This is a genomic window from Clostridium estertheticum, from assembly GCF_018861295.1.
Taxonomy (GTDB): domain Bacteria; phylum Bacillota; class Clostridia; order Clostridiales; family Clostridiaceae; genus Clostridium_AD; species Clostridium_AD estertheticum_D.
The window spans coordinates 1-57,404 of the sequence record NZ_JAHLDM010000031.1; the positions used below are offsets into that span (position 1 = coordinate 1).

49 protein-coding genes, 7 tRNA genes, 1 other RNA gene, 3 pseudogenes and 1 other annotated feature are annotated in these 57,404 nt (G+C 29.9%); of the genes and pseudogenes, 9 read left to right on the forward strand and 51 right to left on the reverse strand.

The genetic code is table 11. The features are described from left to right. Positions 1-625: 625 nt before the first annotated feature. From KPL54_RS22010 to KPL54_RS22080, 15 genes are all read right to left on the reverse strand, one after another. Positions 626-868 carry a pro-sigmaK processing inhibitor BofA family protein gene (locus KPL54_RS22010; protein WP_216108657.1) on the reverse strand — a complete coding sequence of 81 codons (243 nt, stop codon included), beginning with the start codon at positions 866-868 and terminating at the stop codon, positions 626-628. Between the two features lie 30 nt (positions 869-898). Continuing rightward, on the reverse strand, positions 899-1,177 hold the full coding sequence (locus KPL54_RS22015; protein ID WP_216108658.1) for a DUF2508 family protein: 279 nt from the start codon (positions 1,175-1,177) through the stop codon (positions 899-901). A gap of 61 nt (positions 1,178-1,238) precedes the next feature. Then, entirely contained in the window at positions 1,239-1,835 is a 597-nt protein-coding gene (gene recR / locus KPL54_RS22020) for a recombination mediator RecR (RefSeq protein ID WP_152749536.1), read from the reverse strand. 166 nt (positions 1,836-2,001) lie between these two features. Then, on the reverse strand, positions 2,002-2,340 hold the full coding sequence (locus KPL54_RS22025) for a YbaB/EbfC family nucleoid-associated protein (RefSeq protein ID WP_216108659.1): 339 nt from the start codon (positions 2,338-2,340) through the stop codon (positions 2,002-2,004). A gap of 256 nt (positions 2,341-2,596) precedes the next feature. Further along, the gene (gene dnaX / locus KPL54_RS22030) at positions 2,597-4,213 is read right to left on the reverse strand and encodes a DNA polymerase III subunit gamma/tau (RefSeq protein ID WP_216108660.1); all 1,617 of its coding nucleotides are present in this window, start codon (positions 4,211-4,213) and stop codon (positions 2,597-2,599) included. Between the two features lie 174 nt (positions 4,214-4,387). Next, an RNA gene (gene ffs / locus KPL54_RS22035) (signal recognition particle sRNA large type) lies at positions 4,388-4,652 on the reverse strand. Positions 4,653-4,662: 10 nt separating this feature from the next. Next, a tRNA-Ser gene (locus KPL54_RS22040) sits at positions 4,663-4,752 on the reverse strand. Positions 4,753-4,930: 178 nt separating this feature from the next. Next, positions 4,931-5,698, reverse strand: coding sequence for a prolipoprotein diacylglyceryl transferase (lgt, locus tag KPL54_RS22045; protein WP_216108661.1), 768 nt, complete (start codon positions 5,696-5,698; stop codon positions 4,931-4,933). Between the two features lie 264 nt (positions 5,699-5,962). Beyond that, on the reverse strand, positions 5,963-7,342 hold the full coding sequence (locus KPL54_RS22050) for a PTS fructose transporter subunit IIC (protein WP_216108662.1): 1,380 nt from the start codon (positions 7,340-7,342) through the stop codon (positions 5,963-5,965). Positions 7,343-7,416: 74 nt separating this feature from the next. Next, a complete protein-coding gene (locus KPL54_RS22055) occupies positions 7,417-7,863 on the reverse strand; it encodes a PTS sugar transporter subunit IIA (protein WP_216108663.1) in 447 nt (148 codons plus the stop codon). Between the two features lie 16 nt (positions 7,864-7,879). Next, a complete protein-coding gene (gene pfkB, locus KPL54_RS22060; RefSeq protein WP_216108664.1) occupies positions 7,880-8,809 on the reverse strand; it encodes a 1-phosphofructokinase in 930 nt (309 codons plus the stop codon). Positions 8,810-8,825: 16 nt separating this feature from the next. Beyond that, positions 8,826-9,587 carry a DeoR/GlpR family DNA-binding transcription regulator gene (locus tag KPL54_RS22065; RefSeq protein ID WP_216108665.1) on the reverse strand — a complete coding sequence of 254 codons (762 nt, stop codon included), beginning with the start codon at positions 9,585-9,587 and terminating at the stop codon, positions 8,826-8,828. 294 nt (positions 9,588-9,881) lie between these two features. Then, the gene (locus KPL54_RS22070; RefSeq protein ID WP_216108666.1) at positions 9,882-10,103 is read right to left on the reverse strand and encodes a (2Fe-2S)-binding protein; all 222 of its coding nucleotides are present in this window, start codon (positions 10,101-10,103) and stop codon (positions 9,882-9,884) included. Positions 10,104-10,121: 18 nt separating this feature from the next. Beyond that, positions 10,122-10,562: a nucleoside deaminase gene (locus tag KPL54_RS22075; RefSeq protein WP_071610935.1), complete on the reverse strand. Its 441-nt coding sequence runs from the start codon at positions 10,560-10,562 to the stop codon at positions 10,122-10,124. A gap of 172 nt (positions 10,563-10,734) precedes the next feature. Next, positions 10,735-10,811, reverse strand: a tRNA-Arg gene (locus tag KPL54_RS22080). A gap of 184 nt (positions 10,812-10,995) precedes the next feature. Between KPL54_RS22080 and KPL54_RS22085 the strand changes: the two genes are divergently transcribed. The 3 genes from KPL54_RS22085 (at position 10,996) to KPL54_RS22095 (ending at position 14,052) form a co-directional block, all read left to right on the forward strand. Next, entirely contained in the window at positions 10,996-11,310 is a 315-nt protein-coding gene (locus KPL54_RS22085) for a phasin family protein (RefSeq protein WP_216108667.1), read from the forward strand. Between the two features lie 218 nt (positions 11,311-11,528). Next, positions 11,529-13,130 carry an ABC1 kinase family protein gene (locus KPL54_RS22090; RefSeq protein WP_216108702.1) on the forward strand — a complete coding sequence of 534 codons (1,602 nt, stop codon included), beginning with the start codon at positions 11,529-11,531 and terminating at the stop codon, positions 13,128-13,130. Positions 13,131-13,167: 37 nt separating this feature from the next. Further along, entirely contained in the window at positions 13,168-14,052 is an 885-nt protein-coding gene (locus KPL54_RS22095) for a phosphatidylserine decarboxylase (RefSeq protein WP_216108668.1), read from the forward strand. Positions 14,053-14,072: 20 nt separating this feature from the next. On the opposite strand, the gene KPL54_RS22100 is transcribed toward KPL54_RS22095, so the two are convergent. Continuing rightward, positions 14,073-15,434 carry a methyl-accepting chemotaxis protein gene (locus KPL54_RS22100; RefSeq protein ID WP_216108669.1) on the reverse strand — a complete coding sequence of 454 codons (1,362 nt, stop codon included), beginning with the start codon at positions 15,432-15,434 and terminating at the stop codon, positions 14,073-14,075. A gap of 346 nt (positions 15,435-15,780) precedes the next feature. Between KPL54_RS22100 and KPL54_RS22105 the strand changes: the two genes are divergently transcribed. After that, the gene (locus tag KPL54_RS22105) at positions 15,781-16,782 is read left to right on the forward strand and encodes a helix-turn-helix domain-containing protein (RefSeq protein WP_216108670.1); all 1,002 of its coding nucleotides are present in this window, start codon (positions 15,781-15,783) and stop codon (positions 16,780-16,782) included. 95 nt (positions 16,783-16,877) lie between these two features. Here KPL54_RS22105 and KPL54_RS22110 read toward each other — a convergent pair whose 3' ends face one another. The 16 genes from KPL54_RS22110 to KPL54_RS22185 form a co-directional block, all read right to left on the reverse strand. After that, a complete protein-coding gene (locus tag KPL54_RS22110) occupies positions 16,878-17,525 on the reverse strand; it encodes a hypothetical protein (protein ID WP_216108671.1) in 648 nt (215 codons plus the stop codon). Positions 17,526-17,710: 185 nt separating this feature from the next. Continuing rightward, positions 17,711-19,099 carry a sugar porter family MFS transporter gene (locus KPL54_RS22115; RefSeq protein WP_216108672.1) on the reverse strand — a complete coding sequence of 463 codons (1,389 nt, stop codon included), beginning with the start codon at positions 19,097-19,099 and terminating at the stop codon, positions 17,711-17,713. Between the two features lie 267 nt (positions 19,100-19,366). Further along, positions 19,367-21,865: an MBL fold metallo-hydrolase gene (locus KPL54_RS22120; RefSeq protein ID WP_216108673.1), complete on the reverse strand. Its 2,499-nt coding sequence runs from the start codon at positions 21,863-21,865 to the stop codon at positions 19,367-19,369. 146 nt (positions 21,866-22,011) lie between these two features. Beyond that, the gene (locus tag KPL54_RS22125; RefSeq protein ID WP_216108674.1) at positions 22,012-24,555 is read right to left on the reverse strand and encodes an Ig-like domain-containing protein; all 2,544 of its coding nucleotides are present in this window, start codon (positions 24,553-24,555) and stop codon (positions 22,012-22,014) included. Positions 24,556-24,916: 361 nt separating this feature from the next. After that, complete coding sequence (locus KPL54_RS22130; protein ID WP_216108675.1) at positions 24,917-25,939, reverse strand: virulence RhuM family protein; 1,023 nt, start codon at positions 25,937-25,939, stop codon at positions 24,917-24,919. Positions 25,940-25,986: 47 nt separating this feature from the next. Continuing rightward, positions 25,987-26,124: a hypothetical protein gene (locus KPL54_RS22135; protein ID WP_216108676.1), complete on the reverse strand. Its 138-nt coding sequence runs from the start codon at positions 26,122-26,124 to the stop codon at positions 25,987-25,989. Between the two features lie 865 nt (positions 26,125-26,989). Further along, the gene (locus tag KPL54_RS22140) at positions 26,990-27,145 is read right to left on the reverse strand and encodes a hypothetical protein (RefSeq protein ID WP_216108677.1); all 156 of its coding nucleotides are present in this window, start codon (positions 27,143-27,145) and stop codon (positions 26,990-26,992) included. Continuing rightward, the gene (locus KPL54_RS22145; RefSeq protein ID WP_216108678.1) at positions 27,120-27,254 is read right to left on the reverse strand and encodes a hypothetical protein; all 135 of its coding nucleotides are present in this window, start codon (positions 27,252-27,254) and stop codon (positions 27,120-27,122) included. Before KPL54_RS22145 ends, KPL54_RS22140 begins: the two co-directional genes overlap by 26 nt. 351 nt (positions 27,255-27,605) lie before the next feature. Beyond that, on the reverse strand, positions 27,606-29,084 hold the full coding sequence (locus tag KPL54_RS22150; RefSeq protein WP_216108679.1) for an HD domain-containing protein: 1,479 nt from the start codon (positions 29,082-29,084) through the stop codon (positions 27,606-27,608). Then, a complete protein-coding gene (locus KPL54_RS22155; protein WP_216108680.1) occupies positions 29,081-29,587 on the reverse strand; it encodes a hypothetical protein in 507 nt (168 codons plus the stop codon). Before KPL54_RS22155 ends, KPL54_RS22150 begins: the two co-directional genes overlap by 4 nt. 234 nt (positions 29,588-29,821) lie before the next feature. Beyond that, on the reverse strand, positions 29,822-29,983 hold the full coding sequence (locus KPL54_RS26890) for an HNH endonuclease (protein ID WP_216108703.1): 162 nt from the start codon (positions 29,981-29,983) through the stop codon (positions 29,822-29,824). A gap of 30 nt (positions 29,984-30,013) precedes the next feature. After that, positions 30,014-30,223, reverse strand: a complete 210-nt coding sequence (locus tag KPL54_RS22165) for a hypothetical protein (protein ID WP_216108681.1) — start codon at positions 30,221-30,223, stop codon at positions 30,014-30,016. Then, positions 30,208-30,471, reverse strand: coding sequence for a hypothetical protein (locus KPL54_RS22170; RefSeq protein WP_216108682.1), 264 nt, complete (start codon positions 30,469-30,471; stop codon positions 30,208-30,210). The genes KPL54_RS22165 and KPL54_RS22170 overlap by 16 nt, the downstream gene beginning before the upstream one ends. Continuing rightward, positions 30,432-30,611: a hypothetical protein gene (locus tag KPL54_RS22175; RefSeq protein WP_216108683.1), complete on the reverse strand. Its 180-nt coding sequence runs from the start codon at positions 30,609-30,611 to the stop codon at positions 30,432-30,434. Before KPL54_RS22175 ends, KPL54_RS22170 begins: the two co-directional genes overlap by 40 nt. 168 nt (positions 30,612-30,779) lie before the next feature. Next, positions 30,780-31,361 (reverse strand): recombinase family protein, encoded by a 582-nt coding sequence (locus KPL54_RS22180; RefSeq protein ID WP_216108684.1) that lies wholly within the window; start codon positions 31,359-31,361, stop codon positions 30,780-30,782. 168 nt (positions 31,362-31,529) lie between these two features. Then, the gene (locus tag KPL54_RS22185) at positions 31,530-31,802 is read right to left on the reverse strand and encodes a hypothetical protein (RefSeq protein WP_216108685.1); all 273 of its coding nucleotides are present in this window, start codon (positions 31,800-31,802) and stop codon (positions 31,530-31,532) included. Between the two features lie 718 nt (positions 31,803-32,520). Between KPL54_RS22185 and KPL54_RS22190 the strand changes: the two genes are divergently transcribed. Next, on the forward strand, positions 32,521-32,700 hold the full coding sequence (locus tag KPL54_RS22190) for a hypothetical protein (protein ID WP_216108686.1): 180 nt from the start codon (positions 32,521-32,523) through the stop codon (positions 32,698-32,700). Further along, complete coding sequence (locus KPL54_RS22195; RefSeq protein ID WP_216108687.1) at positions 32,681-33,910, forward strand: homing endonuclease associated repeat-containing protein; 1,230 nt, start codon at positions 32,681-32,683, stop codon at positions 33,908-33,910. Before KPL54_RS22190 ends, KPL54_RS22195 begins: the two co-directional genes overlap by 20 nt. Positions 33,911-34,195: 285 nt before the next feature. Here KPL54_RS22195 and KPL54_RS22200 read toward each other — a convergent pair whose 3' ends face one another. The 9 genes and pseudogenes from KPL54_RS22200 to KPL54_RS22240 all read right to left on the reverse strand — a co-directional run. Next, complete coding sequence (locus KPL54_RS22200) at positions 34,196-34,495, reverse strand: hypothetical protein (protein ID WP_216108688.1); 300 nt, start codon at positions 34,493-34,495, stop codon at positions 34,196-34,198. Positions 34,496-35,377: 882 nt separating this feature from the next. Beyond that, on the reverse strand, positions 35,378-35,623 hold the full coding sequence (locus KPL54_RS22205) for a hypothetical protein (protein WP_216108689.1): 246 nt from the start codon (positions 35,621-35,623) through the stop codon (positions 35,378-35,380). Between the two features lie 51 nt (positions 35,624-35,674). Beyond that, positions 35,675-36,580: a hypothetical protein gene (locus tag KPL54_RS22210; RefSeq protein ID WP_216108690.1), complete on the reverse strand. Its 906-nt coding sequence runs from the start codon at positions 36,578-36,580 to the stop codon at positions 35,675-35,677. A 133-nt stretch (positions 36,581-36,713) separates the two neighbouring features. After that, positions 36,714-37,562, reverse strand: coding sequence for a hypothetical protein (locus KPL54_RS22215; protein WP_216108691.1), 849 nt, complete (start codon positions 37,560-37,562; stop codon positions 36,714-36,716). A gap of 526 nt (positions 37,563-38,088) precedes the next feature. Then, positions 38,089-38,340, reverse strand: a complete 252-nt coding sequence (locus KPL54_RS22220) for a hypothetical protein (RefSeq protein ID WP_216108692.1) — start codon at positions 38,338-38,340, stop codon at positions 38,089-38,091. 771 nt (positions 38,341-39,111) lie between these two features. Further along, the gene (locus KPL54_RS22225) at positions 39,112-39,627 is read right to left on the reverse strand and encodes a hypothetical protein (protein WP_216108693.1); all 516 of its coding nucleotides are present in this window, start codon (positions 39,625-39,627) and stop codon (positions 39,112-39,114) included. 1,899 nt (positions 39,628-41,526) lie between these two features. After that, positions 41,527-42,570 (reverse strand): hypothetical protein, encoded by a 1,044-nt coding sequence (locus KPL54_RS22230; RefSeq protein WP_216108694.1) that lies wholly within the window; start codon positions 42,568-42,570, stop codon positions 41,527-41,529. A 261-nt stretch (positions 42,571-42,831) separates the two neighbouring features. Further along, positions 42,832-45,483 (reverse strand): HD domain-containing protein, encoded by a 2,652-nt coding sequence (locus tag KPL54_RS22235; RefSeq protein ID WP_216108695.1) that lies wholly within the window; start codon positions 45,481-45,483, stop codon positions 42,832-42,834. A gap of 478 nt (positions 45,484-45,961) precedes the next feature. Further along, a pseudogene (locus KPL54_RS22240) lies at positions 45,962-46,528 on the reverse strand (recombinase family protein); the annotation flags it as partial. 1,188 nt (positions 46,529-47,716) lie between these two features. On the opposite strand from KPL54_RS22240, the gene KPL54_RS22245 reads away from it, so the two are divergent. Next, positions 47,717-48,766 (forward strand): IS30 family transposase, encoded by a 1,050-nt coding sequence (locus tag KPL54_RS22245; protein ID WP_216108696.1) that lies wholly within the window; start codon positions 47,717-47,719, stop codon positions 48,764-48,766. A 557-nt stretch (positions 48,767-49,323) separates the two neighbouring features. Here the strand turns inward: KPL54_RS22245 and KPL54_RS22250 are convergent. From KPL54_RS22250 to ltrA, 3 genes and pseudogenes are all read right to left on the reverse strand, one after another. Continuing rightward, positions 49,324-49,710, reverse strand: coding sequence for a hypothetical protein (locus KPL54_RS22250; RefSeq protein ID WP_216108697.1), 387 nt, complete (start codon positions 49,708-49,710; stop codon positions 49,324-49,326). Continuing rightward, a complete protein-coding gene (locus KPL54_RS22255; RefSeq protein WP_216108698.1) occupies positions 49,710-50,249 on the reverse strand; it encodes a hypothetical protein in 540 nt (179 codons plus the stop codon). The genes KPL54_RS22250 and KPL54_RS22255 overlap by 1 nt, the downstream gene beginning before the upstream one ends. Positions 50,250-50,752: 503 nt before the next feature. Next, a pseudogene (gene ltrA, locus KPL54_RS22260) lies at positions 50,753-52,027 on the reverse strand (group II intron reverse transcriptase/maturase); the annotation flags it as partial. Positions 52,028-52,661: 634 nt separating this feature from the next. Between ltrA and KPL54_RS22265 the strand changes: the two are divergent. Beyond that, a complete protein-coding gene (locus KPL54_RS22265; protein WP_216108699.1) occupies positions 52,662-53,408 on the forward strand; it encodes a hypothetical protein in 747 nt (248 codons plus the stop codon). 327 nt (positions 53,409-53,735) lie between these two features. Here KPL54_RS22265 and KPL54_RS22270 read toward each other — a convergent pair. From KPL54_RS22270 to serS, 7 genes are all read right to left on the reverse strand, one after another. Then, positions 53,736-53,812: transfer RNA gene (locus KPL54_RS22270), tRNA-Arg, on the reverse strand. 50 nt (positions 53,813-53,862) lie between these two features. Then, complete coding sequence (locus KPL54_RS22275) at positions 53,863-54,390, reverse strand: GNAT family N-acetyltransferase (RefSeq protein ID WP_216108700.1); 528 nt, start codon at positions 54,388-54,390, stop codon at positions 53,863-53,865. A gap of 116 nt (positions 54,391-54,506) precedes the next feature. Further along, a tRNA-Ser gene (locus KPL54_RS22280) sits at positions 54,507-54,597 on the reverse strand. A 26-nt stretch (positions 54,598-54,623) separates the two neighbouring features. Then, positions 54,624-54,714, reverse strand: a tRNA-Ser gene (locus KPL54_RS22285). 219 nt (positions 54,715-54,933) lie between these two features. Then, positions 54,934-55,024, reverse strand: a tRNA-Ser gene (locus tag KPL54_RS22290). 26 nt (positions 55,025-55,050) lie between these two features. Beyond that, positions 55,051-55,141: transfer RNA gene (locus KPL54_RS22295), tRNA-Ser, on the reverse strand. A gap of 164 nt (positions 55,142-55,305) precedes the next feature. Further along, positions 55,306-56,589: a serine--tRNA ligase gene (gene serS, locus KPL54_RS22300; protein WP_216108701.1), complete on the reverse strand. Its 1,284-nt coding sequence runs from the start codon at positions 56,587-56,589 to the stop codon at positions 55,306-55,308. Between the two features lie 102 nt (positions 56,590-56,691). Beyond that, positions 56,692-56,893 (reverse strand) — a binding site (T-box leader). Between the two features lie 249 nt (positions 56,894-57,142). Between serS and KPL54_RS22305 the strand changes: the two are divergent. Next, a pseudogene (locus KPL54_RS22305) lies at positions 57,143-57,404 on the forward strand (ISNCY family transposase); the annotation flags it as partial.

Genomic DNA, 57,404 nt, shown 5'->3' on the forward strand with positions numbered 1-57,404 from the left:
AAATAAAATATTATTTCATTTCTTTACCTATTTCTCTGTTTAATTTTCAAAGACCAATTTGTTTTGTCATCATGTGACGACTTCTACTATTTTACTAGATATATCTTATTTTGTCAACACTTTTTTAATTTATTAAAATATATTCTCAAATCAATAAATGTTAACCTCTTAAGTCTTACCTTTATTGCTGCTCAAACGCATCAACATGTAGTATTTTATCATAAGATGTCTTATACATAATATCTTTTTTAGTAATTAAAATAAAATAGGTTTCAAATTCTTCAATTTTTAAACCTTCTCTCAATATATCTTATATTGATACACCAGGATAGTTATTTAGCTCAATCTAACTATCATCTAACAAGAATTCGCCATATATAACGATTTTAACAATTATATATATAAAGTATTCACATTAATAAACCAAAATATACTATTATTAAATATTTTATCTTTGAATATTAATAGTACACGTATAATATAACCTACACCTTATTAATACTAAACCGACTTTACGGTTTTACTGATAAATAGAAAATAGAGTAATACAACTTTTATTTCCTAATAGTTGTATTACTCTATTATAATTTCGTTATTGCTGTAAATCTTCATTAGCATATTAACATCACATTAATTTTTGAAAAATTATTATAAATATTACTCCTGGCACTCCTAAAAAGCCTGAAATTATTGCCGTTGCAGCATTAATTGGAATAGTTAATCCTACGAAGTTCGCAAGCAGCAAAAGTAAAACACCAAAAACACAATTCAATATTAATTTTACTAATATTTTCAGTGGCCAAGAAAAAAGCTTGACCACAATTAGCATACCTACTATACCAATTAAAAAATATAATGCAACGTCCATATCTAACTCCCCCTATTTGAATCTTTGCTTCTATTTATTAATAGCATCTAGATCTTCAATCATGTAACTAGTATCGATAGTTACATCTTTTCTTCTAGCCTCTAATAAAAAATATATGTATCTAGCTCTAGATTGATCTTCTCTATAAATTGCATAATCTACAAGTTTAGGGTCATCTACTACTTGAAAATATTCCTTTGAACTTTCCCATTCAAGTTTAGCTTCCTCTAATTGCATAATAATATCTTTCTGCTCCGGTGTATATTTTATAGTTGAAAGCAATATTTCAATTATTTTTTTCCTGTTCATAATAAAAAGCCTCCTATTTTATATCTTTTCTCAATTATTGACATAAAACAGGAGTAATATTCTATATTTCTTTTCTTCCTTCTAATGCTTTAGAAAGAGTTACTTCATCTATATATTCTAAATCGCCACCAACTGGAATTCCATGTGCAATCCTTGTGACTTTTGCACCTAATGGTTTTAATATTTTAGATATATACATAGCTGTAGCTTCTCCTTCTATATTAGGGTTAGTTGCTACTATTACTTCCTCAACTTCCCCATTAATTCTTCTTATAAGTTCTCTTAATTTTATATCTTCAGGACCTCGTCCTGACATTGGCGATATTGTTCCATGAAGAACATGATATACACCATTGAATTCCCTTACTTTTTCCATAGTCATAATATCTTTTGGATTTTCCACCACACATATAATGCTCTTATCCCTATTAGGATTGGAACAAATTGAACATGGATCTGTATCTGTAAAACTTCCACATACAGAACAATATTTTATGGTTCCTCTGGCATTTATAAGTGCACCAGCAAACTCATCTACTTCTTCCTTAGGAAGGTTTAGTACAAATAATGCAAGCCTTTGGGCCGTTTTTTTCCCTATTCCAGGAAGTTTAGCAAATTCTTCTATAAGTTTTTCAATTGCTACTGGATAAAAATCCAATTTAGTCACCTCATAACTGTTTATTAATCATCACCTGCGGAGCTTATCATCTTTTGTGAAGATACAATAAAAAATTCAGAAGGATGTTTCGACTCTCACTGAATTTTTTTATTGCAACACATAACTCCCACTTATAGAAGTGGGAGACTTTCCTTCTGAAATGTCGTTAAAACATTCCTGGCATATTCATTCCGCCTGTTAGCTTACCCATTTCATTACTTGACTCGTCTTCTGCCTTCTTCAATGCTTCATTACAAGCACTCATAATTAGATCCTCAAGCATTTCAATATCATCTGGATCTACTACTTCTGGTTTTATTTTCACCTCAACAAGTTGCTTTTTTCCATTAGCTACTGCAGTTACTGCTCCACCACCAGAAGATGCTTCAAATCTCTTATCGCCTAAATCCTTTTGCATATCTTCCATTTGTTTTTGAAATTTTTGAGCTTGTTTCATTAAACTATTCATATTTCCACCCATACCTGGAAATCCGCCTTTTGCCATAATAGTTACCTCCTACATATTTGTAATTTAAGTTATTTTTATATTTATCTCCTCTAGATTTTTAAAAACTAAAAGTTAAGTATTTATAATCTAAATGGATACATGTTACCAACCTGTTATAGCTTTTCTATATTATTATATACTAATAACTATAATACTTTCCATTAATTAAATAAATATTTTTTATAAGTAATTTAGATTTATTAAAGATTTAATTAATCTAGTATTTATCAGATATTTATCTAATATTCTATACCTATTCATCTAATATTTCCACAATATCTTCTCCAAATGTCTCTTTTAATATGTCCTCTGGTGATTTTTCCTCTTTCTCTTGCGCTTCTATAGTATATTTTATTTTTACTGGTTCTTTTAGTAGCTCTGAGAATATTTCTTCTATTACATTTTTATTTTCCTCTTTTTCAAGCCTAATTTTATTAAAGGCATACTGTTTTTCATAACCAAGTTCTATTACCCCTCCATTACAGGATACAATTTCTCCAGTCATTAAAGAAGCGTATATAACCATGTGTCTTCGAGTCTTAAACATATCTAAGATATCTTTAAAAGATTTTTTCACAATTTCCACTGTTAAATTAGAATTAGCATTATGAATTTGTACTGGTCTTATTTCTGTTTTTTTCTTTACCTTATTTTCTATTTTAGACCCATTGTTTTCAGTAGCCCTAGTTGTTATGCTTTCACATGCAACAGTTATCTTACCCTGTTTTATTATTTCTTCTAACTTATTTACCCTAGCTAGTAGCACTTCTTTTGATGTATCGTATTCAATTTTACACATCTTAATAACTGCAAGTTCTAAATAAATTCTATTTTGTTTACTCCATTTAGCTTGCTGCTCTGCATCCTGAAGTATCTTTATGTTCCTCATGATTTCTTCTATTCTAATAGAGGCCGCCTGCTTCTTTAAAATCTCTATATTTTCACTAGACATATCCAGAATATCATAAGCATTATCGCTTACCTTAACCATCAAAAGATTTCTCATATGTGTAGTCATATCTTTTATAAATACATATACATCCTTGCCACTAGAAACTATATCATTTATCCCCTTTATTGAGCTTTCTATATTTCTATCTATTATGCTATCTGAAAGCTTTATAAGACTTTCATTAGTTACAAGACCTAACATTTCTACAACATTATCATACTCTACACTGCCTTCATTCATTGATATTGCCTGATCTAGAATACTTAGGGCATCTCTCATTGCTCCATCAGAGACCCTTGATATTAATTTCAAACTATTATCTTCTGCAAAAACACCTTGCTCTGTAACTATTTTTCTAAGCCTATCAAATATATCTGAACTTTTTATTCTCTTAAAATCAAATCTTTGACATCTAGATAATATCGTTATTGGCAGTTTTTGAGGATCAGTAGTTGCTAATATAAATATTATGTTACTTGGTGGCTCCTCTAGTGTTTTTAGGAAAGCATTAACTGCCCCTATAGATAACATATGAACCTCATCTATAATGTAGACCTTATACTTAGCCTCTTGTGGTGGATACTGAACATCTTCAATTATATCACGGATATTATCTACTCCATTATGTGATGCCGCATCAAGTTCTGTAACATCTATTGCTGTTCCTGCATTTATCTTCTTACACATTTCACATTCATTGCAAGGTTCACCATTATCCGAGTTTAAACAATTAACTGCTTTGGCTAATATCTTAGCCGTTGAAGTTTTTCCAGTCCCTCTTGTACCACACAAAAGATATGCATGAGCTATTCGCTCGTTATTTATTTGATTTTTTAAAGTTATAGTGACATGCTCTTGACCTACTACATCTCCAAAAGTTCTTGGTCTCCACTCTCTATATAAAGCCATATATGCCACAAATTTCACCTCTTTTAAATAATAGTATTTACTTTATTTTAAATACTTATTAATTTGTAACCTTATTTTAGAACAATTGCACTCACTTATTTATCTAATTATATCATTAATATTGTTTTAATTCATATGTAAAAAAAAGATACCTATAAAGGTATCTTATAATTCTTATGTAAACCGTACACCTCGCTTCGATAAATAAACTATGTGCGATACCTATACAGTTAGCTCAAACCAGGTTGGTCCACGGCACATGAAAGTGTCCACTTACCGCTGCTTCCTTCCGAATCTCACGGGGTTCATGAATTTTCATTGCGTGGGGCCCGGTTCTCAACACCACTTATATAAGTCAGACCACACATTTTATAACCTTGGCGAGGAATTCACCCCTGCTGTAGCGGATTGCAGGTTGAGGGCACCGCTAACTCCCCGGCTAGTACGGAAATATAAACTGGCGGAAAAAGAGGGATTCGAACCCTCGGTAGGGTTTCTCCTACACACGCTTTCCAGGCATGCTCCTTAAACCACTCGGACATCTCTCCATAAAGTATAATTATTTTTGTATACACATGATTAGTGCAACATAAATAATTATACTATTAATAAATAGTAATTTCAATAGCTATTTGTTAATATATTATTAATATCACATTATATAATATTTCACACCTTACTTATATATATACACTTATTATTAATTATCCTTATTTTAAAACTAAATTAATAATGAGGGTTTCTTTTTCTATAATTTATAACAATAAAAATAATCCATAAAGCAATACCTGATAAACTTATTAGCTGAGCTACTCTTATACTGCCTAGCATTAAACTATCAGTTCTTAATCCTTCAATGAAAAATCTTCCTAAAGAATATAATCCTATATAAGTGAAAAAGACTGTACCACGCTTTAATGCCTTTGTTAATAAATAAATTAACAATAAACCTACTGCTACATTCCATATTGATTCATAAAGAAAAGTTGGTTGATAATACACTCCATCTATTAACATACCCTTTTGTATAAAATTTGGGAATATACTTATAAATCCCTGCGTAACTGGCCCACCATGAGCTTCACTATTAAAAAAATTCCCCCATCTCCCTATAGCTTGCGCGATAATTATAGACGGCGCTGCCACATCCACAAATTTTAGGAGACTCTCTTTTTTATATCTTGTATATATATATGCTGTTATCATCCCAAATATAATCCCGCCATGAATAGCCAGCCCACCTTGGCGTATATTAAAGACACCTATTAAGTTATCTTTATATTGACTAAATTCAAAAATCACATAATAAGCTCTAGCTCCAATAATAGCCATAGGAAAAGATATTAGTACAATATTTAAAAACTCATCATAATCAAGGCTTTTTAACCTACAAGTAAAATTAGCTAATGTAATTCCAATCATCATTCCTATTGCAATAAATATGCCGTACCATCTAATATCCAAGCCAAATATATTAAAAGCTATTGGATCCATAATCAATCTCCCCTTTATCATACAGTTTTAATAATTGTTTTTATTTATCTATAATTAATCTTCTTCCTATTGTCTCTAACTATGATAAAAAAGTAAAGATAAATATACATAAATATTTTTTTATATAATTTATGGATGAAATTCTAATACCTTTCATTAAATCTTCTAATTAAACGCAAAATTCACTCCTAGTTGCAAACATAAATATTTGCTTTCTAAGGAGTGAATTTAACTTTATACATTAATTTAAAAATATCTTATTTATTAATTTACTTTTTTTAAGACAACATCCTTCTTTAATATTGAAACCATAACTCCAGTTACTATTGTACCAGCTAGTATTGCAATTATATATCCACCTAAATTAGTAACTGCATGAGGGATAAATAAGAGAAATATACCACCATGTGGAGCTACTATAGATGCTTTAAATATCATAGATAACGCTCCGGTAACTGCCGCACCTGCCATTGTTGAAGGTATTATTCTAAGTGGATCTGCTACAGCAAATGGTATTGCACCCTCTGTTATAAATGCAGCCCCTAGTGCCCAAGCAGATTTTCCTGATTCTCTTTCTTCTGCTGTGAATTTCTTTTTTGCTAATACTGTTGCAAGCGCAATTCCTAGTGGAGGAGTCATTCCTGCCGCCATTACTGCTGCCATTATCGCAGAAGAAGGAGCCAATGCCAAAGTTGACACTCCAAAAGTATATGCTGCTTTATTGAATGGTCCACCCATATCAAAAGCCATCATTAAACCAAGAATAATTCCGAGAAGTCCTGCGTTTGCTCCACTTAAATTAGTTAAGTATTTTGACATTACCACAGTTAAGGCACTTACGGGTTTTCCAATAACATATATCATTACAAGCCCTACTACCATCGTAGATAAAACTGGCAATATTATAACTGGCATTAAACCTTGTAATGATTTTGGTAATTTGATTATTTTCTTTAAGAAAACTACAGTATAACCAGCTACGAAACCTGCTGCCATTGCACCTAGAAATGCAGCACCTACCGTTGCCGCTAGCATACCACCAACCATACCCGGTACAAGACCCGGTCTATCTGCTATAGAGAATGCTATAAAACCTGCAAGTACTGGATACATAAGTGCCATGGCATTACCGCCACCAATGGTCTTTAAGGCCTCTGCTATAGATCCTGGTACTTTAAATGCATATATTCCAAAAGCAAAAGAAAGTGCAATTAAAATACCTCCCGCAGCTACAAAAGGAATCATATAAGAAACCCCTGTCATAAGGTGCTTATAAACACCTTTTCTCTCAACCTTTTCTTCTTTTTTTTCACTCCCTTGTTTTAAAGTGTTTTTATCTTCCAATTTTATATCTATCGCTTTCTGTATAAGACCCTTTGCATCTTTAATTGCATCTTTTACTCCAACTTCAATTATAGTCTTCCCTTCAAAACGTTCCTTTGAAACATTGGTATCAGCTGCAATTATTACAACTCTTGCTTCTCTTATATCAGCTTCTGTCAATTGATTCTCTGCTCCTACAGACCCCTGAGTTTCTACTTTAATCTCAATACCCATTTCTTCTCCAGCCATTGAAAGAGCCTCGGCTGCCATATAAGTATGTGCTATTCCTGTTGGACATGAAGTAATTGCTACAAATTTCATAAACATTCCCCCTATTAATTTAATTTTCAAATATTTTTTGAATCATTGTAAAAAATATAGAAACCATATAATGTCTATTTCTCTAATAAAGTAATTATTTCTTCAGGAGTACTTGCTTTCATTAAGCTCTCTCTTAGATCTTTATGCATTAATTTTCTAGAAATCTGGCTTAATATCTTTAAATGCTCATCACTTGATTCTTCAGGTACTGCTATTAAAAAGAATATATTAGCTAACTCATCATCCATAGATTGATAATCAATTCCATTAACACTTCGTCCAAATACTAATGCTGCCTCTTTAACTCCACTACTTTTCCCGTGAGGAATTGCTATACCCATTCCTATTCCTGTTGAAAATTCTTTTTCTCTATCTTGTACAGCTTTTACATATTTATCTTTGTCTAGCAATTTTCCATTTTCATCCAATATTGTTGCCATCTCTATAATTACATCCTCTTTTGTTTTGCTAGTAAGTTCAAGTTTAATTAAATTAACATTTAATAATTCAGTTATATTCATTAATAATCACCCTTTCTTATAGATATTTTATAGTCACTTGTTTTTTTAGCTTCTCTATATCAATTAACCTTCCCGTCTGAGTCCCCTCAGTCATTACATTAGCAGCGCTGGTTGCACAAGCAAGTTTCATAGTTTCTTCAAAACCATAGTTATTCTGGGTTCCTACAGCCATTGCTGCAACCATTGAATCTCCAGCCCCAACTGTACTTTTAACTTCTACCTTTAGACCAACTACCTTTGCGATTTTATCACAGCTTATAACTAAAGATCCTTCTGAACCTTGAGATATTACTACATATTTCACTCCATACTCTAATATTTTTCTAGCAGTATCAATAATCTTATCATCATTATCTATTGTTATACCAAAAGCCTTTTCAAGTTCGCAAACATTTGGTTTCACTATATAAGGACCAGCTTTTATTCCCTGCATTAGCATATCTCCATCTGCATCTAATATAACTCTGCCGCCCTTATTTTTTATATCTTTAATAATATCACCGTATATGCTACTGCTTGCTCCAATTGGAACACTACCTGAAAGGATTACTAAAGATTTCTCATCACAATATTCCATAATCTTTCCTTTTATATTAGCTATATCATCTACCGTTACACTAGGACCGTTCTCATTTATATCTGTATGTGTATTATTAACTTTATCAAATATTTTTATATTAGTCCTAGTTTCTCCATTTATAGATAAAAAATCATTATTAATGTTTGAATCATTTAAATAATCTTTTATTTGATTTCCACTAGTTCCACCTACAAACCCTAATGCTAAGCTTTTATACTGTAATTCCTTAATAACTTTAGATACGTTAATTCCTTTTCCTCCAACATCAACTCTTGTGGATGAGATTCTATTGACATCACCAATTTTAAAGTCATCTATTTCAATAGTTTTGTCTATTGCTGGATTTAATGTCACTGTTATTATCATTCACTCACCCCCATAATTATTTTGCTTTCATAATTTTTACACCTTTTTCTTCAAACTCTTCAATGATGCTGTTGTCTATTTGATTGTCTGTAATTATAATATCAACATTATCTAAATTTACTATTTTCGCAAAGTAGACTATTCCAAATTTAGTATGATCACATACTACTATAGTTTGATCTGCAATTTTTATCATTTCTCGTTTTGTGTTAGCCTCAATAATATTTGGAGTAGTTAAACCATTGCTAACACAAATACCATTAGTTCCTATAAAAACTTTATCTACCCTAAAATTTTTAAGTGCATTATCTGCAACTGGCCCTACCATTGCTCTTGTTTCCCACCTAAGTGTACCTCCAGTAATAATAACTTCAACATCTCTTTTTTTAGCAAGCTCATAGGCTACATCCACAGAATTTGTTAAAACAGTTATATTTTTAGCTGTTATTTGCCTAGCGATGCTAATGGTTGTGGTGCCTGCATCTAGTGCTATTGTATCTCCATCTACTATAATTGATGCTGCAAGCTTTCCAATAGATTCTTTCTCATCATAAAATTTATCTATTTTTTCTGAAAAAGTAGGTTCAAATTTAGTATTCCCATTTAGTACTGCCCCACCATGTACTCTTTTAATCATTTTATCCTCTTCTAGCTCTTGAAGGTCACGTCTAATTGTGACTTCTGACACTTCATATTGCTGAGATAAATCGCACACTTTTACTTTTCCATATTTGTTCAAGCTATTTAATATTTTTGATTTTCTTTCTTCAGGAAACATATAATTTATCCTTCCTTATTGTTTTATTTTAATATATCAATGTTCGTTTATATTTTACTTTTTCTTCGTTTACTTTCACTTGTGTTCATTTTAATATATTATGATAACGTTGTCAATACAAAAATAGTATTATTTGTTTTATTTTAAAGTTATTTTTTATTATGATTTAAAACACATAAAATATACTAAATGTTTCTTTATATAATCTTTCAAAAAAAATAAAAACGAAACCTATTGGCTTCGTTTTTATCATACAAATGTCTTTAAAACATCTAACTTCAAATTACCATAATTTTAGTTTTCTTTCTCTAATTCTTGTTTTAGAATGTCCTCTATCATAGGTGTACATCTATGACCTCTACATCCACCTGATCCTGCTCCTGTTACTTTTTGAACATCCTCTAATGTTTTTGCACCATTTTTTATAGCCTTTTTTATTGTAGCCTTTGATATAACTTTACATAAGCATATTTTAGTAAGTTTATCCAAGACTTTACTATTTATATTATTTTCCATAATTATTTCTCCTTTAAACTATCTTTTATCTTTAAAAAAATCAGTTAACAAATTACCACATTCTTCATTGTATAACCAATTTATTTCTGTCCAATGATTTAAATCATCATTTTGAATAACATTAATGACGGAACCACAAGCTCCTACACTAGGATCGAAAATACCTATATATAGTTTGCTTATCCTAGACTGTAATATAGCACCTGCGCACATCGGGCATGGTTCTAAAGTTACATACATATCGCATCCAGTTAATCTCCAACTATTTAAAATTACGCAAGCTTCTTTTATAGCCAAAACTTCTGCATGGGCAGTGGCATCCTGCATTGTTTCTCTTAGATTATGTGCTCTAGCAATTATTTTATTGTCTTTTACTATGACTGCACCTACAGGTACTTCATTTAGTAATAATGATCTTTTCGCTTCTTTTAATGCTTCATGAATAAAATATTCTTTCATGTAAACCCCTTATTTATAAATAATTATTTTAAAATAATTTTTATTCCTTATAGTATACTTCTTAAACAACATATTTTCAATACAACTATACTTATATTCCCTTTTGAACTATATAATAATTATTATACTAATAATTAAAAAACTAGCAAAGGATTCCTTTGCTAGTTTTTTTTGGTGCACACAAGAGGAGTCGAACCTCCGGCCTTCCCCTTAGGAGGGGGACGCTCTATCCAACTGAGCTATGGGTGCATATTTTATTTCTACCTCAATATAATATTACACTTTCATAAATATGTCAACCTATATTCTGTTAAAAAAATGAATTTTAAAAAATGTTGATATACATATTACACTGTTTATCTATTATTAGAATTTTAATCCACTTAATAGTATATAATATATACTATATACTATTAATGTGGAGGTGTTTTAATTGAATAATGATATAAAGAATTTTTTTCTCGCTGGACTAGGTTCTGCAGCATACACTTTTGAAAAGGCTACAAATTTAATAGATGATTTCGTACAAAAGGGTAAGCTTACCCTAGATGAGGGTAAATGTTTATCTGAAGAACTAAAACGAACTGTAAAAGAAAAGAAAGAAGAAGAAATCACTTTGACAAAAGATAAGAACACTTTAACAAAAGAAGATATGATTTTACTTCTAAATGATATGAATTTTGCAACTAAAGAAGATATTGAAAATGTAAATAAAAGATTGGCAAATTTAGAAATAAGTCACTCATAATTTTACAAATTCGAATCTAATAAGAGTCCTGATTTTATATAGGGCTTTTATTTTTAAATACATATCTTAAAGAGAAACTGCTCCTTTTGAAAAGTTATTATATATTACAATAACCGTAAAGTTTCATAAAGAATGTAATTTACCTTGTGAAGCCATTAATATTAAAAGACCCACGGCTCTAAGTAGCTGTGAAGGTGATAATCTAAGTGAGGTATAAAATGCGACGAAGTTCTGTTAATCGCTTCAAAAAAATTGTTAAAGTTCTTGGTTCTTATGGCTTTGGATATATTGTAGACTCTAAGTTTAATAAACAAAATAAACTCCCTGAAAATTTAAGAAAAGCCTTTGAAGAACTTGGCCCTACTTTTATAAAGATTGGACAAATATTGAGTACTAGGCCAGATTTATTACCACCTGATTATATAAGTGAGCTTTCGAAACTCCAAGATAGAGTCCCTCCAGAAAGCATCGAAACAGTAAAAAAAGTATTTTTCGATCAATTTTCAATATCAACAACGGAGTGCTTTAAAACTTTTGATGAAAAACCTTTAGCTTCTGCATCTATTTCTCAAGTACATAAAGCAACTTTAAAGGATGGTCGCCAAGTTGTAGTAAAAGTGCAACGACCTGATATTGCAGAAAAGATGAAAACAGATATTTCTATATTGATTCGCATAGTAAAGTTCACTAAAGCAAAATTCGCTGATGCACTAATTGACCCAGAAGAAGCGCTTCACGAAATCCTTTTAACAACTGAACTTGAAATTGATTTTAACAACGAAGTTAAAAACATGGATAAATTTAGAGATTTTAATAAAGATATAACATTCTTATACGTGCCTTATGTTATTCACGATTTATCAAGTACTAGGGTTATAACCATGGAAAGGATTTATGGTTTTAAAGTCGATGATATGAAAAATCTTTTAATTGGGCATTATGATGTTAATGATTTAGGTAAAAAATTAGCTTTATCTTACCTAAAACAAATCCTACAAGATGGTTTTTTTCACGGCGACCCACATCCTGGAAATATATTTATACGTGAAGGCAAAATTTGTTTTATTGACTTTGGAATTATGGGTAACCTATCAAGTTCCATAAAATCAACATTAAATGATATGATATCGGCGATTGCGCTTAATGACATAAATAAAATGATTTCCGCTCTTTTAACTATAGGAATAAGAAAGGGATATGTCGATAGAAATAAACTCTATGAAGATTTAGATTACCTTATTGTAAATTACCTTTCAACTTCTTTAAATAATATTCAAATTTCTGTTATGCTTTCTGAAGTTTTTGATATAGCTAGGCAAAACAATATTCGCCTGCCTCGTGATTTTACACTCTTAATAAGATCTCTTGTAATTTTAGAAGGAGTAATCGCAAGCATAGCTCCAGATATAAAAATAATTGATATAGCTATCCCCTATGTAAAAGCTAATAATAAATTTTCTATATTAACTAATTTAGATTTTAACACTTTACTTATCCATTCATATTCATTTATGAAAGATTCATTTAGGCTTCCCTCAAAAATTATAGAATTATCTGACAGCTTAATAAGTGGAAGGGCTAAACTTCAACTTGAACACAAAAATTTAAGTACTCCTATAAGCGAGTTAAATAAAGGTATAAATAGATTGGTTTCTGCTCTTATTATTTCTTCTACAATTATAGGATCTTCAACAATTTTAAATTCTAATATAGGTCCTAAAATATACAATGTAACAATTATTGGCATAACTGGTTTTTTAAGCGCAGCCTTCATGGGCTTTTGGTTATTAATTTCTATAATAAAATCCGGTAAATTATAATAACAAACTATAATTCTATTAAAATCGAGGTGTTTTTATGATTAAATATTACAATAGAAAACAAAATAAATATGAGATCGAAAAAGTAGCTGGTGAAAAATATTTAAATTGGTCTTATTCCTCTCCTTCCGGCAAAGGGCTAGTTGAATTACTACTTAAGAAAAAACTTTTTTCAAAATTATACGGTTATTATTGCGATACAAAAATAAGTTCTAAAAAAATCAAGGATTTTATTAAGGTACTTGATATTGATATGTCTATGTATGATAAAAGTTATAATGAATACTCATCTTTTAATGAGTTTTTTATAAGGTCATTAAAACCAGGTGCCCGAATAATCGATAAAAATGATAATATTTTGATATCACCTTGTGATGGAAAAATATCTGCTTATGAAAATATTAACTTAAATAAAATAGTTCAAATTAAAGGCTTTACATATTCACTTAAAGAACTACTACAAGATGATAAAATACACAATTTATACAATGAAGGTACATGCTTAATCTTTAGATTATCTCCAACTGATTATCATAGATTTCATTTTATTGACAATGGAGTATGCGGAGGTACTACTAAAATAAAAGGTCATTATTATTCTGTAAATCCCGTTGCTCTAAAAAATATAAATAAATTATTTTGTCAAAATAAAAGAGAATGGAGTGTCTTTCACTCAGATAATTTTGGTGATACTATCTATATTGAAGTCGGTGCAACATGTGTAGGTACAATTATTCAAAGTTACAGCAAGGACTCAAGAGTTATAAAAGGAGATGAGAAAGGGTATTTTAAATTTGGTGGATCCACGGTAATTATACTATTCAAGAAAAATGCTGTAAAAATTGACGATAATTTGTTAATTCAAACACAATTAGGTTTTGAAACTGCTGTATTAATGGGCGAAAAAATAGGACTGAAATAATTTTTCAGTCCTTTTTTTTATTACATTTTAAATTTTGAGATTATATTTCTTAATTTTTCTGCACTAATTTTGTTACCACTAGTAGTATTTTTTATTGCTTCCGTTTCATTTACAATATCGACGCTCTTATCTGATATCTTAAATATACCTTCTGCACCTTCATTAACCGTACCTGCTACTTGATCTATTGCAATTGAGATTCCATTTATTGATTCATTTAAATGTTTCGCTGTTTCATCAAATTCCTTCATAAATTTATTAAAATTCTCTGCATCATCTGTATATTCTTTACCCGTGCCCATAATAATTTCATAATTCAAAGAAACCTCTTCATCCATAAAATTCAACATTTTAAGCGAACTAGCGGATAGATTTTTTACAGAATCACTTACCACTTTTACTACATTTTGAATATTAGCTGCTGTATCTCCGGATTGCTCTGCTAGCTTTCTAACCTCATCTGCCACTACAGCAAATCCTCTTCCTGCTTCTCCAGCCCTTGCAGCTTCAATAGCTGCATTTAGAGCTAATAAATTAGTCTGGCTAGTTATATGAAGTATTGAAGTTGCCAGTCCATGTATTTCTTCAACTGCTTTCGAATCGGTTATTGCAGCTTCTAGCTGGTCTTTTATATTACCATATATTTTATCCGTTTCTTCCTTAGATCCAGTTGTGCCCATTGTAATTCCCATTGCTTTTTGAACAATGTTTTGTGCTATACTTGTTCCTTCTGACGCCTTCTTTGCTATTGTATTAACCATATTTTTCATTTCTCCTGAAGAAGCTGAAATTTCTTGTGCTGTCGCCGCAGTTTCTTCCATTCCAGATGATAATGTTTTGGTTTCACTAGAACTTTCTTCTGCCTTAATTTTTAGTGTATTCGCAAGTTCTTCAACAGAATGTTCATTATTACTTATATTTTCTGATGCTTCTATTAAATCCTTTACAACATCTTTTAATGTTTTTCTCATATTAACTATAGTCCTAGCTATATCTCCAAACTCATCATTGATTAGGGTTAAATTTTCTATATCCTCATCATCACTTAAATCCAATTTAGATGTTTTATCAATTAATATTGTTACCTTTGTTAATGGTTTTATTAATAACCTTGATAAAACTATACCTATTAATATAGAAATTATAATTACTATTATTGATATTATATAAACTCCATTTGCCAATTGATCCACTGCTTGTCTTATCCCATCTTGATTTGATATTATTTGTGATGACTTTATATATGTAAAAATAGAAATTGTCATCATAGATATAGCTATTAGTATTCCGAAAAATAAAGGTATTTTTTTTCTTATAGACATACCCCTTTTATTACCTTCGCTTTCCTGTTTTTCTACAACATCCGAATGTTTAACACTCATTATGTCCCTCCTCATTTATGTTTAATTGAACTTTAAAAATATTCTTGAATACATATTAACATATAATTCATACTTTGTAATATACTTTCTGATACTTTGTTAAATATATACTATAATATATTTATCGAGTATTTGTTATTACTACTTGAGCTCTTTAGGTTATTTTATCTAACATAAAAATACCCTGTGGAGTAGATATTTAAAAAAATCTATTCCACAGGGCACGTATTTTTGTATTATGTTCAGAATATTGCTTAAATTATATCATATTAGCAAAAATGGAACAGCAAAATAAATTTAATTTGATTATACTATAATTAACACATGCTTGAAGGAGTGATTCCAAATGAAGTACAAAGATGCTATTTTTATGTGTATTGAATATATCGAAGAAAATATTAAAGAAGAATTGACAATAGAACTTCTAGCTAATGAAGTTGGATATTCTGTATATCATTTTTCACGAATTTTTAAAGAACAGATGGGGATGTCACTCATGGAATATGTTAGGGAAAGACGGCTTATTTGTGCATCAAAGTATATATTTTCAGGTAAGAAAATCCTTGATGTTTCAATAGAATTCGGCTTCAAAACACATAGTGGATTTTCCAAAGCATTTAAGAAAAAATTTGGTTTTACTCCAACCCAACACGTGATTTATGCTATTCATATGTCAAACCATATGTTTAACGAAAAAGGAGATAGATATGTTATGATTGATAATTCAACAAAGCCTGTAAAAAATATACAATTAGATAATGCAAACCCATTTTTGAAATCATCTGTTGACTTTACTAAGCCAGAGGAATTGTATAAGGACTTGGCTTATAGTTTTAAAAAAAATCATTCTTCTGATGACTTAATCATGGTGGAAAAGGCATATCATTTAGCTTACAAAGCCCATAATGGTCAGTATCGCAAATCCGGTGAACCATATATCACCCATCCACTCTGCGTTGCCCTTATACTGTCAGAAATGGAGTCGGATACGGAAACTATTATAGCTGGCCTGTTTCATGATATTGTATCAGAAGGCATATTAGTGACAATAGATCAACTTACAAATGAATTTTCCAATGAAATAGCTCAATTAGTAGACGAAGTTACCAAATTCAAAAAAATTAGTTGGGATTTAATAAATAAAGATGACAATAAAGTAGACCATCGCGTCATCTTAATTAAGTTTGCAGACCGTCTTCACAATATGCGAACTCTCAAGTATATGCAACCTGAAAAATGGATGGACAAGGCAAAAGAGACAATAGACATTTTTTCACCTATTGCTGCTCACCTTGGTATTTCTAAAATAAAGACAGAACTTGATGATTTATCACTTAAGTACCTATAAATTTTTTTAAAACAAATGTCGTGAAAATTAATTTCACAACATTTGTTTTCACATAATTTAAATTTAAGTGCCATTTCAGAATTTAATTTTTTGTGTTATTTTTTATCTTTTTTAGACAATATTTTTAAACCTATAAGTAATCCGGCTCCAATTGTAGATGCAATCCCTGTATATATTGCTACTTTACCTGGGGTCGTTTTAATTTTAGGTATTTTAACTTCATTGTGATAATCTTCCATCAAATTTTCATACTGTCTTTTGTTGATATTTCCTACACCTATACCCATAACTTCACAATTCATCCCTGCAAAATAATTGATTTTTTCTGTTATGTAACAGTTAAATGCATGTATTTTCTCAGGTGTTGAACTTCCATCATTCCATAATTCAACTCCAAATAACTCTTCATAGATAAATTGATGTTGAAAAATAACTAAAGAGTAATTACCTCGTTTTGAGTGATACACACTAGTATATCCGTTTTTTGCAATTAAATTGTCAATATCTCCTTTGTATAAAACTAAAATATTGCTAGATGAATTTTCACCCTTGATCTTATCAAATAATTCTCCACCATCAAATGAATAAAATAATTCAACAGTAGTTATATTATTCTTCACTAATGCTAGTTTAATTATGTCTATATACGAATCAATATATTTTATATCTTCTGGAGTTTTATTTTTATAATCATTTATTACATTTTGAGTTTTTTTATTAAATATGCCTTTAATAAATCCCATTTAATACACCTCTCTTCTTCTATTTAACTTTTGTTAGTCTTATTAGTTTATCATATATATTGCCCTCTTTGTTTGATTAACATAACATATATTTTTAAAATTTTATAAAACAATCTGCTTTTACACAAAAATAATAGCCCCACATCTAATGATATGGGGCTACTTCGATACAATATATGAAAATTCTAACTACAAACATCTTGCTTATCGTTTTCACTAGCACGTGCCCTAAGAGTAGATTCAATCTCTTCAAGAGAACGATTACGTGTTTCAAACACCTTAGACTTAACAAACCATATTGAAACAAAACAAAGGGCGCCATAACCTATGAACAAACTACCAGTCCCAAAGAAATTCAGTAATGGTGGAAATGTTAATGATACAATCATGTTAGCACCCCAATTAATTACACTACTGAATGAGTTGCCGAGTCCTCGAATATTTAGAGGGAATACTTCACCAATCATCACCCACATTACAGGTCCCCAAGTAGCTGAGAAAAAACCAATATAAACGGTTAATGCGATAACACAGATAATTGCAGCAGTTAATGACCCATGAGAGAACTTCATTGAAAAACTCATAATTAGTAAGGAAGTTCCCATTCCAATAGACCCATAAATCAACATCTTTTTACGATCAACTTTATCCATTATCATGACAGCTACAACAGTAACAATTACGTTAAAAATTCCAATTCCGATGTGAGCAAGTAAAGCCGCTTGAACACCAAATCCGACCTCAGTAAATATAGTTGGTGCATAGTAAAGAACTGTATTACAGCCCATAATCTGTTGGAAAATAGCTAGTCCAACACCAATAACCAATGCCGGTCGAACAAATTTACCCAGTAATTCTTTAATTCCGCCACTTTTCATTTCAGCTTGTTTCTTAATCTGGACAAGTTCATTATTAACGGCACTTTCATTATGTTTATTCATTTGTTCTAAGACCTCTCGGGCCTCTTCAAACCGACCATCTTTAACTAAAAAACGAGGACTTTCTGGTAATACAAGACCTCCTAGGAAAAGAACTGCTGCTGGAATAGCAGCAAAACCAAGCATCCAACGCCAACCCGTATACAAATTAGAGAAACTATAGTTAGTTATATAAGCTAATAAAATACCACTCATTACCATTAACTGGAACAAGCTTGACACAGAACCACGTTTTTCTGCAGGTGATAATTCTGCTAAGTATGTTGGAATTAAGGCAGATGAAGCACCTACTGCCATACCAAGAACAATACGTGATAAAATCAATGTAAAAAGCCCTGGTGAAAATGCTGATCCCAGTGCACCAACAAAGAAAATAATTGATGATAGTAAAATCAATTTCCTACGTCCATACTTATCAGACATTGGTCCAATAATCGCAGCACCTAGAACAGCCCCTAGTAATACAGAACTAACAACCCAGCCTTGTTGCCATGAATTAAGATGCATTTGTTTTTGAATAAACAGAATTGCACCTGAAATAACTCCTGTATCATAACCAAACAAAAGTCCACTAAGTGCACCGAAAATATAAATTAGAGTATTGCTAATTTTTCTTTTTCCTTTCACCAGAACCATCTCCTACTTTTTTATTTAATTTAACTTGTTTGTAAATTTATTGTCTCATGGACCTGTAAATATTAAACGTTTTCATTACAAATTTAGTATACCACTTAAAATAAACTTTTTCAATGCACTTTAAAAAGTTTTTAATATTAAAATAATAGTTAATTAGTAAGATATGAATACGGTTGATGCAAAAAAACAAGGATACCCACTTAATATGAATATCCTTGTTAATCAATAATATCTACTGGGATTAAACTACTACTATTACCACTAATTTTATCCCAGGGCTAAAGTACATCCAGTGTTATGTTCAAAGGTTTCTTTTATTTTGAGAAATATAACCTCATCTATATTTTCACACTTTAAACTAACTTTTAAAGCAGTTTCATTAAAAGCGGGATTCTTTTTTAATTTAACATCATTTTTATCACATAACTGTAATACTAAATTTATAATAGCATTTTGGTTAACAGAAGTTGATATGATTATATTCCAGGCTAATATTTCTGATAACTTTTCAAGTTTATCAAAATATTTTTTTCCAACAACTGGAGAAATAAAAGTAAGCTCTATATATTTTCCAATGTGATTATTCTTTATACTTTTTTTATATGGTTTAAATTCCTCATACATAAACGCTTCATCAATAAGTTCGAAAGCTTTGTTTTGTTCTAGTGGAGCGGTGCTATATTCACTAAACATACTGCTATTATCAATAATCTTAGAATTTGATAGGCTGTTACCTTCACTTTGAATCAATAAATCCACACCAGTAATATGCTTAAAATCTTCTAATTCTGTGGTGATTTCAAAAAAAGATTTTAGCGTTACTATAATTTTATTCTCATTAAGATGGCAAGATATTTTTTTTATATCAGCCTCTTTTAATAAGTTTCGTATAAGTTTGTCAGAAGAATTAAGATTCATTTGATCATTTATCTCAATCTTCCACCCAGTTTTTCCTTCAAGTGTTTTAATAACTTCATGGATAGACTTATCTATTATTTTAGGAAAATCAAAATACAAAATTGCTTTTCTTTCTTCTTGATTTAGTCCTAGTTTTTTGTATTCATAGGAGCTTAAACTTTCTGAAACAAGATCAGTTATTTCGTTGGCTTTTAATGATTTAGGTAATAAATCGTAAGTTACATCTTCAGGAGTTCTAGCCTTAAACAAGAAAAGTCTTCTTAAATCACTTTCAAAATAAGGAGAATCTAAAAGTTGAACTCTAAAATTATCTACTTCCGAGGCTTTAAGAATTTTTGTACCACTCCATATGAAAGTTAATTCTTCAATAGTAAAAAATTTATCCATATATTTTTCACGAACAAAACTCCATAATAATTTAAAATTTTCTTTATTTAGTTGATTCTTTGATTTCATTACAAAAGGGATTTGCTTGCTTAATTGTCTTCTTGGAGCTTTAACTTCTATATCAAAGCCCTCTCCAGATTTGGGTACAAAAAGCTTACCACGAATTTCTCTTGCAGCTTCCTTTGCAAATGTATTAATAACTTCACTATCCCCATGTACTAAAAACACATTATCGGGACTTAGTTTTGCTATGAGAGCTTGAATTTCACTTTTGTCTCCATGAGCGGAAAGTCCTACTCTTTCTACTTGGCATTTTACAGGAATTATTTTACCATTTATTTCTAAACTTTTATCTTCCTTATCAGTTTCCAGCAAATTTAAAAGTTTTCTTCCAGGCGATTCTTCATCTTGATATCCGGTTATAACTATATAGCCATTCTCTAAAGCAGCAATCTTCTGCGCATAATATTGGCTAGGTCCTCCTGTAAGCATACCAGAACTGGATATTATAACACAGCTATCCTCGCTTCCTAAAATGGTTTCTCTTTGCTCCTTATTTTTTACTTGTATAATATTATCATCATAAAAAGGCTCCAGACCCCTTAAAACCTTTTTACCTAAAGTGTTTTTAAGGTACAATGGATTGAATTTGTAAACCCTGTTAATATCGTTAACCATACCATCTATATATATATTAACTTTTTTTAATTTCTTAGAATTCATAGCTTTTTTAAGTATAAGTATAACTTCCTGTGCGCGACCTAAGGCAAATGCTGGAATTATCATTTTTCCGTTAGTATTAATACACTCATTAACAATATCTATAAGACGATTTTCCTCAATTTCTCTATTTGAATGTAGTTTATCCGCATAAGTTGATTCAAAAATACCGATATCTGGTCTTAATCTAGGAATTTTTGCACCTTCTACTGATTTTTGAGAAAATAATGAAAAATCACCGCTATAAAACAATGAGCCTTCATTGCCTTGCAAATATACGCAGCTTGCTCCTGCTATATGTCCAGCATTATAAAATGTAAGTTTTAAATAATCAAAAATTTCGAAATCGACTTCATAATTTATAGTAAAGATTCTATTTAACATATCTTCTACATCTACTTGCGCATAAAGTGGAATTTCAGCATCTCTGTTATTCATTATTTTAAGACTATCGTATAGTAATACTCTTACTAAATCTTTAGTCATATTATTCATATATACTCTAGCATTTGGATATTCTTTACTTATCATAGGCAAACTGCCTATATGGTCCAAATGAGCGTGGCTAATTATAATAGCGTCTACTCCACCCATCTCTTGAATTGTCCTAAAATCAGGTAAGGGGTCTTTTGAGGCACTTTGACGTATGCCAGAATCCATTAATATGTTTTTATTGTCAATCTTAAATAAAATGCAGCTAGCCCCAATTTCATAGGCTCCACCTAAAAATGATAGTTTCATATTAAGACACTTCCTTCTTATGTATAAATAATTATTTTCATAATATCATAAGGGCTAGTTAATAACAAATCACTTTATGTATATTAAATTATGTAAAAAAACAAGGATACTCAATTAATATGAACATCCTTGTTAGTCAATAATATCTAATGTTTAATTGTTATAACCAATCTATCTGTATTAGTTATGCGTTTTGAATCTGTATACTGAGGTCTATATACGGAACTAGCCCATGTATCTTTAATAGCATATAGAGTTGTTAGTTGATTCTCAAAGCAATTTAAAGTAGTTAATGCTGTATTCTTACTTATATCTAAGGTTGTTAGTCGATTATTTTCGCACTCTAAAATAGTTAACGCTGTATTCTTACTTACATTTAAGGTTGCTAATTTATTATTCCAACACTTTAAAGAAGTTAATACTGTATTCTTACTTAAATCTAAGGTTGCCAATTGATTAGCCCAGCAATTTAAAGTAGTTAATGCCGTATTCCTACTTACATCTATGGTTTTTATTCCATTATTCTCGCACTCTAAAGTAGTTAATGCTGCATTTTTACTTACATCTAAAGTTGCTAATTTATTCGACTGACAAACTAAAGAAGTTAATCCTATATTCTTACTTACATCTAAAGTTGTTAGTTGATTAGTAGAGCAATCTAAAGAGTTTAATGCTGTGTTTTTACTTAAATCTAAGGTTGTTATTCCATTAGCAGAGCAATCTAAAGAAGTTAATACTGTATTCTTACTTACATCTAAGGCTGTTATTCCATTAGTAGAGCAATCTAAAGAAGTTAATCCTGCATTTTTACTTACATCTAAAGTAGTTAGTCTATTATAATTGCACCCTAAAGAAGTTAATGCTGTATTCTTACTTACATCTAAGGTTGTTAGTTTATTAGTAGAGCACTTTAAAGAAGTTAATACTGTATTCTTACTTGCATCTAAGGTTGTTAGTCCATTATTACAGCAATCTAAAGAAGTTAATGCTGCATTTTTACTTACATCTAAGGTTGTTAGTCCATTATTAGAACAATTTAAAGAAGTTAATGCTGTATTCTTGCTTACTGCTACGGTTGGTAGTTTATTAGTAGAACACTCTAAAGAAGTTAATGCTATATTCTTACTTACATCTATGCTTGTTAGTCCATTATTAGAGCAATCTAAAGAAGCTAATACTATATTCTTACTTGCATCTATGCTTGTTAGTTTATTATTAGAGCAATCTAAAGAAGCTAATGCTATATTCTTACTTACATCTAAGGTTATTAGCTCATTACTTGAACAATTTAAATTAGTTAATGATGTAAAATACTCTATTCCACTTAAATTACTCACATCATCACCAGACAAATCTAAGGATTTTATGTCTTTAACATCAGATTCAAGTATTGGCGAAGGAGCGGCTTTTCCTATCCGCGAATATACACTACTCTTGAAATTTTCATCAGTAAACTTGCTCGTTATATCTGTCTTATCAATAATAGGCATTGCTACAATTAGCGTAGCTGATGCCGTTACATTATTTGTATTAACAATTCCATCTACCATTCTTAATGTACCTATAAATGTAAATTGTCCTGCTATTTTCGTGCTCGCCACTTTATCCCAAGTTACAGCAAAATCTTTAGTTGTTTTATCAGCTAAAGTTGCGGTTACAGTTGTTGGTAATGTATAACTATCACCTATGTTCTTTGTTATATTTTCAATTTTATTTACTGTCAATGCCTTATCTACAAATTTAAGTGTATTACTTTGGCTTATATTACTATCAGAATCAGTAGCTGTAATAATTGTTGATTCATATTGTGTCAAATATCCTACATCTCTTAATCCGGCTCCCTCTAATATGCTTATTGTGATTAAACCCTTTGAAGTACTAATTGTACCTATTGAACTTTTCCACTTAATATTTGATGCTAATGAATTTTCTGTAATATCTACCCCATATTGATCAAGTACTTTGTATGAAACATGACCATCTCCTGGCCAAAACCCACTAGAAGAATTAGTTGCACCTACAGGAATAGGAGGATCTACAGCAACAGTATCACCTAATATTTCAATTTTAGATACTTTCTGTTTTGTAACAGTTACTGTACTTGATCCAATATCAGTAGTGTTATTCATTACACCGACGGTATAAGTACCCTCTGGTAAGTTATCTCCATATGTCAATGTAGCTTCTGTTTTAGCGTCATTCCAAGTAGCAACCATTGTTACAGGAGTTGTTCCCCTTTTAACTGTAAATACAACTTTGCTTGTATCTGCTACTTTACCATTAAATGTTTCTTTAAGTTGATTTGTAGATATAGCACTTAACGCCACTGATGTAGCTACCGTATTTGTATTTGTATTTGTATTTGTATTTGTATCTGTATCTGAAGCAGCAAAATTAGATGTACCTGTCCCATTTTTATAAGTTACTGCTGGTATAAGGCTTGCAGCTACTTTTGACCCTTTAATATTGTCAATCCAGTCTCCGTTAAAATCTTTAAAATAAACTGATCCACCATCGACCATTGCAGCAGTTATTTCAGAAGCATTTGCTGAGTTATTAGCATAAGTTAAGTCAAAAGCCTTTGTTCCTATTACTACAGTACCCGTAGGCATTGCAGCAAAAGCTGAGAAAGACGTTGATCCTGCTATCATTAATGCAACTAGAACTGAACTTGTAATTTTTTTATTCATATATTTCTACCCCCTATTATTTTTTTTAACACTATTTAAATGTTTCAATGTATCTCATCGATTCAATTTCTAAAAAAATTCTTTTTAAAATATGAACTGATATTTTTTATCTCCCCTATTATATACGTTATTTTTACAATATAGTTTCATTATTCCATTAATACCGTTATAAGTATACGTAAAATAGTATACAGTGATCTTATTTTATATAAAAGAAATATTATGTGATAATAATTATAGTGGGAGATAAAAACAAATTTAAACCCTATTAAATATCAAAAAAAATAAGCCCTGAAAACTTAGTGTTTCCAAGGTTTTTGCTTAGTACGATCATAACTCAATTTTATCTATGTCGCTGTATTCAACCTTTTAGGTACTTTTCAAATTCTTTATCAAAATCTGATACATATAATTTATCTTGTTTTACTCTAAACTTACTATACTCCTCATGAGCTTTTGCCACAGCCATTTCATGAGATACCACACCTGCATTTTCTAATATTTCCTGATCAGAAAAGGCTAAGAATTTGTTAACATAACCAAACCAATCCTCCATGGTCATAATTTGCTGACTTAATGCTCTTAATTCTGCGAAATCTATAAATAAACTAACAAGCCTATTAAGTTTATCTATTTCTTTTTCATTTAGATAATTCTTAGCAATTGTGCTATCACTCTTTAATACTTTACCTTGTGGTGCATTTTTCCATGTAGCTAGTCCCATGTATGGCATTTCACTATCAGCTCTATGATAAATAATTTCAGCAGCTGTATTCCCAGTTGTTGCAAAATGCAATTTATTTTGTACAACTTTATAAAACAGCTTTGTCTCCTTTGAATTAGAACTATAATCACTGCTACATTGTTCAAAAACATCTGCTATCTTTTGATAGGCTCTACGCTCACTGGCTCTTATTTCACGAATTTTTTCTAACAGTTCATCAAAATAATCTTTTCCAAAAGGCTTACCATTTTTAAGCATTTTATCATTTAAAACAAAGCCTTTTGTTACATATTCTTTAAGTGTGTTTGTTGCCCATTTTCTAAATTGTGTTGCTTGTTTTGAATTTACTCTATATCCTACTGAAATAGTTGCATCTAAATTATAAAACATAACATTTCTAGTAACATTCCTATTTCCCTCTTTTTGAACTATCCGAAAATAACGGATAGTTGCATCCTTAGATAGTTCTTCTGCTGCATAAATATTTTCTAAATGATCATTAATTGTTCTAACATCTACATCAAAAAGCTTTGACATTGATTTTTGTGATAACCAAAATGTTTCATCTACAAAATAAACATCTACAGTTACAGTTGCCTCATCATTCGAGTAAAATATTATTTTCTTTTCTTTAATAACAAAATTTTCATCAGAACTCATATTAAATAGCCTCCAATAACTCTTTTTCTCATCTTCATATTAGTTGTTCATTCATTTATAGGAAGAATAACCGGAGATATTACCGCAGTTAAGCTAATATAATCATTACCTGTTCCAATAGAAAGAACAGTAATTTCAGAACCATCTGCATTTATCGTAGATTTTGCTTCTTTTTCTTTTGCCATTTACTTCACCTCCGGTTATTATAACATTTTCAGATACTATGGTACTATCTGAAGTTATCGCTTCCAATTACTACTGCCATTAAAATCTTATCATTGAAGATCTTATTTCCCCATGTGAAATTATTTAAATAAATAACTTTAGTGATATAAATATATATAAGTAACTAGAAGAGCGGTCTATTGTACAAATTCACAGAATCTATTAATCTTAGGAAAAATAATTTGTTTAATTCTATCAATAATTATGTTGCTTTTTTCGTATAAACACACAACTTCCGTAAATATCATAGCTGGTGCATATGTCTCATGTGCAACTAAATGTCTATTTTTTATTAAATTCATATAGAGTGTTGTATTTGTACATCTTGTACAAATACAACATAATTATACCCTCAAATAAAATGATTTGCCATCTCTTTAATAATATTGATTATTATTGTAGCCTTTTTATGGTATAACTTTACTAAATAAATAAGTTATACTGTAATAACCTTCAAAAAATAATTAAACCCAGTAACTATTACAGTTACTGGGTTTCTATGGTTCGCCTTCCAGGAATCGAACCTGCGACCAACTGGAACGGAAACAGTGACATTACAAAAGATTACAACTCTTTATTTCCAATGGATTGGAAGCTCCAATACTTTATTTAACGTTATATTAATATATATATCTTTACTGTAGTTGTGTTTTTATTGTGTTATAAATTGGCTATAGAATCCCTTCCACTTATTAGTATAATCACAACCTTATCCCTAAGTATCCTTAATATTATAAGTAATGAGCCACTTAAAGTAATCTTATATTATTCCTGAGTGATCATTTTTTCATTCTTAATTAAATAATTTACTGATACAAATTACCTTCATTCAATAACATCACATATCCATGAATTCCTTATTTCATCTGACCTAGTAATAATTTTTTCTTTCAATTTACATTCATATTCAATTATATCTGATCTTTCTTCTGGATATATATCAAAATTATTTAATTTACTGATTACGCTCTCCATTGTCACATTCAATCGCTACCTTATTATTTTTATAAATTGCAACCATATCTATTCTAAGCGAACCGACTTCCCATTGTGGAGAAATTTTATATCCTCTTTCACTAAGATATTTCATTACTCTTTTTTCAAACTCTGATTCTGCCTTTTTTCATTTCTTTCAAGCTCATACTTTCTTGATTTATAATTCTTACACTGAATTAATAGCCGCTCTCATTCCCTTGAAATAATATTTATTAACCACTTTACCTGTCTTTGCATCATTTTTTCGTAATTTCTTATGCTTCCGTACTTATTCATTTTAATAAGATTACGTTTCCTACTTATCTTTTTGCCAGTTCCTTTTCAAACAAAAAAGAGCCTTTTTACTGGCTCTAACTATTATATGTTTTATAATTTTACTTATACTTTTATAGCTATCACTTATCTATAGCTTGTACAAATCTTCATATCAATTTATATTTATAAACTAAGTTAATAAATTGTGAATTTTAGTTCTTATGAGATCATAGTCATAACTCTGGCCATCCTCCTCAATCATAAATATTCTCAACACTTCACTTTTATAATCTGCTAATTTATTGATAATTGATAGTTCATCAACCGCTAAATAAGAAATTTGCCCTTTAGAATCTATAATTTTTATAGCTTCTCTTAGGTCTTCTTCATATTCATCAATTCCTTTTTTAAAAGTGTAATGAGCAGGGATGCACTCAAATTTAACTTGCATTATTTGAAACCCCCAACTATTTTCATCTACACCTAATATCTCCGTTATTTTTTCAGGGTATTTTTTTAATTCCCTTTCTAAAATAGCAAAGCTAGTATTGGGAGATCTCTTATGTAAATCCTTAATTTCATAAATTATTTTAGGTCTTATCCTTTTAATAAAACTTCTATATAGTTTGTTGAAAGATTCATCATTGGCACTTTTATAGTAATCATTAAATGCCTGATATAGCATAGAATCATTAAACATTAAAAATTCTTCGCTATTTATATTATCTTGTATCTCTTCATAAGAATTAAAAATCAATTTATTCTTTCTAACCATCTTAATGTACATTGCCTTAATAATACCTTCAAAAGCCAAACTGGTTTTATGACCTACAACTTGAGAGTAGTGAAAATATCTTGACATTAAAAAATGTTCAACAACATGTTGGCCTTTCTTATCACAAACTAAAACCTTCATACTTGGAGAATCTTTTGACATTTTATAATCTCTTACCATTAAAAGACGAATAAGATACTCAAAATCAACAAGTCCAAATTTTACACCAGTCTGATATGAGTCTCTCAACAAATAATCAAGTCTATCGGCATCTAAACTTGAATGAAGCAATTGAGAATAAACCATATTATGAGAACCTATTTGTCCTGTTACAATACTTCCAATCTGACTTTTGTTGATTCCATAAGAATCTAATATTTCAGCAATATCTATATTATTCTCAATAACATACTTTCCTAATTTTTCATGGTGTGCACTTTTAGAATGTGAACTAGATAATATATGGAGCGGAATCTCTTTTGCTTCCTCTATATCCAGTAATGATAATAGATTTACAGCGGATTTATTATCCTTACAATAGCTGTAAACGCCTTCCCCTAAATGAGAAAGCGGATAATGACCAATATCATGTAATATCGCTGCCACTCTCATTATTACAACATCTTCAATTACTATATCACCTTTTCTTAATAGGTGATCTGTCATTAAACCCATAATATAAAGTACACCTAAAGAATGAACAAATCTAGAATGCTCTGCTCCTGGAAAAACATAATTCACATGAGCTAACTGTTTAAGGCCTCTTAATCTTTGAAAAATTGGTGTACTTATTAATTGTAATTCTAATGTTGATATTGCAATTCCTCCATATACAGGATCATTGATGTACTTAACACCAAAATCCGTTGCTTTGGACATATTTAGAAGACTCATGAGAAATCAACCTTAATATATTCGAACTCAGTCAATTTTTTTAATGCAAATTCACAATCTTGATTAGAATACTTAGGTTTCTCTATAATCAATGTTTTTATAATATTTTCCTTATTATAATCTTTAATTCCCCACATACAATGATTTTTAAAAATATATAGAATTGATGCCAATACTTCATACCAACTAGCTTCACTTAAATTGTTCGGTTTCCATTTTTGAAATTCATTAACCTTTGTTATTTTTCTTATAACTTCTGTATTTAATGAAACCTCTTTATATTCCATTGACTTCAAAACATCAAGATTGTCATATACATAACTCGTTAATGTAGGTGAATATGGTCCCTTTAAATACCAGTTATATTCATATCCTAAATCTACTTCCTGTTCTTGAAGCAAATATATTTTCTTTTGTATAATCACTCGACAATCTAATGAGTTTTTGCTATTTATATTCAAGTTTTTAAATATCATACCTTTAGCAATGTCCATATTATCCATTGTAATCACTCCTCACACATATTATATTATACATCATTGAGTTAGTTTACAGTACAGTAGTATAAATATTTTTTGGATATTAAACTTTATCTTTTAAAACCCATCTCATCCAACATATTTTACACTAGTATCCAACTTTATTAATACCCCTATAATACCATTCATATCCATTCAACTATTATTTATCATTATGTGTAATACACTATTGCATTTACTTCTAACACTTTTAAAATACTAATCTAATACTAATAGTTCTTTAATTTCCTCTTTTGATAGACACGGTCTCCTTTTGTGGAGTATCCTGTGACAATTAGCACAAACAAGCATAATATCATTCACGTTAGTTATATCTGCTTCTTTTAGATCAGAAATTTGCTTTGTATGATGTCCTTCTATATAATCCTTACCAACTTTTCCATAAACCTTTTAAAAATCAAAGCCACATGCCTCACAGTATAACTTTCCATTTGCCTTTTTAAATCTGTCTTTTGCTTCCTTAATTACTTTTGGATTTCTTTCTTTATATTTATGTAATCTTTCTTTTTCCTTACCCTCTGGGAAATTATCATTATCTTGAGCCGGTAAATCAGATATCTTTACACCTACGTTATCTCTCTTGTTTAATATAAAATACATTGCTCCATCTTTATCTTCACTAGTTTCAAGCAGTACAAACTCCCCTTTGAATTGAAATTTGTTTTTTTATCTTCTCTTACAAACGCATATATAGGATATTTATTTCTTGCAAGAATAATTGGTTTATTATCTTCATATTCAGTACTAAATCTTTTTTCTCCTGCCACTTTTATTCCATAAAAATAATATTTTAAAATCTTTTCTTCTTTTATCCATTGATTTGATATGATTCTCCATTTATTGTACATAAAATTGCGACACTCTCTATCTGTCCTTTATCATCCTTAATTGGATGTATCCCTTTTACTCTATTTACACATGATATCTTGGCTATATAGGTCGCATCCACTTCAAAATCTTTTATCATATCTTTTATTTTTATACTCATAACCTCATCCACCTTTTTATCTTTACAATTAAATTCTTCTTCACATATTATATTTATTTAATCGTAATTTAAATTATTCTTCTACACATTTTTTTATTTTATTAGTTGATTCATAATCTACTTGTTAGCAATTCCTGTCAGCAGTACTTTCCACAAATATGTACTAACTCATATTATTGCTGCCTTTCTTTTCCTAACTTCTCTTATTAATGTACTTTTAGATATTCCAGTTATCTCTGCAACTTCTGTGTATGAATTATTTTTTAGCATCTCAATTGAATTATTTATTTGTTTTGATGTATATGTCTTTGGTCTACCTTCTTTAAATCCTTCTTTAGTTTTTGCTATTGCCTTTCCTGTTTGAGTACGTTCAATAATTGTATTACGCTCCATCTCAGCAACTGCTAGTAATGTAGTTAAAAAAAATTTACCCATACTTGTATTCTCTAACAGTCCAATATTTATTACATGTACTGCTATTCCTTTATTAAAAAGCTCCTGAACTATATTAATCCCTTCTACAGTATTTCTAGCCAATCTATCCAATTTAGTAACCACTAAGGTATCACCTTTTTTTAAATCATATACCAATTTATTAAATATAGGTCTATCAGTTGTAGTTCCTGTGTACTGCTCTACTCTAATTACTGCACTATCATATCTATCTAATATATCCGTTGTTTGAACTTCTATAGAATGACCTTCTTTTAATTGCCCTTTTGTGCTTACTCTTGCATATCCTATTATCATAATTCACAACCCTTTTCACTATATAGTTTTGACCGTAAGTTTTGACACCTTTCTATGTATTGATTATACGTCTATACTTTACTGGTGTCAATACCGTTAAGTTATGACACTATATATAGTGTTATTAATTTTTTACTGATTGAAATGAACAAAATAGATATTATATGCTTAACATGCCTCTAATCTTGTATAGTTACTAATCTTCCATAAATATTTAAACTCATAGACCCATTGCTCATTTATTCCAGAAGCTGTTGTTATTTTATTTATTAATGTAGGCTTTCCCCAGCTATAATTTAATACTTCTTCTGTTATCACCTCAATTGTTGGTCCTTCGTTGTGTGCGTCAATTTTTGCTTGAGCCTTATCAACAATATCTTGCTGTGCTTCAGAAGATTCTTTTAAAATTAAAACTTGTTCGCCCTTACCTACTTTTAACATTCATTCTCTTACCCTTTGAACATCAATACCTTACCATTTAACCCCATAGATTAACCACATAATCTTCAAAGTTCTAAAACACTAATAATTATTTTTAAAGGATGGTTAAAATAAATTGAAAGCTAAAGATGCTGCAATAAATACAAGACCTTTTTCCTTTTTTATAAAATAGCTTTAAAAATAATGAGTGAATTAACAATATTGCAATTTAAACAGAAGAGAGTAATGACAACTAGATTTTTAGCTAAGGAACAAAAGAAAGTTCTATAAGTAGAAATTTTAAGAGCCAAACAATGTATTCAAAAACCTGAATAATTTATAAATCTAATTGAAAAAAGCACTAGATTAACTGATACAACAATAACAATTGATCAAATATTTAAAGTAAATGAAATGACAGCTTTATGACTGAATAAATTGCTACACAAATATGAATTACAGTATAACTTAAATGGTAATTGGATTTTACATGCTAAATACAAAGGAAGAGAGTATTCCAACTATCCTGTTTTATAATTTTCGTTCACATCTATAACTTTATTCGATCTTCTCTATCTTAAATGCTCTCAATAATTATATATGTATTTTAACAGGGGTCCTTTATGAAGCCTTGTTTACTTTTATTAATAACAAAAGCTTTAGATGTTTTTATTTTAATTTAAGTATATAATGCTTGATTTAGAGCAATCTATGTATATTATTAAAGGAGTTGAGTTTATTGGATTATTACAATATTACAGCTCACAAAATTACAAATAATAAAATAAGTAAATTAGTAAAAACCGATATAGTTAAGGAAGTAATAGACTATAACAATAAAAATCCCGAAAATAAACTTAAGGCTATACTTACTAAGTATAGCAACAATTATCTTACAAATGATAAATCAATCCTATAATTTAAACCTTAATGAAGAAAATTTATTTCACATTGAAGAATTTACCGTATCCGGCACTGGGAGAATAGACATTCTATTTATAACATCTTATGCTGACATAATAGTTATTGAACTAAAAATTAAAGACAATATTAGTAGTAGGGATCCACTTGAGCAAATTTTAGGCTATGTTAGAGGTATAAGAACAAAAATTGGAGATAATCTAATTACAAATATGAAGGTAAAAAAGCCAAAACAGTTTGAGAACTTTATATGTTGCAACAAAATTAATGAGAAATGTTTATCACAAGATCTAAGTTATAATTTATCTAATAGAAAAATACTTGCACTGTTAATTTTCAACAAACTTGATGAAAATTTAGTAAATAAATTTGATAAAAAAATTATTGAATACAAAGATGAGATATCCAGAAACTTAATATTGACAGAGATGGTCTCATTCCGATTAGAAGATGAACTCTCCTCAACTATAGTAATACCTTGTCCTCAAAGAAAGATTTGCTTTAAATTTGAGGCTAGTATACAAAACAAGCTTACTAACTTAGATAAAAATTTATCTATCATAATAGATGATTTATATAGAAAAAATTGTTTATTGGATACACTTAAAAGCGATAACCACGCTTTATTGGAACTTTTCAACAGTCACGTTGGAACCGAAAGTCAAATGATTACAGATAATGAATCACTAATTGAATTAATTAAAAATGAAGGAGTAAGGCTTAACGCCAGCAGCTTTCTTTCATTATTCGATAAGATTAGTCTAGATAAGAAGATTCCATCCCGTTCCCACTGTTACAAGCTCCTTGGTCAAAAAGTCATCCGCGAAATAACAAAGTTTTTCAAATGCTATGCGAAAAATTCTAAAAAAGATATTATTAACTTTTTAAGAGATTTATCATCTAAACTTGGAAGATCTCCCTCAAGTGCAGAATCTACAATAAGAGGACGCCATGTTAATACTATCTGTTCCCAATTTAAAACATATAATAATGCTTTAAAAGCAGCTGGATTAAATCCAGTCCAAGAACATACAAAACCCTCAAAGGATGAAATAATAACCGAAATAAAGAGTATATCAAAATTAGTTAAAAGACATATTGTAAGAGAGTATATATCTAGAGGAGGTCACTATTATTGGTACCTTCATTATTTGGGGAGTTTTAAAAAAGCATTAATAAGCTGTGGTGTAATTCCTTTTAAAAGTTAAAAATTGAATATAATCTAAATAGATTCTGGAATATAACGTGAAACTTTCCTCCCCTAATTAGGCAACTAATTTTTTCATAAGTTGAAAATATACTATATCTATATTCTAAGACTTAGATTACATCGTTATTACAAAATACACTGTACTTTAGTACTTCTTCCTCTCAACACACATAACTACTTTTAAGTAGTAGTTGAATCACCAATGGTACCAAATAATTAAACAAGGATTAATAAGAGGCACCTGCACTTTGAAGTAGATGCTCCTTATTATTTAAATTAGTGTTTACACTATTTTAAGAAATCTTTTCTTGCTCTTTAAAAAATTCATCACGATTTTATAACCCATTACCTCCTTAACAATGTAAAAATCTTCCTCCATCATATTAATCAAACCAAGAGCAATACATGCTGATATAACAAAATCTGGTTGGTCCTTTCCATAATAATGAAATAACATAGAAGATTCTCTTTCTAATCCAATTTTAACAACAATTACTGATAACATGTCTGCAATAATTTGTTTTTCTTCAATCGTCTTGAAAATTATCATTATGTCTTTAGTTTCTTGATCCAATTTAAACATTAAACCTCCACCTCTTTATTTTATATTTTGGATAAAATTTATGTCTAATACTTTAAAAAATTTTTAGTATTAGTACTTAATTCGTATGTGATTCAGACAACACTTTCGACTAACCTACATTAAGATATATTACTTAGCTCAGTCTTTGTCGGAGTCAACCACAATTTCGGTAATTAGTAAGACTAATACCATTATTTTTCAGCAGCAATGCCATAAATTTTACTTAAATTATTATTATTGCAAATCTAAAAAAATTAACCTAAAATTTAAAGTTTATTTTAACTTTTTTTATTTAAACATAAAGTCTCATTTTAAAATAATTTATCATTTTTGTTCTTCTTTAATACCTATATTGGTCATACCATTGGTAATGCTAAACGTCTCCAGCCTCAGCTTAAAATATAAATTAATTATCACATTTATAAATAATAGCTCTCATATTTGTTATGCTGAAGAGATTTAACTACTCTTTCTTTAGTTCTAAAAAAGAAAGAATATAATTACAGCTAGCATACCTCAAACACCTATACAACTCTTCAGTTAATGCTACTGATCATATTACGTTAAGGTTAATTCAAAGTACGAATAAATTTTAATGAAGTTTCTGGTCCATGTAATATAGCCAAAGCTTGTTATTGTAATGTAATACGAACCTATTATGGTATTGTTATCTACAATCTATATTATTTTGAATTTCATCTATAACTAAAAAAGAAGAAAAAATAATAGATAAATTACTATTTTAACGTAGTGGCTTATCAATCTATACTATCAATTAAATTTTATAGTTAATTTATTTATCAGAGAAACTTATTACATCTCCAGCAGGAATATCACCTTTACCTTGTTGTTTTGGTTTTTGGTGGGTATTATTTTTTACTTTTAGAGTAGTATCTTCATTTTTGGTATCTGATCCATTGTTTTCATTATTGAATTTTCATAATGATAAGCTAATTCTTCATCTGAATTCAATAAATTTATTTTTGCACCTTTGCGAGTTTCCTTACCATAATCCCGCAATCCCTCTAGTCCGGCTGATTTTGATTTACCAACATCCTCTACAGTTGCAACACCTGTTAAATGTGATATCAATTGAGCCGTTAATAAATAAGTACACCCAAGGAACAACTTACTATCACAAGCAATTATATTTTTATATTTTCTTTTCTATTTTTTTTGTTAAAAAGAGTCTTCATCTATACCAACTAATTGAACATCTAATTTTTTAAGATTTAATTGATCCATAGTTTGTTGAAAGAATGCTTGTTGCTCATGAAGGCATACTACATAGTAGATTGAGTCAGATGAACTATCTGCTTGCACCGCCAGCATATCGTAGCTACTTAATATATTATTAAGTACTAAGTTTAAATAAAAATTATTGCCTATTATATATTGAGTTTGTTTTTTATAAAATGCTTTTTCTTTTGATAGTTTTGGGAACGCTACACATATAATTCTTCTATCGAAGAAGCCCTTAGCCATTTCATTCAATAAACCAAAAGAAGATTCATTCGGTGGTAAAAGAAGTAATTCGTTAATATAAACATTACTTGTTGTTAGAACCTTAGCAAAGTCAGCATTTCTAGTGAAAATTATTGCATGACTTATTTCATCTCTTTTATTTTTTAATTCTCTTGAAATTTGAACTTTTGAATCATTAGATATTTGTTTCGGTATATCATATATTAGGTAAGTTGAACGTTCTTTTGTTGTTGCAGCACTTACAAATAACATTCCTCTATTTAAATTGTTTTCTTTTTTATATTGAGCAGATGTCACTACCTCCATAGTTGGCATTAGATATTTAAGTTCGGATGTTCTTGCTAATCGTCTTTGAGTGACTATTGATAGATTATCTACTAATTTTGATGTTACCCCTATACGTTCTAAGTATTTTCTACCTTCAACGCCTATCATGATTAATCCATATTTTCTATTTATTATTTTTTCTCTTTCCATTAGCTCTAGTCTGCTCCTACAATACCTTGTAGGATATATTGTTAGTGGCAACTTAGAACTACAAGCTCCAGTCTCATTAACCTTTAATAAAAAGCCTTTATCTCTTTGTGTTATTTGTATCATTTATTTAACCACCTTTATTTGATTTGAAAATTAGATATAGTATTTATAATTTTATTAATAAAACGAACTTACTTTTGGGTTTATAGTTGTTATTTCAATATTTAATTTTTCAAATTTTAGTGATTCTATTTTACTAAAAAAAATATTGTTCTTGAATATCAAGACAAACTATATTATAAGTTTGTACAAAGTTATCATTTATTTTATCTTGAATATTTAAACTACTTAGCGTAGAGAATACATTAATGTTGTTTAGGACCATGTTGATATACGCATTACCGTCTATCAGATACTGATTGCGTTTTTTACTGAATACTTTATCTTCTATTAGGTCAGGGAAAGCAGCTCCAATTACTCTTCTATCGAAATCACCTTCAGCCATTTCGTTTGTAAGTTTTACAAATAAATCGATTGGTGGTAATAGTAGCAATTCATCTATATGGATTTTGCCCTCAGATACAATTTGGACAAAGTCTGTGTTTTTAGTAAAAATTATTGCTCTATCTATTGACTGGGTTTTATTTTTTAATTCTTTTAGTAATTGTGTTTGAGCACCAATAGTTATTCTTTTAGGCACATCATAAATCAAATACGTCAAACCAGTTTTTATTGTGGCAGCAACTATAAATTGCATTCCACGATTTAAATTGTGTTCTTTTTTGTGTCTAGATGAGGTTACAACTTCCATTACAGGTAGTAAATATTTAAATTCCAAGGCCCTAGCTAGTCGTCGTTGTATTATTAGTGATTTTCTATCTAATATTTTAGGGATTATACCGATGCTTTCTAAATAGTTTTTACCTTCTACCCCTAACATTATTAAGCCATATTTTCTAGTTACTAACTTTTCAGCTTCCATCTTACCTATACGTTCCCTACCGTAATTCTCAGGATAAAATCTAAATAGTGTATGTGTATTAGAAGCTCCAGTTTCATTTAAAGCGATTAAAAAGTTTTTATCTCGTTCCATTATTCTTATCATATATTTATCTCCTTTTCTCTATTTTTTTTGGACAAAGTAGTTATCACTTATATAAATCAAATCAATAAAAATCACTTTCGCCTGGATGTATATTTTTTATATTGATAGTCAGGATTTTTAAGTTTAGAGCCATTATTTTATACTTCAAATACTGGTCCTTAATATCTAACCATATAATGTTACATGCTTGGACAATGTTTTTAACTGGCATTACGGTAACGGGTAAAATTTCTTTTGGTTTTTTTTTATCATTATTTTAAAACTTGTTTACTGCCTTGCTATATTCTTTCTTTTGGACAAAGTTACTACATTTAAGCAATAATTTTTTTGTTGATTGACAATTATTAAAAAACTAAAAATTAAAAAACGTAAATTTGCATTTGATTAATATATTTGGTCATATTTAGATAATGATATCAATTTTATTTTTATCTGACTTCAGTTGAAGTATATATATTTGCATTTATCCTATTTAGACAACCAGAAGTATGCATTACATTATCTTGTATATCAGTTTCATTAAGCATTAGTAAGAAGTTTTTATTATCTTCATAGTTATTTCTCCTTTTAATTTATTGATTTTGCAGTAGTCCATTCTATTTTGTTTATCTACCCTATTTTTATAGTAGAAGGCTTTTCTCTTTTGTGATTTTTCTTTGTTTTTCTTCTTTCTTATTATTCTACCTAGTACCTGTGGGTTCATATATTCCTTTGTAAATCCATTTATATTTAACAATCTTGTTTCACTTTCATTATATTCATATTTAGATAAATACACCTTAGTCATCCCCTTACTAACTTATTGACGTTATTAAATTAGTTACAAAGCTATCTACTATCTTTCCATTTATTTTTTTATCTTTTATTAGCATTTTCATTTATTTTTCCTTTAAGAAAGTCATTCCTACTTCCATATTAATAGAACTATTTCCATTGGTTTTAAACATTTCATTTTTATCTTTTTTCATTTCTCTTTTTAATTTTTCTACGCGATATTAACAATACTTTCTGACATTGTTATTAACTCCTTTTTTTATTTTTTCTTACCTCTTTTTATGGTTTTTTTCTTGTTTCTCTTTATATACATAAGTAGTCAAACTCCTCAAATAATATAAAATTTTGCAGTATTTATTTTTTCTTTTTTTAGTTGTATAACGTTTTTTATTTTGTAGCAGTTGGTGTCGCTCAAAGTTCTTGTCTGGTGGTAGTTTTTTTCGTGGTGCAAAGCTTACAAAAGTTCAATAGGGTTTTTTTATGAATTAAAATATAAAATTAGTTTAATATGCACTAATATAAATTGGACAAAGTACGAGTATTGGTGTTACAGCATTTACCGCTATGGTTATTTTTAACAACTGTAGTGCATATCTAATTTAAAATTGCCTAGTGCATGTTTACACGAACATCATATAGCCACTATTGCACGGCTATTTAACAAAACTTATATCACTTTTTTTATGATTTTAACCCTCATCATACTCTGCTCATTTGTGTCTTTTCCTTCCACCAAATACGAGACATATTTATAGCTATCATCATGAAAAAAATGTCAATATCTCATAGCATCTATCACATATTTAAGCTCAATATTGTCTACATCAAAGATGTATTGATGGTATACTGAAAAGATAATAAGTATCGGTTCTGTTCCATAATGGGGCTTCTCTACCATCCTTTTTATGCCTTGCATAATCATACATATCAGAGCATTTTTAACCTTGTAAACATCACGAGAATACATACTTTTAACATGTGGGATAAAGTTAAAGTCCATTGTAAAAATTTCTGCTTTATTATTGTAGTTACACACTGGTAGCTGTGGATCTAAAGCCTTATTGAACACATCATCCGTAATGATCTTAAGTTCATATAGACGAATCATCTCATTTACGAAATTAGCTTTAACTACTTCGGCCTTATCACAGAACTCATTGTAATGTTTGATATTTTCATCTAAATTTGTTCTAACAGAGTATTCATTTAACTCTTTTATAAGCGAACTGTACATTGTATGCTGACTTAAATCCTTAAAAAATTGATTTTTATTGTTAATTTCATTTTTCATATTGTTTTCCTTATCACCATATTTTGTACAAGAATATATAACAGCAAGTGAAAAACAATAATTGAACTATATATTTTCATTTTAATTTGGCTTTTCAATTACTGGACAATCTTCTTGTACATTTATATAGTCAACAGTGCAAAATAATATAAGAAAATGAATAAAATAGTTTATAGAGAGGTTTTCATTTTAATAACACATGAGTCTAAAAGTTTCCTTTTTCATTGGACAAAGATATCTGAAGTTTTATAAAAATTTCCTTTATGGCTCTAAAGTTTCCTTTTTTAACATAAAGGGTCTTTTACTTCTCTTTCGGTTGTAATTATCTTCCATGAGTTGTTGCTTTTAATATAGAAAGTTTCATAAAAATAGTCATTTAACTTTATTTTTATAAAATTATCTGAGGCGATAAATTATTATGAAAACAGTATGTAATTTATTGAAAAAGATGGACAAAGTTATTAAAAACTTTTCTGCTATTTATAAAAAAAATAATCGCAAACATCAAATAAAATATTGTTAATTATTTTATTATTTAATAATTTATAATTAATTATTTTTGTAGTCATTTTTATAAATTTCAAAATTATGATATAAATGATTTTTATATATTTGATATAGACTGTGCTAAAATAAATTAGCATTTATGAAATATGAAACCGAAGATTAAAAAAAGTGTAAAATTACTACAGATATAATTTGAAATTATTAATATCCAAGCTCAAAAAACCACAATAAAAGCGCAAGAATTTTCCCGCCCTTTTATTGTGGTTTTAAAATATATTTATTTTCTAATTTCTTAATATACTAAAATGTTTTATAAATTTTCTTCATTTAGCACAGATTCTTCTTTTAATACTGAATCTTCGACTGGCATAGTTTAAAGCATTTTAGAAATAACTGATTTATAACTTGCTCGGTTTCCTATTTCTTACATAAATTTTTATATTATCCATTTAAACATAGTACCTTTTATAAGTTCTGGTGTCTTTTAATGTTTTATTGTGTCTCTAGTCCCCAGTAGTCCCAAATAAAAAATGGCTATAAGTATCAAAACTCATAGCCTTAGGAAGTGACTATTTCAATAATTTTATATTACTGTTTTTTATTTGATCCATGCCTTGCTCTATATAAACATCTTTACCTCATTCTCCATTAAATACTTACAATTATTCCTTAATATTTTCCATCTCTATTTAAATTAGTTTGCCCATGACTTAATAAATTTTCATTATCAAACTCCAATGTATAACCATGGCTGCAATAGAAAAGAGAGGCTAAAATAGTTACAAAAGGACCGTATCATTAAGTTATAATCATTGATATAACTATTAGAACCTAAAAAGGGGGTCAGACCCTCGACCTACGCGTTACGAGTGCGTTGGATTGCCTATATTTACATTTAGAAAGCTTTAATAAGCACTGTTATACCAACGTTTATATGCTATTGTCTTATAGTATATTATATTAAAATCAGGTACTGTTTTTTTATCATTAGTACCCAAATAGTACCCAATAATAATTTTTAGAATACTAACAGAACCCCTCGCCCATAAAACTTCTAGGTTGTTACGGTGTTATCTAACCTGCGGACAACTGGTTCGTAAAAGGGACAATTTATTTACCACCTTAGTCATTTTCAAAACCCATAGTTTTTCTAAAATTTTGTATAATCAAATTATATGGCCCATATTTATAATTGTTCTTGTAATCATATGCGTTCCCGCCTATTTCTAGACACTAACTGTAGGCAAGAGTATCAAGACAACTATCATTTATTCGCTGTTTTTTACTCATTCATACTCCACTTTATGATTTTAAAATTAACTTAATTAAGGAATGTGGTATATACATATTATCAGCTTATATCGAACAATAGTTTTTTATTGTTGTGACCTTCTACACATCACTCATACCTTTAATATTATTATAAAAATTCTTTACAATTAATTTTAACCTATTTCCTTTTGATATAATTGGTTTTCTTTTCAATCTAGACTCTATGTTCTGAAAAGAATTATTATCCATTCCTTTAATATATCCTTCGCCTGTAGCTATAACATGCTGATGATTAATCATACGCTTAGCAAATTCATTTGAAAATGGTAATAAATGTTGATTAATATAAGTTTCTAAAAAATCCTTATGTATTATATCTATTGCATAAGTTTTTTCTCTTTCAAGATAGTCGCTTGAATTATTTGTCTCATGTTTAAGTACTCTTACCCAAGGTATATTTATCATTTTATTCTTGCCTTCAGATACAATTACCCCAATCATAGGTGCGTCTACGACCCCAATAGGCATAACTAAATCAGCATCAAAATAATAAGCGGTTTTAGGCGGAATTTTTGTTTTTTTAAAGCTCTCCACGGCCTTTGATAGCGGTAGAATCAACCCATTATATGCATCAGTTCCTGAAAGCTCTAATTCTTTACCCTTTCGAGCACATTTTGAAAATGAAAGACAAAATTGTGGATTTTTAGAAATAAACCCATGTTTATCCATTTCTAATACGTTAAGTATTGGGAGATTATACGTTGATATTGTGTCATCAGAAGATATACGAACATTTTCGTTAACCAGTCCTGCTATTACAGGAAAGTTATAAGCATGTGTTATTTCAGTATCTAAAAAAAATATGTAAGGAAGTTCCGATTGCTTACATTCTATAAGTAAATTTAGAGCTGGCCTTACTCTATGTTGATGCTTTTCCGTATGACTATACAAGTCCTTTTGTGCAAATATATCCAATGTTCTTAACGCACCAGTATCTTTATCAACATAACTCCATTCTTGAGTAATTGAAAAATCTTTAACTAATTTGCTAGCTGAAATAGTTTGTAATGGGTAACCAGATTTGTTTACTGCATCTATTATTGCCTCTTCCGTAATACCTTTACCAATAATATTGCTTTTAGGGTTATTATAACTCGTTTCCATAAATTTTGACCTCCCCTTTCGCTACCAACTGTTTCGTATTCTGCTAGATAGTATTTTGCAACTCTTGATATATAATCGTTATAAGCATAGTACCTTTTTTATCTTTTGGTGTGTTTTAACGTTTTATTGTATCTGTAGTCCCCAAATGAAAAAAGGTTATAAGTAACGAAAATCTGCGATGACATGTATAATTTATCAATTTCATAGCTTATTTTAAAGATTCAAATGATAACTAGCAACCGTACCTTAAATAATTAATCATTACCTTTTGGGCTTTTTAATTATATCAATATTGTCGAAAACAACTGGTTCACCATCAGCATATCCAACTATTGCTTCATAATTTTTTTTATCTGATGAAATATCAGAACAACCTAAAATTTTGTCTTTACTGTTACCCCAACTTTCTGAAAAAGCATCTATAATTAATCCTTGTAATGTCCTATCCAGATACCAATCTTCTGGTTTACCGTAAGTATCAGGCCACATTATATGACAGTTAGTACTATGTGTTTGTAAAATGCCTGGACAACCACTATTAGACCAAAATAAATTCTCCGAATAGTCAATTTTGCAAGATTTATTACTATCTTGAATGTACACAGCTGCCTCTGACGTGATTATGTAACTGTCTTTACTTATTTTACAAATTAGTTCTTTTAGCATGTCATAATTTAGCATTCCACTTTTATGATATGCTACTTTTAAAACCGAAGTATTTCCACCACAACATCTTACTATAGACGCACACTCCATTTCTATATTTTCATCTAGCGCTAACTTTGATAAAAGAACTGCCTGATTGCTTGACCATTCCTTTAATTTCTTATACGAGATAATAGGAATTCCTATATCTCTTGATGCCCTATCGCATCTACCAATTAAAATTCCTAGCAATCCTGTTAATCCTGATGTTCTGAACCCACCAACTGTAACTGCTCCTTCAATATTAAGCATTCGTTTTTTATCAAAACCTTCTTTAAAAACAAGTAATCGCCCAACAATAGTCCCATCGTCTTCTTTTATTACAGACATATGTTTCGATAGGTTTAATAATAATTTCTGTTCTAGTTTCCCTAGACCATTGTAACATGACATTCCAATAATCCTTTTTAAAAGATTTAAAGGCTTAATGGAAATCCAATCATTTGCTTTTATTATAGTTTTTACATTACCTTTCGTTTCTAAAATAATGTTACAATCAATGCTAGGACATACTGTTCCAACCAATTCAGCATATGTCATTTTGTTTTTGTGATATTGATTTAATTGTAATAAATCCTCAAAGATTTTATTATTAGAAAACCAAACACGAATTCTAGTTCCTCCATCTTTAATGACTTCATCTTCATTTGCTTTTCTTAATATTGGTCTTATAGACACCCCATCATTAAACTCCAAGATTAAAGTACTATCTCTCCCTTTTTCAAATCGTTTTGAAGAAACTTTAACTCTCTTTCCCCACATGAAAACAGAATAAAAGCCAATTCCATATTTTCCAGTTGAAGTAAACCCCTTAGATTCTAAACCTGGGACTTCATCATGCATTAGAGCTGTTCCCCAAAATGATTGACCAAAGTCTAAAAATGGCCCTGTCAAAACCTTTGATGACATACCTAGTCCATTGTCCTCCACTTCAATATACTGTCCATGAGTATCTTTCCCAACCCTTATGATAATATCACCAAATAAATCATCTTCATTTTCAAAGATTCTTCTTGCTCTAATCGCATCAGACGCATTTTGTATAAGTTCTCTTAATGGAACAGTCCCATTTTGTCCATATAGTTGCTCTCCACCAAGACTTCTAACTAGTTTTGCGACATTCGAGACTTTAATTTTAGTATCTACTGGCTGCCACCCATCAACAGTTATTAATTTAGAAAGTCTTTTCGGATCTTCTACTGATGCAACACCAATAGCTCCAAGTCTATCCCTATTAGTATTAGCCAATAAAGAATCCACTTCTTTTAATTCATTATCTATCATTTTTAGGGTATCGAAGCATGTCCACCAAGAATTTACCTCACTAATTGTAAATGGCGATTTAGATGTGTACACTAATCTATCACGTTCCAACCTTGGTTGGTACATTTTTTGTTGAAAATTCCAGTGAAGATCTGACTCTTTGGATACCTTCCTTAGTGTCCTTAAAAAAGTTGGAGCTCTTCTGTCATCAATCTGAGTAGCATCTGCAATTCTTAAAATACAAGCTAATTTAATCGGATCAATAGTCCACTCTGAAGGGAACATACTTAATGCTCCTAGGGTATTCTGCAATTTTTCCTCTAATTCATTTACTCCCCACCAATGGCTATAGGCAATTAACCCAATTACGTTTCCATACGCTTCACGTAATTCAATGTTGTCTATAAGAAAAATATCATCTCCTTTTGAATCTTTCCATGAAATTTTTGCCAACTTTCCTGCTTGCTTACCATGTAATATTCGTAATGTATATTCTGTAGCCTCCATTTCTGTCTCTTTATCTAAATTAACAAAATCGCTTTTTAAAATGGTACGTCCCAGTTTCTTCTTTAACAATGATGTAGCTGTATCTATCCATACAGATTCTTCTTTTAATTCTTTAATCCCTTTAGGAAACGAAGCTAAGGCCATTCCTAAATCATGAATTAAAAAAGCCCCCCCCAAAACAAATGCTTCTGCTGGATTTAGCTCAACATTTTCTTTAACAACTAATTGGGCAGTTTCCCACAATGCATCAATATGAGATATATCATGAACTGTAAATTCAGGCAATACTCTCGCGATTTCACTAGCTAATAATTTAGCCTTATCTCTGAAGTTCTCAAATTCAACTCTTAGGAATTCCCTCTGTTTAATAAAATAGTCAGGTTCCATTTGCCTTGCTAATGTTTTTTGCCAGATTGAACTTTGTTGAAATTCCATCATAATATCTCACTTCCCTCTATTAAATTATAACATATTCTAATAGTAATTATAAAATTTGTATTATATAGTAATATTTTATTTTGCAACTTACATATAAATCAAATCTAATTACTGAGGGTTACTGGAAAGTTCATACAAACATGCTTAGCCTTAAGTACACATGCTTAAGGTTTATATATAGAATATTTTTGGGAAGAGGTTTTTATAAATATATTTTTTGTAGATGTTTTTTATTGCTTCCACCTTACTTTATTTATACAGAACGCACCTTTACCCTTTCTATTTGTAGGTTTTTTTCTTTTTATATTCCAATTAATAAATTACCCCTATACAATAACTGTGTTACATGAATTAACCCTTACTAAACCATTACCTACGGCTTTAGAAATTGTCCAAGATCTGCATATAAAAAAAGAAGGCTTACCTGCCCTCTCCATACTTAGTTAAATTTCAATTAAATTTAATACTATCAATTCTATCATTTATGTATAGTGCACTCTAAACCAGTTGCTGTCCTTAACTCTCTCGTTAATTGCTGCTTATAGCTCTCCTCAATGATATTAATGTATTTATATAAACAAGACCTTGATATGTCGCACATTCTAGCACACTCACTCTTATTTATCTTGCCATTTTTTAATAGATCATAAGCTTTCACTACTGCCAATGGAACATCTTCTATAGTAGTTGTAGGTCTACCTATTAGCTTTCCTTTAGCCTTAGCATTTGCCATACCACTCTTAACTCTTTGGCTTATCATGTTCCTCTCCAATTCTGAGAATACACCCATCATTTTCAACATTCCCTCTGTTATTGGATCAAGTTCATTTATGCAATCTACTATAAAACTTCCCAACACTAATTTAATCCTTCTAGTTTTAGCTAATTCTATAATCTCACATAATTGTTTGGTGCTTCGTGTGATTCTACTAACTTCTGTTGCTACTATAGTGTCTCCATGCTCAACTTTATCTAATAGCTTATTAAACTCTATTCTGTCTGTCTTAGTGCCACTAGCATATTCCAGGTATATATTATCAGTAGTAACCCCTAAGGCCTTTAGCTCTCTTGTTTGTCTTGTTTGTCTTGTTTGTCTTGTTTGTCTTGTTTGTCTTGTTTGTCTTGCTTAGTGTTATCGGTTGAACATCTTGCATATCCATACAACATACATTCCCCACCCTTTCAAATACACTTCTTAATATATAATATACTATTTATTCCAAATTGTATGCGAAAAGGTATAAATATTTTCAACTACATGTTTTGACATGAAAATACCTCGAAACCCACTTAAAAGTAATACATATCTCCAAACTCTTGGAACTTTAAAGTGTAGTAGAAAACAAATGTTATTGTGTACGCTTATGCATCCTCATTTTTCTGTTTTGTAATCAAAATTTAGTAATCCATCTATAAACAATATCCACTATGTACCGTGACTATTAAGAAGCATACTTCCTTTTAGAATAAGTCGAAATTGCTAAATAGTATGTAACAAATTGGAGAGGGAGAAATTATGGAATAGGGAATTTATAGTTTGGATAAAATTCCAGTGAATTACGAAAATTTAAGCAAGGATCAAGATCTATTTCTAAAATTAAAAATAAACTGAGAATAAGCACAAACTTAAAAATAGGCGAAAAAATATATCATAGTGAAGTACATGAAATTAATTTTGTAGATGAAAATGAAGTGCAAGAGACTAACGAAGATGAATTCACGTGTACATGTTGCGATTATAAATACCAAAATGTTTTTGAGGTGAGTGATGATGGCAAAATAGAGGGACCTAACTGTGAGATTAACCTGGAATAAGAAATACAAGTAAGTGTGACTTATAGAGTTACCAACTACTAATTGTAAAAGGCAGTATTAAAGATGAAGAGGCTAAACAAGTTGGAGATAATGATATATTTCAATCAGCAACTGTTAAAACAGGTGTTGCAATAATGGGAGCTGTAGTTATACCAAGCCCTGTTAAGTTATCACCATATAGACCATTCCCAGAACTAGACCATCCAAAGTAAATTTATATTTATAATGAAATCGAGTCTAGTGACAGCACTTATAGAAGCTGATGGAGGAGCATGGAGAAATGAATCAATGGAAAGTGTAAAGACATTTTTAAATGACTTGTTGTAAAATGAAGTTGAACCAATAAAAAGATCCATAGTGGATTATTCTGTGTTATGCTTTAATCGCTAAAACAAAAACAAACAGGAGGATAATCACTATGGAATACCCAAATAGTAACACACAATCACGTAAAAATAAACACTTGAATTTGGAAGAACGCGTTAAGATTGAAATTCGTCTTAAAGATGGCTTTTCGCCATATAAAATAGCTAAGGAACTTGAACGCCCAATAAACACTATTCTCAATGAAATACATCGTGGTACTACAACTCAAATTAAACAAGCTAAACCAGTTGAGATGTACCTTGCAGATACTGGTGAAGCCATTTACAGGAAACATCGTCTAAACTCTTGTCGTTCCTTTAAACGGTTAGAATGTTGTAAATTTATAAACTTTGTAGTGAATAAGATTAAAAATTCATCGTGGTCCCCAGATGCTTGTGTTGGTAATTCACTTGAAACTAAGCTGTTCAAACGCTCTGAAATAGTCTGTACTAAAACTTTGTACAACTATATTGATCTTGGTCTACTTAGCGTTAAAAATATTGATTTACCAATAAAACTACGTATAAATATTAAGCCATCAACAGTTATAAAACATAAGAAAAACCTTGGCAAAAGTATTGAAGAACGCCCAAATTCTATAAATGGTCGCAAGGAATTTGGTCATTGGGAAATTGATACTGTAATTGGAGAAAAAGCAGGCAATGATTGTGTACTTCTAACTATTGTAGAACGTAAGACCAGAAATGCCATTGTACGCTCAATTGCAAGCAAAACAGCTGATGCAGTTATGGGTGAGCTTAAACACATCAGCAACTTGTATGGTGATCAGTTCAGCCAAGTATTCAAAACAATAACTGGAGATAACGGTTCTGAGTTTGCTGATTTATCCACACTTGAGGATGACAGTGATACAAAAGTATACTTTACTCATACATATTCTTCATTTGAAAAGGGTACTAACGAACGTCACAATGGCTTAATACGTCGTTTCATTCCCAAAGGAAAACGTATGTCCGATTATAGTGCCTCTGATATCTCTTTTATTGAGGAATGGATGAATACTCTTCCTAGACGTATACTTAAATATAAAACCCCCGAAGATCTATTCGAAGCACAATTAGATATAATTTATGCAGCATAAGTAATTTCAACGATTTAAGTATAAATACAAATTGGTTCAACTTGCTATTGCAATTGGTCGACATTTTTAAATACAAAATTAGTTGATATAACTAATTTAACTACAATTTCATAAAAAAATAATGGATATGGAATGGGCTTATAAGTCCTTTCTTATATAACCAATATTATGAAAGGAGATAGAAATGAGAGAAATTGAATTTAAATCAAAAATCAAAAAACAAATATACAAAGCAATTTATTTAAGGAGACTTACTTCAAATTGTAGTTAGAATAGAGATTTCTTAAACTTTACGGCAGAAGGACTGTGGATAGTTTAGGAAATGTGTACGCCTATCATCAACAACCAAAGGAGCACAATGATTGATGAAGCTAAAAAGAAAACTGGAATATTGAAGCAAATACTTTATGAGGGAGTTTAGCATGACCAATAAAGAGAAAGCCAAATGGAATCCTAGGGAAATAATAAGAGAAAGAACCTGAAAATATTCTCAAATTCTATCGCTTGGGTTATCTGTGAGACATTTAAATTAAATTAATATTAATAACATCATTTATTTAGACTAGTTTAGCATAGTCTCCATTATTAAGGTTCTCAAATGGTAATTGTTCTTTATCATCAATAATTTCTTCAGACGACGATGACCCGAAAGCTGATACTAGTGAGTTGTTATGTTTACGTATTCTTTTAGTTGGGTGTGTGTATTTCGAAGATTCTAAGGTACATATCTTATGTTGCAAATGTTTTACTTCAGCAACACCTTTAACAATCTCTAAATAACCTAAATTCAATTTGGTTATAGGGTCGATTATTGGTTCATCAGAAATTGAATAAATTAAAAATTTATGATTTTGCATAATACCATCATCAGAACCTTTGTTTATAACAATTGTGTAGTCATCAATAATGCTGACAACATAAATGGGCGAAGTTGGTTTACTCATTAGATAGATCCCCTTTCAAGAAAATTATTAGTTACAATAGGTTTTACAATAATTGATTTTATAAAATCCGTGTTGTTATTGTTGATTTTATTTAATAACAATGTATCTTGTGTAATAGATTGGAGATTCACTTGTATTAAATCATTATTTTGAATATTATAAATTACTCCAGTTGAAAAATAGATTTCTAATTCATTATCTAAATAAAAAAAGGTTACAAAGCTACCTTGTGATACATAGCTACAGGGTTGGAGTATACAGCAGATAGAATTAGTATTGTCGTTGAAAAATTTTACTAGTTTTAAACTCAAATCTCCATTGGTGACCTTTTGTGGTGAGAAAACTATTATTAATAATAACCAGATTATAAACAAACTTATACATATATATACAACAAATATTCTCATAGAGATTAGTGACGTGGAAGATATAAAAGTTACTACAATTCCTGCAAGTACTGAAATAATTGAAGCTATTAACACAGAAAAATTCATATGAATATTAAAAAAATTTTCGAAATGCTTTTTTATGATTCCCACCCCCTTTGGCAGTTATTAGCATTTTATCACAATTTGTAAAAAAAGTAAAAGGAGGACAAGGAGGACAAGTGATTGATGTATAATCTGATAGTTATTGAAGGTAGTTAAAATTAAAAATATATTTAATAGTTGCGTAAATATTGATAATAAACATAGCATTAGTGAAGTTGACAACAATAGGCATGAAAAATATTTAAGAATAGAATGTGAAAATCTAAGGGGGCTATTATAAATGGATTTAGCTAAAAGCTGGTTGCAAATGTCTAATGATGATTTTCATAAATTCGATAGTTTCAATTGGGTACCTCCAATTTGGATGTATGGAACGGCTAGAAAAAATATATAGATTACTAGTCGAGTAGGTAGGGAGCCTTACGGCTCCTTTCCCCTCTAAGATCCGTACTTGTGTGTTTGTCGGCTAAGTCAGAGGAGTTACCCCCTCTTTCTCGCGGAGGAACTGTACGTGTCACTTTCATGACATACAGCTCAAGCATACTTTTATCCTAGTTGTCTTGTACTTTTGTTTTATCATTATATTTTCTATCACGCATTTTAAAGTATTCTCCCAAAGTTACATCATAAGGGCTAGCATTATGTTTTATCATTGTGTGTCTTATTATTGGTGTCTGCATCATTCTTTTTAATTGCCTATTTTCTATTGGGTCCGTAAGTATCCATTTATTTTTACTTTTGCCCGTCAAATCTGATTTGTAGTATTTCTCATTTATCCATTTTGCTGTTTTCTTAGGGTGTAATCGTTCTAAAAATCTTCTATTTACTTTATATAAATGAAAGTCCATTTTCGAGAACATTTCTTTGGATACCATTGGACGCCAATAGTTTGCTTTGCCAATAATAATTGGATTCAGTATATTAATAACCTTCCCTATCTTATGACCGTTGAGTTCGTGCACCTTATCAGAAATCTGTCTCATGCTCTTTTTAACTGCTTCTTTTGATGGTTTAATTAACAATTTTTCACCTGTAGATGTCTGATATATTCTAATATTAAAACTCAGGAAATCGAAGCCTTTTGTAATTTCTACAACTCGAGTCTTACTCGGTTCCAATTCAATTCCCCTTAATGCTAGATGCGGCTTCAGTTTATCATAAATCTCCTCTGCATCTTCTTTACTTTTGCAAATGATTGCAAAATCATCTGCATAGCGTGTCATCGCATAGCGAGTTTTATTATATGTACACTGATACCCGTTGCTCCTAGTATAGTTTTTGTATTTTATACCCAGTTGTTCCTCCATTCCATGTAGTGCAATATTTGCTAATAAAGGCGAAATGACTGAACCCTGTCCACTTCCTTTTTTCGTTCTATTAAATACATTATTGTCTACATAACCTGCTTTCAACCACCTTACTATCATTTCTTTTCCAGGAAAATCTTCTATCTGCTTAATAATATAATCATGGCTTAAATTATCGAAACAGCCTTTGAAGTCACCCTCAAATATCCATCTTTTCTTTCTGTGTGAACATGATTTGAAAATCCTTTCTATTGCATCATGACACCCTCTTTTGGGTCTGAATCCGTATGAAGTCGGTTCAAATCTTACTTCCCATTTTGGTTCTAGTGCCATCTTAGCGATATTCTGATATATTCTGTCTTTTATCGTTGGTATACTTAACGGTCTAAGCTTTCCATTTTTCTTTTTGATGTATGTTCTGTGGGATGGTTTTGGATGGTGAAGACTTATTTGGTAATCAGCCATCTTTCGAAATAACTTACTTCTTTCCCCATCGGTTAATACTGTAAATCTATCGACACCCGCTGTTTTTTTCCCTTACTCTCATGCAACCTACAAACCAATTACTCGGAGTGCAGTTTCGAGCGAGGATACGCTTAGTAACTAACGCAGTTTCTTACGAAACAATACTAATTAGCGACTTCTTGTCGCACCAAAATATGAGAAAAATGCGACTTAAAATTATGGATGGATAATTAATGTCAAAAATAACAGATAACAAAATCGAACACATTTTAAGTAAATTTGAACTTATAAAAACTGATAAAAATACAAGTATTATGCTTGAAGTTTGAGAACTAATAAGTGATTTGAAGAAAACTATTAATAACAATGAATCTATTAGAAAAAATAATTTACAACAGAAATTAGATGAAATATCTAAAACACTTTAGATTTTAATAACGTCAAATTTCAAATATATCTCGACATAACCTTTTATCCGTACTGTAACTATTGCTAGACGTACATGCCTTTAGATTAATCTAAGTCTAAATTTCTAAAAATAGTGTAGCAAATGAGATGAAGAATTAAAAAACTTAATAAACGGTATTGAAATATGAACTCATCTACAATAATTAAGTAATATAACAATATGAATATATAAAAAATATGCTATAATTGTCATAACTATATTATTAAGGGAGAGCGTAATATGGATTACAAACCAAATTTTAAAATAATATGGCTAATAATTTTCTTATCACCACTTATAGTTGCTACTTTGGTCTCAATCAATATTGTGGATATACCCACTTCAAATGATTGGATTGGTTTTTATGCCTCTATTTTTGGTGGCTTATTAAGCGGATTGCTGACATTCTATAGCATGTATCTAAGCATGAGTGGGGTGAGAAAACAAATAAGTGAGCAGAGGAAGGCAAATAACTTGCTTAAGACTCAATTAGACAATGATAATAAAAACTATATACAAGAACAAAGATTGCATGTTCGTCCATATATAAGTGAGTATTGGGGAGAAAATTCTAATGTAATTGAATGTTGTACACATATATTTGAAGGTGACCCTTACAACTATATTTACACTGATGATATGATAATTAAAATTAAGAACATAGGTATTGGACCACTCATTTCCCTTAGGGTTATGGGCATTAAAGGATCTTCTTCGGACGCTGAAATGAAAGACCCTGTAAACAATGAAATTAAATCACTTGAAGTTAACGGGATTATGAATTTAAAAGTATCATATATGACAGAAACCGAGTATATGATGAATACGAATAATATTGAAGTTCAATATTATGATGTATTGGATAATCTATACAAACAAGTGATAACAGTACATTCATATAGAGATGAATTGGGTGCATATCAAAAATGCAAAATTGGTTCTATTTCAAAACAAGAGTTAATTATAAATGACAAAAATACAGATTAACGGTTACATCCTATACATTTAATAGCTTTCTATAATAATCTTAGAGAAGATGGAATCAGAAAAGACAATAAATCTGATGGATTATATCCTAAAACTATAAAACATTATCATAGTCTAATATCAACTATATTAGAAACTGGGGTTCAATGGAATCTACTAACAAATTTGCTTTTTTCATACGCTCATATTTAAATCAAAGGCTTTAACCGGCATAAAACACTCTGCTTTTATGACCATATTCCCCTAAACAGTCCCCCTTTAAGGTATATTCAATAATAATCAAAAAGTGATAGGCACCTCAAACCTTTGAGGTGCCTACATTCGTCTTGGTGCGTCGGACAGGAGTCGAACCTGCGACCAACTGGTTCGTAGCCAGCTACTCTATCCAACTGAGCTACCAACGCATAAACTACATTACTATACTACCATATTATATGATAAGAGTAAAGTTTTTTTACAAATTATTATTCATAAATTCTTCTATCAAAATTCCCATACCTATTACATCTCTGTAACTTCCATATGAAAAGCAAGCTTTTCTTTTCTTTCCCTCGACGATAAACCCACATCGTTTATAACATTGAATTGCCCTTAAATTAAAATCTAACACTTGTAGCTCTACTCTATGTGCGGCCATATTCATAAATAAATATTGAAGCAATACTTTTATAGCATCTTGTCCATATCCTCTATTCCAAAATCCTTTATCTATAGTAATACCTAGTGTATATACATTCTTACATTCATTACTTTCTCTAAATGTTATATATCCTACAACTATTCCTTTTTCATTTACAATACTAAGATATTTTTTATCCAGGTTAACAAATTTATTGAAATTGTTTAATATATCCTCTTTAGATGGAGGTAATCTAAATTTACCATCAAGTTTTCTAATATCTTCATTACACCAAATATCATAAAATATGTCTAAATCTTTTCGTTCTACGCATCTAAGAGATACTTTATTACCTTTTAGCATATTTTCTCCTTAATTATAATAATTATATTTTTATTTACCCTTAAATAAATTAACAATTAAATAGATATATATCCCACACACTAAAATAAAAACATCTAACAAATGTTAGATGTTTTTGGTGGAGAAGGAGGGATTTGAACCCTCGCACCAGTTGCCCAGTCTATACCCTTAGCAGGGGCACCTCTTTAGCCACTTGAGTACTTCTCCAGGCTTAATATTACGTTATTAAAAAATGGTGGAGGAAGTGGGATTCGAACCCACGGTACGCTTTCACGTACGTCGGTTTTCAAGACCGGTGCCTTAAACCAACTCGACCATCCCTCCATGTCCTGTGCGACAAGATTTATTATATCAGCATGTTTATATCATGTCAATATATTTTTTTAATCTTATAACTATAATTATATTTCATTTTAAATTTATGAAATAATTGTCTTACTATTTACTCAATATTTATAATAGTATTACACAATATAAGATATCCAATATAGATATAATTTGTTATATAAAAAAAAGAAACATCTAACAAATGTTAAATGTTTCTGGTGGAGAAGGAGGGATTTGAACCCTCGCACCAGTTGCCCAGTCTATACCCTTAGCAGGGGCACCTCTTTAGCCACTTGAGTACTTCTCCAGGCTTAATATTACGTTGTTAAAAAATGGTGGAGGAAGTGGGATTCGAACCCACGGTACGCTTTCACGTACGTCGGTTTTCAAGACCGGTGCCTTAAACCAACTCGACCATCCCTCCATATTGTAGCAACAAAATATATTATATCAGTATAAATATTCATTGTCAACATATTTATTGTTTTTTTGTATATTTCCAATTAATATATGTTTTATAATAAATAAAACGCCTTAATATCAAATATTAAAACGTATATTTATTGTGTTATATATACAATAATTTTTTTATTTTGATATTATTGTATTTTTCCCCATATATTTTAATAAAACTGATGGTATAGTTATTGATCCATCTTCGTTTTGGTAATTTTCAAGCACTGCAGCTAACGCTCTTCCAACAGCTACTCCCGATCCATTAAGTGTATGGATGTATTGAGCCTTATCTTTTTTATTGTCCTTATATCTAATATTTGCACGCCTTGCTTGGTAATCTTCAAAATTACTACAGCTTGATATTTCAACATACTTATTATAACTTGGCATCCAAACTTCAATATCATATTTAAATGAAGCTGTAAATCCTAAATCACCTTTACATATCTTAACTATTCTATAAGGAAGTTCAAGTCCTTGTAGGACTGATTCTGCATCAGCAAGCAATTTTTCAAGTTCCGCATAAGAATCTTCAGGTTTTGTGAATTTAAGAAGCTCAACTTTATTAAATTGATGTTGCCTTATAAGTCCTCTTGTATCTCTTCCTGCTGATCCTGCTTCTTGTCTAAAACAAGCACTATACGCAACATGTTTTATAGGAAGATCCTGACCATTCAATATTTCGTCTCTATATATGTTAGTAACCGGCACCTCAGCTGTAGGTATTAAGAAATAGTCTGTATTAGCTACTTTAAAGGCATCTTCTTCGAATTTAGGTAGTTGACCAGTACCAATCATGCTTTGCCTGTTAACCATGTATGGAGGCAATATTTCTGTATATCCATTTGTGTCAACATGTAAATCTAAAAAGTAGCTTATTAATGCTCTTTCAAGTCTTGCTCCAAGGCCTTTATAAACTGTAAACCTTGAACCTGTAATCTTTCCGCCTCTTTCAAAATCTAAAATATCATTATCTATTCCTAAATCCCAATGTGCTTTAGTTTCAAATTTAAAATTTGCTGGTTCTCCCCATTTTTTTATTTCAACATTATCTTCTTCTGTATTTCCGAGTGGTACGTTTTTATTGGGAATATTTGGAATACTTAACATGATATTTTTGATTTTCTCATCTACCTCAGATAACTCAACATCATAGTTTTTAATTTCATCTGAAAGCTTTTTCATTTCCACCATTATTTCTTCTACGCTTTCACCATTCTTTTTCATTTTTGGTACAAGTGCAGATTCAGTATTTCTTCTGTTTTTTAACTCCTCTACCTTTGTTAACATATCTCTTCTTTTTTTATCAAGATACACAACATCATCAATTAATGATACTTTAAAATTTTCCCCTCTGTCTGCCATCAATGCCTTTATTTCTTCCGGATTATTTCTTATTCTCTTTAAATCTAACATAATTATTCCTCCTTAGATATATTATAAATGTTTGTTATTCTCAATTCTTAATTAAGATACCTAGAATATAAATACAATAAAAAAAGAGTCTTCTTCCCTAAAAAAAGGGACGAAAGACTCCGCGTTGCCACCCTACTTGATTAAATATAAATATCTAATCCTCTTTATCAAATATAACGGTTATACCGTACTGCTACTCACAGTCCCTCGGAAGTGGATTCGCAAAAATGAAGGTATCAGTTTACACCAATCACTGACTCTCTTAACCTTTATATTTTGTTACTATTTTCATCATAGGTTTTATACTTTATTAAATTATACTTTTATGCTAATAATTTCAAAGTAATATCATTTATTTTATATAAAACATTACATCTAATTTTTTATAAAGTCAATAAAAACTTTTAATGTCAAATTAATAATATGATCCGTTTATGATAATGTCTTACTATACCGTTTTTGATTATGTCCCAAACAAACAAAAATATAGTGTAGAATTATCTCATAAGAATTTATAAATGAGGTGTTCATAATCAGGAAGGTAGACTTAAATATGAAAGAAGATTTTAAATATCAAATCATCAAAAAATTAGTAGAAGTTAACGGCAATAAGAAAGCTGCTGCCTTTCGTATTGGATGCACTGTTAGACATCTAAATCGTATGATTAGAGGCTATCGTTCTAATGGTAAGGAATTCTTTATTCATGGGAATAAAGGCATCAAGCCTATTCATACCATTTCAGAAGATATTAGGTGTATGATTATAGATCTATATAAAACTAAATATCACGAAGCAAATTTTACCCATTATGCTG

What these genes read in the sequence shown, in the direction of transcription:
- KPL54_RS22010 (WP_216108657.1), bottom strand. Translation starts at nt 868, where the DNA reads ATGGACGTTGCATTATATTTTTTAATTGGTATAGTAGGTATGCTAATT.
- KPL54_RS22015 (WP_216108658.1), bottom strand. Translation starts at nt 1,177, where the DNA reads ATGAACAGGAAAAAAATAATTGAAATATTGCTTTCAACTATAAAATAT.
- KPL54_RS22025 (WP_216108659.1), bottom strand. Translation starts at nt 2,340, where the DNA reads ATGGCAAAAGGCGGATTTCCAGGTATGGGTGGAAATATGAATAGTTTA.
- lgt (WP_216108661.1), bottom strand. Translation starts at nt 5,698, where the DNA reads ATGGATCCAATAGCTTTTAATATATTTGGCTTGGATATTAGATGGTAC.
- KPL54_RS22050 (WP_216108662.1), bottom strand. Translation starts at nt 7,342, where the DNA reads ATGAAATTTGTAGCAATTACTTCATGTCCAACAGGAATAGCACATACT.
- KPL54_RS22055 (WP_216108663.1), bottom strand. Translation starts at nt 7,863, where the DNA reads ATGAATATAACTGAATTATTAAATGTTAATTTAATTAAACTTGAACTT.
- pfkB (WP_216108664.1), bottom strand. Translation starts at nt 8,809, where the DNA reads ATGATAATAACAGTGACATTAAATCCAGCAATAGACAAAACTATTGAA.
- KPL54_RS22065 (WP_216108665.1), bottom strand. Translation starts at nt 9,587, where the DNA reads ATGTTTCCTGAAGAAAGAAAATCAAAAATATTAAATAGCTTGAACAAA.
- KPL54_RS22070 (WP_216108666.1), bottom strand. Translation starts at nt 10,103, where the DNA reads ATGGAAAATAATATAAATAGTAAAGTCTTGGATAAACTTACTAAAATA.
- KPL54_RS22075 (WP_071610935.1), bottom strand. Translation starts at nt 10,562, where the DNA reads ATGAAAGAATATTTTATTCATGAAGCATTAAAAGAAGCGAAAAGATCA.
- KPL54_RS22090 (WP_216108702.1), top strand. Translation starts at nt 11,529, where the DNA reads ATGCGACGAAGTTCTGTTAATCGCTTCAAAAAAATTGTTAAAGTTCTT.
- KPL54_RS22095 (WP_216108668.1), top strand. Translation starts at nt 13,168, where the DNA reads ATGATTAAATATTACAATAGAAAACAAAATAAATATGAGATCGAAAAA.
- KPL54_RS22100 (WP_216108669.1), bottom strand. Translation starts at nt 15,434, where the DNA reads ATGAGTGTTAAACATTCGGATGTTGTAGAAAAACAGGAAAGCGAAGGT.
- KPL54_RS22105 (WP_216108670.1), top strand. Translation starts at nt 15,781, where the DNA reads ATGAAGTACAAAGATGCTATTTTTATGTGTATTGAATATATCGAAGAA.
- KPL54_RS22110 (WP_216108671.1), bottom strand. Translation starts at nt 17,525, where the DNA reads ATGGGATTTATTAAAGGCATATTTAATAAAAAAACTCAAAATGTAATA.
- KPL54_RS22115 (WP_216108672.1), bottom strand. Translation starts at nt 19,099, where the DNA reads ATGGTTCTGGTGAAAGGAAAAAGAAAAATTAGCAATACTCTAATTTAT.
- KPL54_RS22120 (WP_216108673.1), bottom strand. Translation starts at nt 21,865, where the DNA reads ATGAAACTATCATTTTTAGGTGGAGCCTATGAAATTGGGGCTAGCTGC.
- KPL54_RS22125 (WP_216108674.1), bottom strand. Translation starts at nt 24,555, where the DNA reads ATGAATAAAAAAATTACAAGTTCAGTTCTAGTTGCATTAATGATAGCA.
- KPL54_RS22130 (WP_216108675.1), bottom strand. Translation starts at nt 25,939, where the DNA reads ATGAGTTCTGATGAAAATTTTGTTATTAAAGAAAAGAAAATAATATTT.
- KPL54_RS22135 (WP_216108676.1), bottom strand. Translation starts at nt 26,124, where the DNA reads ATGGCAAAAGAAAAAGAAGCAAAATCTACGATAAATGCAGATGGTTCT.
- KPL54_RS22145 (WP_216108678.1), bottom strand. Translation starts at nt 27,254, where the DNA reads ATGAAATATCTTAGTGAAAGAGGATATAAAATTTCTCCACAATGGGAA.
- KPL54_RS22150 (WP_216108679.1), bottom strand. Translation starts at nt 29,084, where the DNA reads ATGAGTCTTCTAAATATGTCCAAAGCAACGGATTTTGGTGTTAAGTAC.
- KPL54_RS22155 (WP_216108680.1), bottom strand. Translation starts at nt 29,587, where the DNA reads ATGGATAATATGGACATTGCTAAAGGTATGATATTTAAAAACTTGAAT.
- KPL54_RS22165 (WP_216108681.1), bottom strand. Translation starts at nt 30,223, where the DNA reads ATGTATTTTATATTAAACAAGAGAGATAACGTAGGTGTAAAGATATCT.
- KPL54_RS22170 (WP_216108682.1), bottom strand. Translation starts at nt 30,471, where the DNA reads ATGTACAATAAATGGAGAATCATATCAAATCAATGGATAAAAGAAGAA.
- KPL54_RS22175 (WP_216108683.1), bottom strand. Translation starts at nt 30,611, where the DNA reads ATGAGTATAAAAATAAAAGATATGATAAAAGATTTTGAAGTGGATGCG.
- KPL54_RS22180 (WP_216108684.1), bottom strand. Translation starts at nt 31,361, where the DNA reads ATGATAATAGGATATGCAAGAGTAAGCACAAAAGGGCAATTAAAAGAA.
- KPL54_RS22185 (WP_216108685.1), bottom strand. Translation starts at nt 31,802, where the DNA reads ATGTTAAAAGTAGGTAAGGGCGAACAAGTTTTAATTTTAAAAGAATCT.
- KPL54_RS22195 (WP_216108687.1), top strand. Translation starts at nt 32,681, where the DNA reads ATGATAAATCAATCCTATAATTTAAACCTTAATGAAGAAAATTTATTT.
- KPL54_RS22200 (WP_216108688.1), bottom strand. Translation starts at nt 34,495, where the DNA reads ATGTTTAAATTGGATCAAGAAACTAAAGACATAATGATAATTTTCAAG.
- KPL54_RS22210 (WP_216108690.1), bottom strand. Translation starts at nt 36,580, where the DNA reads ATGATACAAATAACACAAAGAGATAAAGGCTTTTTATTAAAGGTTAAT.
- KPL54_RS22215 (WP_216108691.1), bottom strand. Translation starts at nt 37,562, where the DNA reads ATGATAAGAATAATGGAACGAGATAAAAACTTTTTAATCGCTTTAAAT.
- KPL54_RS22225 (WP_216108693.1), bottom strand. Translation starts at nt 39,627, where the DNA reads ATGAAAAATGAAATTAACAATAAAAATCAATTTTTTAAGGATTTAAGT.
- KPL54_RS22230 (WP_216108694.1), bottom strand. Translation starts at nt 42,570, where the DNA reads ATGGAAACGAGTTATAATAACCCTAAAAGCAATATTATTGGTAAAGGT.
- KPL54_RS22235 (WP_216108695.1), bottom strand. Translation starts at nt 45,483, where the DNA reads ATGATGGAATTTCAACAAAGTTCAATCTGGCAAAAAACATTAGCAAGG.
- KPL54_RS22245 (WP_216108696.1), top strand. Translation starts at nt 47,717, where the DNA reads ATGGAATACCCAAATAGTAACACACAATCACGTAAAAATAAACACTTG.
- KPL54_RS22250 (WP_216108697.1), bottom strand. Translation starts at nt 49,710, where the DNA reads ATGAGTAAACCAACTTCGCCCATTTATGTTGTCAGCATTATTGATGAC.
- KPL54_RS22265 (WP_216108699.1), top strand. Translation starts at nt 52,662, where the DNA reads ATGGATTACAAACCAAATTTTAAAATAATATGGCTAATAATTTTCTTA.
- KPL54_RS22275 (WP_216108700.1), bottom strand. Translation starts at nt 54,390, where the DNA reads ATGCTAAAAGGTAATAAAGTATCTCTTAGATGCGTAGAACGAAAAGAT.
- serS (WP_216108701.1), bottom strand. Translation starts at nt 56,589, where the DNA reads ATGTTAGATTTAAAGAGAATAAGAAATAATCCGGAAGAAATAAAGGCA.